This is a genomic window from Caballeronia terrestris (genome assembly GCF_001544515.1).
GTDB classification, from domain to species: Bacteria; Pseudomonadota; Gammaproteobacteria; order Burkholderiales; family Burkholderiaceae; genus Caballeronia; species Caballeronia terrestris.
Map to the genome: position 1 here is coordinate 1 of NZ_FCOL02000032.1, position 57,333 is coordinate 57,333.

The window sequence follows — 57,333 nt, forward strand, 5'->3', positions numbered from 1 at the left end:
ATCGGTTCGATCGTGGCGTGGCTGGCATCGGACGAGTCGGGCTTCTCGACCGGTGCGGACTTCTCGCTGAACGGCGGTCTGCATATGGGCTGACGGGCGGCGGCGCGCGCGGCCTGGAACCGTGCGCGCCGCCACTTGCCGGACACGAACCGGCGGCAACGCTCTTTTGCGTCCACGCAAGACACGTTTGCTGCCACCGCAGTAAGGTTTTGCGTTTAAAGGCGTTAAATGACCACTACTACTACAAAGAAACCCGCCGAACGACTCATCAAAAAGTATCCAAACCGTCGGCTGTACGATACGGAAACGAGCACCTACATCACGCTTTCCGACGTGAAGCAACTTGTGCTCGACCAGGAAGACTTCAAGGTCATGGACGCGAAGTCCAATGACGACCTGACGCGCAGCATCCTCTTGCAGATCATTCTGGAAGAAGAGAGCGGCGGTTTGCCGATGTTCTCGTCGGTGATGCTTTCGCAGATCATCCGCTTCTACGGCCACGCCATGCAGGGCATGATGGGCACGTACCTGGAGAAGAACATCCAGGCGTTCATCGACATCCAGCAGAAGCTCACCGACCAGAGCAAGGGGCTCTATGACGGCAACGCGCTCAATCCGGAAGTGTGGTCGCAGTTCATGAACATGCAGGCGCCGATGATGCAGGGCATGATGACGAGCTACATCGAGCAGTCGAAGAACATGTTCGTGCAGATGCAGGAACAGATGCAGTCGCAGGCGAAGACGATGTTCAACACGTTCCCGTTTCCGACGCCGACGGTGCCACCGTCGACGGAGAAGAAGTAAATCCGGCTTCAGGCTGGCGGGCGCGGATTCGCTTGTAAACCGCGTCCGTCTTGCGCCAATCAAAAGAGCTGACGTTGCGGTATTTTTTGCCGGTCATCGCCAAGCCTGTGAGGCGATGACTGACCGATCGTCGAACGGACCAAACCCCCGGCGAAAATTCGGTCACTGTCCGCCAAACAGCCGCTTGTGCGGCTGTTTTCATGTGTGCGCCGGGCAGGATGCACTCACTGGGAGGGTGCAAGTCCTCTACACACCCGGCAATCCGACGTTCGAACCAACGGAAAGGGTTTCTGCGCTGCTGGCAAATTTGCGGCGCCGATTGACGACGCCATGAAAAAACCGCCCGAAGGCGGTTCAATCCGTGCTCCCGTCACACGGCTCAATGCAGAGCCACGCCGACGTTCTGCTGCATCAGCAGTTCCGCATGCGCGCCGGCGTACTCATACCCGCCATGCGCGACAGCGCCCAGGTGCAGCCCTAGCACATCACCGATGCCCGCAAACGACGTGCTCGGCAAATCCACATGCTCCGCCGCCTTTCCATCCCTCACCGGCGCTTTGGCATCGGTGGCGAAGAGCGCCGGCTCGCTCCAGTCCAGCAAGTCTGCAAGCGACAACCGGGCCGCGTTCTGCCCGATCAGCGCCGCCGCCGCAGGCGACGCAACCTCGAACGTATAGTGATTCGACGCAGGACTTTCGCTGAAACCGTTGCCCGCAGCAAACGCGCTAAAGTCGTGCGCGCCGTTATCGAGCGGGGCCGCTTTGAAGATCCACACGCCGTAGTTGTTCACCGTCGTCGACCCGATCGGCACGCCGTGGTCTGTCACCGTGATGACGTCGCCCGCGTGACCGTAGCCGTTGACCATCGGCGACCGGTCGTCGGTTGCGGCGCCCGCTGGAACGTAGCCCTGGATTGCGCCGACGCCGTCCAGCACGCCGACGATCAACGGCCGCTCGGCCGCCGGCAGCGGGTCCGGCGCGATGTTGACCGCATACGTCGACGATGCCGCGCTCGCCACGCCAGCCGAAGAGGTCGCCTGCGCGAAGAATTCATGCGCGCCGTCCGCGAGCGGTTTGGCCGGCGTCACGCTCCACTGTCCGTCGCTGCCCACGACGGCCGATCCGATCGTTCCGCCGTGGCTGTCGCGCACCGTGACGACGTCGCCCGCCCGGCCCGCGCCGTGAAGTGTTGGCGTGGCGTCGTCGGTCGTGCCGCCTTCCGGGACGCTCCCCTGGACCGCGCCGACGTCGTCCAAGACGTGGTCGATAGTTGGAGCCGGCGGAGCCTTCGAATCGATCACAATCACATAGTGTTCCGACGCCGGGCTCGCGACTTGCCCGGTGCCCGACGCAACCACGTCGAACACGTGCCTGCCGTCTGCAAGCGCTCCCGTGGGCGCGAACGTCCAGATGCCGTTTGCGCTTACGAGCGTCGAGCCGATCGGCGCGCCGTTGTCCGATACGGTGACGATGTCGCCCGCGTGGCCGCTGCCGATCAGCATCGGCCGCGTCTCGTCCGTCACGCCGCCGGTTGCGACGTTGCCCGCGATCGAACCGGCGTTGTCGATCACGTGCGTAATGGCGGGCGTGGCGGCGGTGAGCGGCGGGACGATCCTGATCGCGTATGGTCCCGACATCGCGCTGTAGTCCCACGTCGCGTTGTCGACTGCGACCGCGGTGAATTCATGCAGGCCGGAGCCAAGCGGTTTCTTTGGCGTGAAGGACCAAAAGCCGTACTGGTCGGCTTTCGTCCAGCCGAGAAAATTCTCGCCGTCGTAGATGTTGATCGAATCGCGGGCATGGCCGATGCCTTCGATGGTCGGTGTGGTGTCGTCGGTCGTCCTGCCAGCGCCGACATTGCCCTGCACCGGCCCGAAGTCGTCATGCACGCCGGTAATGACCGGCGTCTGGGCGTTCGACACCGGTTCGGGCGCCAGGATGGAGATCAGGTAAACGTCCGACGGCGCGCTCGGGCCCTGTCCGTTGCCCGAAGCAATGGCCGTGAACTCATGCTTGCCCTGATCGAGCGATACCGACGGCGTGATGGACCATTTGCCTTTTGCGTCCCGGACAACCGCCGAGCCGATGACCTTGTCGCTTTCGTAGACGGTGATGACGTCGCCATACTGCCCCGTGCCCGTGATCGAAGGGAGCGGATCGTGGGTGTTGCCGTTCGGCGCGATGTTGGTGTGGTCCGTTCCGTCGACGACCCACGTGATGACCGGCGGTGTGCGCACAGGAGTCGGCGCGATGGTGATCGCGTAATGGTTCGAAGTGGCGCTCGCCGACAGCATGTCGCCCGACGCGGTTGCCGAGAAATCGTGTGCACCCTCGCCGAGCGGGGCGGTCACCTTGAAGCGCCAGTGTCCGCCCGCGTCGACCGTGACCGAGCCGAGGACCTTCGCGTTGTCGCGGATGGTTACGATGTCGCCCGCGTGGCCGATGCCGTTCAAAACAGGCGCGGCGTCATCCGTTCTGCCGCCCGGCGAGACGACGCCCGTCACTTCGCCGGCGTTGTCGTAGACATTTGCGATTTGCGGCGCCTGAGCGGCCGGCCACTCCCTGATGAGCACGAAGTCCGCGGACGCCGCGCCGGAGGTCAAGCTCTGAGCAGCCCACCTGTTCTCGCCCGAGGCGAGGCTCTTGGTGGTATAGCTCCACGTTCCATCGGCATCGACGACTACGGACGCCACGGCGCCCGCGCCCGGGCGGCCCGGGTCCGGGCGATGGCCGGCGTTGTCGTAGAGGGCGAGCACGTCGCCGGGCGTGCCGGTGCCCTGGATCTTGAAGTACCAGTTGCTCGTATGGCCCATGTTCGATTGCACCGCGCCGGTGGTGGTGTCGAGGGCGCTCGTGATCACGGGATGCGCGAGCGGATCGACGACGGTGAGCGCGAAATGCCTGGACTCCTGCGGCGGCTGGCTGGCGACGGCGGGCGCCACGGCCGTGAAGTCGTGCGCGCCGCCCGCGAGCGACACGGCAGGCGTGGTCCAGGTGCCGCTCTGGTTGACCAGGGTCGAGCCGATGGTCGCACCGTGGTCGCGGATCATCAGGAGGTCGCCGGGCCGGCCGTGGCCGCTCAGCGTCGGCTTGATGTCGTCGGTCAGGCCGTTGGCAGCGATGGCGCCCGTCACCACGCCGAAACCGTCTTCGACGTTGTCGATCGAGGGCGGCGCGGACATCACGATGGAAAACTCGATGCCGTTGGACATCGCGCTGGCGCTCTGGCCGCCGCCCGTGGCCGTGGCCCTGAACACGTGGGCTCCCGGTTCGAGTTGCGTTGCGGGCTTGACCGACCACATGCTGTCGGGCCCGACGACGGCCGATCCGATCAGGATCTTGTCCTCGTACACGTGGATCGTGTCGCCGACCCGGCCGTAGCCGTGGATCGCGGGCTGGAGGTCGTCAGTAAAGGCGCCTGCGATAATTTCACCTTTCACCGGTCCGAAGTTGTCCGTCGCGCCATAAAGGATTGGCGGATGCGCAGCAGTGGCCGAGGTGAGGTTCAACGGAACGACGCTGCTGAACGGTGTCGACGCAAGGCCGTGGTTGCCGTCCGAATCGGAACAGGTGGCGACGAGCCTGTGAGTGCCCGCCTTGAGCGCCGCGGCGACCTTGATCGACCAAAAGCCGGTTGAATCGACCGAGACGGCACCGATGCGGCGCGCCCCGTCATACAGTTCCAGAAGTTGCCCCGGCACGCCGGTACCGGTGACGTAGGGATTGGCACTATTGGAATTCGAGCCGGAGAGAAGGGCGCCCCCGACGGACGTAATGCTCGTGATTGCCGAGCTGGCATTCATGCTGGACATTTTTTGTTCTTCCTGTTTGATGAACAGATTGATTGCTTACACCACGGTATGTCTCACCCCGGTGCCTCTCAAGCGTCGTGACGGCATGAACGGTTCGTTAGCCTGGCCACGCTAAGATTCTCGGACGAGGCACGGGGCAAGCGACACGCGATAATTCCTATTTATCGGGGATTGGAGACGATTCCGATTGGCATAAGCCGCGCGACCTTGTATCCACGCACGCCGCTATTCCAGCCTGCGCGCGTACTCGCCGCCGAAGCGGGCGATATACGTGCTCAATCCGCGCCCGGCAAGCGCGAGCCGTTTCATTTCATCGACGTGAATGGGTCCCGGCGAGTCGTAGTCATAGAGATAGGTGGCGCCGCCATTGAAGCGAATGACAATTGCATTGCGCTGGATTTCATACGCCTGAATGCCGGAATTTCCCGCGAGATTTTGATAGTCGCGCATGTGCATTGCTTCCGTAATAGCGAACGCGCGTGCGGCAATAAAAAGCGAGCCGCACACGCATCCCGTATACTTCCGGCTTCAAAATTTTTTTGCGTGCCCTGCTAAAGTTTCGCGGGGCCGTGCCGAAATAGCATTTATGGAAAAAGACAACGATCCCCTCTTCGAGTCCGACGATCCGCATTTTCAGCGCGCCCGGGCATTGAGTTTGAGCGTCGGCGCTATTCGAAGGGCGCAAGGCAAGGCGAGCCCCAACGATTTTCCGGTCGGCTCGATAGAATGGCACGTCGCGGTGGAAGATTTTGCGAACGACGTGCTGACCGCGCTCATGGGCGACACGGATTTCGCCGACCTTCAATTCGGCCACGCGAATACCGGCAAGTAATCCGCCGCCGGGTTTTCACGCTTCACAGCTTCACGCCGCCGGCTTCCGGCGCGTCGATGCCTTCCGGCGGTACCGCGCCGGTTTTGCTTACGTCATCGGTCCAGTACGGCTCGCGTCCGTAGTGCTGATGCACGGAGCTCGCCCACTGCTTGTCGACCATCGACGGCCACGCGTTCTTGTCGAATCCCGGCGAATTGCGCACCTGATCGGAAGTCGCCGCCAGCCGGAAACACTTGTGGTCGGTATCGAGCGTAAGGGCGCTCCACGGGATCGCAAGCAGCTTGTCGCCGATGCCGAGAAAGCCGCCGCTCGACAGCACCGCATACGCGACGCGCCCGCGCCGCACATCCAGCATGATTTCCTTGATCGATCCGACGTCGTCGCCGTCGCTGCTGAGCACGGTGTTGCCGTCGATCGTGCTCGCCGCCATGACGTCGGGGCCGGGGCCATCGGCTGTTGCTGCGCCCTTGCCGACGATGTTCGCTTCGCCCGAAGCGGGGGATGCCGGGATGTTCATGATGTGCTCCTCGATGAGATGACGGACGCGCTGTCCGCATGATCCCGATCGAGCAACGGCCGTTCCACGACGGCTCGCGACAATAAGCGTATTGATTCGAACGGCCGTCTCGCATTCGGAAATGAACCGATTTCTTATTCACGATAATCAAGAAAGTCGACCGGGATAATTTCGACAATGGAAATGCCGGATTCACATCGATAAATCCGATGATGAGATTCATCGACAAACAAATTCTTGACGAATTGCTTTAGCGCGACAACAATAAATCCATTGAATTTATGCTTGTATTCTGCCCGCGCGCCTGTGTACGTCGTTCGCGACGATTCTTTCCAAGCGCTGACGGTATTCCTGAGTATTCACAAATCATTTAACCGGATGCGATTGGAAAATCGAGCCGGTCCGCCCAATGATTTCCGGCCGCGCAAACACACGTCACGTAAAACCCCGCGCGATAAAACCCCCGCCAAAAGGAACGACGATGCAAGAACCCGAGTGCGACGCGGCATCGATGCTCGCCGTATCCGACCTGGCGTTCTCGCGCGGCGGCGAAACGGTTTTCAGCGACGTCAGTTTCCACGCCGATTCGGGCCAGGTCCTCCAGATACAAGGCCCGAACGGCAGCGGCAAGACCACGCTCCTGCGCGTGCTCGCGGGCCTGCTGCGTCCCGCGGCCGGGACGATTCGCTGGCACGGCGGCGATACGCGAAAACGCGCGTGGGAATGGCGCCACTCGCTCGCGTATGTCGGCCATGCGAACGCTTTGAGCCGTGATCTCACCGTCGTCGATAACCTGCGCTTCGCGGCGCGCCTGGGCGCTGCCGTCGCGTGCGATACGGCCGATGCGCATACCGCCTACCGCGTGCTCGGACGTCTCGGGCTCGCCGCCTGCGCCAACCGGCTCGCGGGCGCGCTGTCGCAAGGGCAGCAGCGGCGCATCGCGATCGCGCGTTTGCTGCTCGAACCCAAGCCGTTGTGGCTGCTCGACGAGCCCGCCGCCGCGCTCGATCCCGAATCGGCGCGGCTCATCGCGGCGTGCATCGAGGAGCATGTGGAGCACGGTGGCATCGCGGTGATGACGGCGCACCGTCCCGTCGATACCGCCGCGACGCGCTATTTTTGCTTCGAGCGGACCGGGTCATGCCTCATCTGAGCGCGTGTGCGTGTCGCCGCCGCATCGGATCGCGGCGGGCCGCTTGCCGCGCCAGATTCCGCCGACGCCCGGCCCGGCCTGACCTCGTACTTGCCGCAATCGCGCGTCGCGGTGGTTCGCGCACAAATCGCAATGCTTGCGATGCCGCTTTTCGCCGCGTCGCGGACGCCGGACTCGACGGGCGACGGGGTTGCGCCGACCGTCGGCGTTTCCTCATGCCCGCCGTACGCCACGACCGCAGCACTGCAAGCGCCCACGAACGCAGGCGTGACCCACGCCGGGCGCTTACCGGACGCCGCCGGGTTTTTTGCTAAGCTCGCCGTTAGTCCATCCGGCGCGTCTTTATGTTCGATTTCGATTTCGAGGAATTGCTGTCCATCGCGTACAAGAAGGAGCGGACGTTGAGCCGCCGTCTGTCGAAGGGCGCATCGATTTCCGCGCACGACGCGCTCGTGAAAACGCTCGAAAAGGCCGCCGGCGCGCAGTCGCTCGGCGAGTTGGTCCACGCGCGGCGGCTGGCGAGGGCGAAGGCGCACGAAGCGTCGAAGGCGTGCGGGAAGCGGCCCGCGCGGGCGCTCAGGCCGAAGCACAACCATGACCATCCGCCCGGCGCGTGGCTCGCCTGGTTCGACGGCTCTGCGCTCCCGAATCCGGGGCGAATTGGCATCGGCGCGTTGCTGAAGAGTCCGCACGGCGACGTGCTCGAAATCAGCGCGGCGGCGGGGCAGGGCGACAGCAGCAAGGCCGAATATCTCGCGCTGATTTCCGTGCTCGAAGCGGCGCTGCTTCGCAAAGTGGAGACGCTCGTAATCTACGGCGACAGCCGGGTCGTCATCGACGACGTGCAGAAGAGCCCCGGCGCGCTCGCGCTCGCGTCGCACGCGGCGCAAGCGCGGCGACTGATCGACGCCATCGGTGACGTTCGTTTGCACTGGATTCCGCGTGCAAAGAACGTGAGCGCGGATGCGCTGTCGCGTCAGAGAAGCTCGCGCACATCCATCACGGGCGCCGAACCGAACGTCTCGCTCAGCGCGTAATCCACCAGCTTTTTCGCCGCCTGCACGGGCGTCGCGAGCAAGCCCTCGCGCTTGAGCGCATCGAATTTTTCGCGCAACGGGAAGCGTTCGAGCCCGGTCGAGCGAATTTCCCCTTGCATGTCCGTATCGACGACACCCGGCGCGACGCTCGCAATCGAGAGCGCGCGGTTGCCGTCGAGCGCGACGGCGCGCGCGTGGTGGTCGAGCGCGGCCTTTGTCGCGCAGTAGATGCTCCAGCCTGGGTACGCGTTGCGCGCCGCGCCGCTCGACACATGCACGATGCGGCGATCCTGCGCATCGGCGCTCGCGACGGCGAAGGCGCTTGCAAGCATGAGCGGCGTCGCGACGTTCAGGCTCACCGCGCGCGCGATTGCACCGGCGTCCTGCTGCTCGAGCGTGCCGACCGGCTGCAGCATCCCCGCGTTGTTGATGAGCAAAGCCGTTTGCGCGCCCGCGACGAAGCGCTGCAACGCGTCGCCGGCGAGCCAGCTTTCGACGCGCGCCAGATCGGAGAGATCGAGTTCCACTTCTTCGAGCTTGGACCGATGACGCTTGGCGAGAGCAGCGTTTTTCGTGCGCGCGATCGCAAGCACGCCGATGCCGCGCGTCAAGAGTGTTTCTGCGATCGCCTCGCCGAGCCCGCGTGTGTGGCCGGTGACGATCGCTTTGGTGGTTGAGATATTCATGTCGTTCGATTCACGCTGCCGCAAGCGACCGCTCGAGCGCCGCGACGCCCGCCGGCAGATCGACCGCGACGCCGAGACACAGCATCGTGCGCCCGAGCGCGTGGACCGTGCGAAAGAGGTGATGCTCGCGGCATTGCTCGCCCATCTGCCCGATCCGCACGATCGGCGCGCCGAACGACCCCGCGATCTCCACATGATGATGCCGCGAGATATGCGCGCAGACATCGGCGCCGGAGAGACCGTTCGGCAATTCGATTCCGACGACCGAGTTCAGCCGGCTCTCACGCGCCACGTAAAGCTTCAGCGACATCGCCTCGATACCGGCCTGCAGCGCGTTCGAGCACTTCAGGTGACGCGCGAAACGCCGCTCCAGCGTCTCCGCGCAGACGAGTCGCAGCGCCTCGTGCAGCGCGAGCACGCCCGAAACCGGCGCCGTGTAGTGATACGACGCGTTGTGCCAGAAATTCTCCGCGAGCGATGCGTCGAGACACCAGTGCACGGGCGGCGCGGGACGGGACTTGATGCGCTGCCAGGCGGCGTCGGAGAAGGCGAGCAGCGAAACGCCCGGAATCGACGACAACCCTTTCTGGCCGCCAGTAATCACCGCGTCGATGCCCCATTCGTCCATCGGCAGCGGCATCGTGCTGAGCGTGCAGACCGCATCGACGACGACCAGCGCGCCTGCTTCACGCGCCAACGCCGCAATAGGCGCTAGATTGCGGTTCCACACCGTATTCGACGTCTCGCCCTGCACAATCGTGACGATCTCCGGCCGAAAGCGCGCGATCGCCGCTGCGACTTCGTCGGCATTGGCGGCGCGGCCGCTCTCGATCTTCAGCATTTCGACGTTTGCGCCTACGCGCCGCGCCATCTCCGCCATGCGCTCGCTGAAGAAGCCGTTGCACACGCACAGCACTCGGGTGCCTTGCCACGCGAGGTTCGTGACCGCCATTTCCATCGCCGCCGAGCCCGGGCCCGCCACGCCCATGACCCATTTCGACTGCGTCTGGAACACGTAGCGCGACATCGACTTCACCTGCCCGATGACGGTCGCCATCGTCGAGCCCAGGTGATTGATGACGACGCCGTTTGCCTTCGCGACGGCATCGGGGATCGGAACGGGGCCGGCGCCCATCATCAGCAGCGGTTCTTCGGGAAGGATTGACGAGAGCGGGACGACGGCCGGGCAGGGGATCTTGCGGGAATCGTGGGGCAGGTCGAGCGAGACGGAATCGTTTTTCATGGCTTTTTTTACCTACATGACGAGCGGGAGCGAATCACCTGATTATTGGAAATGTCAGCGTAAAGTGAAATGCACAGTCGCTGGTTATTTTGTAGGAAATTGTTCTGAGCTATTTGATGCGTACTGAACATTTGAGTCGCAATATTCCGCAAACGATCGTTCTCTATGTAATCTAATTGTATGGAAAACGTTGGATTTAACCGACGGGCGTAAGGAATCATTCATTTCGCAAATGAAAATGACTATCATTCGGGCAGCTAGTCCCATGGATCGCGTACAACGAACTGGAGGAACGGCAATGCCAATCAGCACGAACGCCCGCCATCGGCACTTCATCTTCGCGACATCGCTCGCACTCGCCGGCGGAGCGGCAAACGCGCAAAGCTCGGTCACGCTGTACGGCGAACTCGACGCCGGTCTCGCCTATGTCAACAACGTCGGGGACCATTCGCAGTATCGGCTGACCTCCGGCGTCATCGATGGCAGCTACTGGGGCTTGCAGGGTTCCGAAGACCTCGGCGGCGGCGCGAAGGCGATCTTCCGCCTGGAGCGCGGCTATTCGGTCGCGACGGGCGAGGGCTTCAACGATCACCCGTACTACGTCGGCCTCGGTACGGAGACGCTCGGCACGCTGACGTTCGGCCATCAATACGATTCGATCCACGATTACTTCGCGCCCTTCACGCTGACGGGCGGCACCGGCGGCACGGCGTTCGCGCACGTCCTCGACAACGACAACGCCAACAACTCGTTCCTCGCCGCCAACTCGGTGAAGTACACGAGCGAAAACTACGGCGGCTTCAGCTTCGGCGGCCTGTACGCATTCTCGAACGCGGCGGGGCAGTTTGCGAACAACCGCGCGTACAGCGTCGGCGCGAACTACGCGATCGGCCCGTTCACCGCCGGCGCCGCGTATCTGCACAACAACGGCCGCGGCAACACGACGACAGGCGCTTACGATTCGCTCACCCTGCCCGGTGCCGACAACACCGTCTTCGCGGCGAACGTAGAGCGGCAGAACACGTTCGGCGTCGGTATGAGCTACGTGATCGGCGAATTCACTCTGGCCGGCGCCTTCTCGCGCTCGATCAATTCGGGCGTGACCAATGCCGACACGGGCGAAACGGCCTCGTCGATCGCGCTGAACAACTACGAAATCAACGGCGTGTTCCAGTTGACGCCGTCGATCCAGCTCGCGGGCATGTACGTCTACACCAACGGCAACGGCGCGCACTGGCACCAGGGCGCCGTGCAGGCCGACTACCTGCTCTCGAAGCGCACCGACATCTATCTCGAATCGATTTATCAGCGGGCGTCGTCGGGCGCGCCGGCGGTGATCAATACCAACGATCCGTCGAGCGGCCGCAATCAGTTGATGATCGCGACGGGCATCCGGCATCGGTTCTAACGCTGCTTTTTGGGGCACGGAAGGGCGCGAATCTGCTAGCGTTATGGTCTGTTTTTGTCACGGATGAAGGTGACGCCATGTCGCTGCAGACCTTTTCGCTCTTCGTGCCCGCGTGCTTCGCGATCAATATGGCGTTTGGGCCGAACAACGTGCTGTCGCTGTCGAACGGCGCGCGCGACGGCGTGCGCATGTCGGTGCTCGCGTCGTTCGGACGGCTCGTCGCGTTTGCCATCATGATCGCGATCGCGGGGCTCGGGCTCGGCGCGTTGCTGCTCGCCTCGCAGACGCTTTTTACCGTGATCAAGTTCGCAGGCGCGGCGTATCTCGTGTGGATCGGCGTAAAGCTGATCCGCTCGGGGCCGGCGCTCGTCGCCTCGAATAGCGCGGACGCGAAGAGCGATGGCGCGCCGGGCAAACTCGGCAGGCTGGCGAAGCAGGAATTCTGGGTCGCGGCGGGCAATCCGAAGGCGATTCTCGTGTTCACGGCGTTTTTCCCGCAATTCGTCGACCGCTCGGCCTATGCGATGAGTTTCGCCGTGCTCGGCGCGACGTTTTTGCTGCTCGAACTGGTCGCGATCGCGATTTACGCGGCGCTCGGCGCACGACTCGGCTCGGTGACGAACGGCGCGCGCGGATTCAAATGGTTCAATCGCGTGAGCGGCGCGTTGATGATCGGTTTCGGCGTAATGCTGGCATTCGTGCGGCGTCCGGCGAGTTAATCCGATTCATTTGCTTATAATCATTGGTTATCGGGTAAGCGAATATCTGACCGCATAGAGGCATTCCCCGAGTGAGCCTGTCTATATTCAAAACAAAATGCCGCTTTCGGTAAATCGCATTAACCCTGCGATTTACTGAATGTAATCGACAGCGTGGAGCGATCCTCTGTCTGTTTCCTGAAAGTCAATGCTGCGCGTCCGCTGCCGGTATCGGGCGCCACGATCTGAACGCCAATGAAATTCAAATCCCTCCAGGCTGCGCCATCGCGGTCTCGTCACTCGAAAGCCTTACAACCCGTAACGCAATAGTCGAAAATTGTGTTTTGCGCGGGGGCGCGCGGTCGTCGTTCGGCCTACTGTTGAGATAATCGCTCCTTTCGCGCGCGACGAATATCTGCGGCAATCAACATGCGATTTCGCGTTTCAACGTGCCCAATCCGCTTTCGGCACCGCTCATTTTCAAGAGATTCAATAGATGACCCATTACTCGTCCGGCCCGTCGCAGACGCGCTCATTCAAGATGGTTTTCCTGATCGAGATGTGGGAGCGTTTCGGTTATTACGGCATGGCGGCGCTGCTCGTGCTGTTCATGATCGACAAGGTCGGTTTCACGGATGAACACGCCAACCTCACGCGGGGCGCGTTCACGGCGCTGGCGTACGCATCGCCGTCGATCGGCGGCTGGATCGGCGACAAAATCCTCGGCGCGCGCCGCACGATGACGATCGGCGCGCTCGTGCTCCTGTTCTTCGTGTTTCACCAGCAGATGTCGACATAGCTGACGCTGTTCGCGCTGCGCAACGTCGATCCGTCGTTTTCGCTGTTCGGCGTGCATCTGTTCACGTGGAGCGCCGCGCAATTCCAGGCACTCAATCCGATCTGGATCATGGTGATGAGCCCGCTGCTCGCGTTCGCCCACACGCGCTTCGCGCAACGCGGACGCGACATTCCGATCGCCGCGAAGCACGCGCTCGGCTTTCTCGTCGTCGCGATCGGTTTCTTCGTGTTCGGCCTGAGCGGGCGCTAAGCGGTGGAAGGGCGCGTGTCGTCGTGGTTCATGGTCGGCGGCTACGGGCTGTATTCGCTCGGCGAGCTCCTTGTCTCGGGTCTCGGCCTCGCGATGATCGCGCGCTACGTGCCCGCGCGCATGAGCGGCTTCATGATGGGCGCGTATTTCGTCGCGACGGGCGTGTCGCAGTGCCCGGGGAGCGTCGTCGCGAATCTCGCGCGCGTGCCGGCCGGCAAGCTCGACCCGCTGCGATCCCTGCCGATGTACACGCAGCTCTCTTCGGTCTCGGCTGGCTCGCGGCGGGCGGGGCGTTCTTCGCCGTGGTGTTGCTGCCGCTGTTGGACAAGCTGTCGCGCGAACATCAACGTTGCGTCGATGCCGCCCGCGACGACGATGAACGCTTCGCGCCCGGCAAGCCGGTGTCAGCGTCCTGATCGCGTTGTTCGGGTGGGTGTGAAGTTTCATTTGCGCCCGGCGTCGCATTTCAGCTATAATTTAATTCTTCAGACGCGGGGTGGAGCAGTCTGGCAGCTCGTCGGGCTCATAACCCGAAGGTCGTAGGTTCAAATCCTACCCCCGCAACCAAGATTCAAAGCAAAAAGCCCGGCTCATCGAGTCGGGCTTTTTGCTTTGCTGCGCGCGCTCCGTCGACGCGCGTCACGCCTGTTCCAGAAACTCACGGCGCCACAAACACGAAAAGCCTGCATGACACTTGGGTCACGCAGGCTTTTTGCATTCTTGATCCACCGCGGCGGGCGTCAGATTACGACGGCAGGCCGGGCATGGACTTTTGGCGCGAATCGCTCGATGTACCGGAGAGGGCGGCGCACGGCAAATCAGCGGGAAGAGAACCTCAAAACCACCGTTTGCTGCTTGCTTGGCCTCGATCCAGGACGGCGATCAGGCGCCTTGCATCAATAAAACTTCTTCGGCAACTGGGCGCGACGGATCTGCTTGCGCAGGCGAGCGACAGCAGCAGCTTTCTTGCGCTTGCGCTCGGTGGTCGGCTTTTCATAAGCCATGCGCGATTTGAGTTCCTGAATCAGGCCCGTGCGTTCGACGGTACGGCGAAAACGGCGCATCGCGACGTCGAAAGGCTCGTTCTCTTTCAACAGTACTTTAGTCATTGAGTTCTCGGTTGATCTGGCCCTGCCAGAAAATAGGACAAAGCGCAATTGTACACTTTTTGAGAGCCGAACTGAACCGTCATCGGACGCAGGACGCTCGGTACGGCTCAGGATTGACATCGTATGTCGTTGAATGGAGACGAAAAATCCTGAATTACCCGCGTCAGAAGCCACGTGACGGAAGGCGTCGTGGGGTCGGCGTTTCGTTGTTCGCAGCGGGCTGGTCGAGTGTTACGTCGGATGCGGGGAGCGCTACGCACGGCAACACCCAGCCGTCGCGCTTTTCCTCCGCGGTGAGGCCTGGCCATTCGATCCGGTAGCGCACCTCGCCCTCGACCAGCCGGCACATGCACGCGCGGCAGGTGCCGTTGCGGCATGAAGCGGGGAGGCGGACACCGGCGCGCGCGGCGGCCTCCATCAGCGACGCGTCTTCGTCGACGTCGATCGTGCGTCCGAGCGGTTCCAGGCGAAGCGTGAAGCGGCGCGACGTCATGTACGCGTCAGTCGTCGAGCGTCATTGTCGCGCGGCCGTGCGTCAGGTCGCGCAACTCGACGGCGGCCGCTTCGCGCGACGCGAGCGGCATGCCGATGACGAGGCGCACCGTCATGTCGTAGGCGTGTTCGACGAGCTCGCACCCCTGCTGCTCGATCCAGCGGCGCACGCGAGCTTCGTCGGCGTAATCGATTTCGATTTTCAGCACGCCGCGCTCGATTCGCTCGATGCGTTCGGCGAACTGCATCGCGGTGGCGATTGCGTCGGTGTAGGCGCGCACGAGGCCGCCCGCGCCGAGCTTGATGCCGCCGTAGTAGCGCACGACGGCCGCCAGCACGCCATCAACTTCGTGATGGCGCAGCACTTCCAGTATCGGCCGGCCGGCGGTGCCGGAGGGCTCGCCGTCGTCGGACATGCCCGACTGGCCGCCCGCGAGCAGCGCCCAGCAGACGTGTGTGGCGCTCGGGTGGGCGGCGCGCAGGGCGTCGAGTTCGCGCATGGCGGCGTCGCGGTCCGCGACGGGAATCGCGAGCGCGATGAACCGGCTTTTGCGGATGTCGATCTCGGCAGTGACGGGGGCGGCTAGCGTGTAAGTCGACAAGGCGGGTGGAGCGTTGGGGGTGCGATTAAAGGGCGGCGTGGCACGGCGGCGGGTTTGCAGGCTTGGCCGGGCAGCAGTATCTGTCGATCGGCAAAACCAGCAAGATCAGCGAAAACGGCAAACTCAGCGGAAACGGCAAGTTCAACGAAAACGGCAAGTTCAACGAAAACGGCAAGTTCAACGAAAACGGCAAACTCAGCGGAAACGGCAAGCTCCGCGAAAACGGCAAGTTCAGCGAAAACGGCAAGTTCAACGAAAACGGCAAGTTCAACGGAAACGGCAAGTTCAACGGAAACGGCAAGTTCAACGGAAACGGCAAACTCAGCGGAAACCGCAAACACAGCGGAACCGGCAAGCTCAGCGGAACTGGCAAGCTCAACGAAACCAGCAAGCTCAGCGAAGTTGGATCGCCTGGCGCTCGCGCCGGCCAACCAGGCAGTTCGCGCCCAGCAGGTCAGCACACGTCGCTAGAACACAGATGGAGCCGAGGCCGCTCAATCCGCCATGTTACCGGCAAACCCAACCACGCCCTCAACCCTCACCGGCATCGCCCAACCCCCGCTGCATCAACACCGTATCGACCCATTTCCCATGCTTGAACCCGACCTTGCGCAGCACGCCGACATGCTCGAACCCCAACCGCGCATGCAACGCGATCGACCCCGCGTTTCCGCTGTTGCCGATCACCGCGATCAACTGCCGCCAAGGCCCGGCTTCGCACCGCTCGACGAGCGCCGTCAAAAGCGCGAGCCCGATGCCGCGCCCATGCATGCCATCGGCGATATAGACCGAGTCTTCGATCGTGTGCCGATACGCCGAGCGCGCCCGATAAGCCGTCGCGTAAGCATATCCGGCGACCGCGCCATCGACTTCGGCAACGAGATACGGCAATTGCGCCGCGACGACCGCCGCATGGCGCGAGCGCATTTCATCGGCGCCGGGCGCGATTTCCTCGAAGGTCGCGAGCGCGTTTTCTACATAGTGCGCATAGATACGCGCGATCGTGTCGAAATCGGCCGGCGTCGCGTCGCGAATCGACGGCTCGCGCGTCTCAAATGCAATGCGTGTGTTCATCGATCGAATCCTGAATCGTGGGACAGGAAGGCATGCTCAAAGCCTCCGGATTTTCGCACGACGCAAAGCCGCCGGCCGACGCTTAAAAAAAGCGTGCGCCGGCCGTGCGGCAGCCCACCAAACGCACGCATTTTCGCTAAAAGAAACCATTGAGTCGCGCGGGCACGGGCCTCTACACTAAGTCGTTTGAACTGGGCTTCAATCGTTCCGCCGAAAGGCCGCCGGGCGGGAGTCAATACCTAAGCGGGCGCGAGGCGGCGGGGATCAGGATGGCATTTGCGTCGCGGGGATGAATTGCAACGTTTCGCGGCGCAGGGCGATAACACGCAATGAAAAAACTACGACGCTCGAGCCTGGCGGTGTTTCTCGCCGTCATCGTGCTGGCCGCGGCACTCGGGCCGGCCGCACTCGGCTTGCTGCTCGCCCAGCGCACCATGCGCGATCAGGAAGCCGAGCGCCTCAACCGCGTCGCCGATGCCGCGCTCATGCGCGCCGAAGACGTGACGCGCCATCTGTCGAGCGCGCTCGGCGAGATCGCGCGTGTGTCCGACCAGCCGTGCTCCGCCGGCTATCTGCAGGAACTGCGCCGCATCGCGCTCGAACACCGCGCCGTGCGCGACGCCGGCGCCTTCGATCACAGCGGCCGCTGGCAATGCTCGTCGATGCTCGGCGCCGTCGCGCTCGATGCGCTCGGCGGCCGCACGCTCCCGCCGCCCGACTGGCGCGGCCACGATGGCGTCATCGCGTGGTTCGGGCTTTTGCACATGCCGGGCGGCGACGAGTCGCTCGTGTTCGGTCGCGATGGGTACTACGTCGCGGCCGACCCGTCGGCGTATGTCGGCGGGAAGGGCGTCATGAAAGTGAGCAGCCTCGGCGTGATCAACACGGAAGCGAGCCGCGTCATTGCGACGACGCCGAGCAGCGATCCGACCGCGATGCTCGCGCTCTACCGCCAGCCGCCCGATCCCGCCGCCGATGGCGACCCGCCCTACGTCGTGCGCCGCTCGATGACGATGCCGATCGCGGTCGTCGTGAGCGCGCCGCGCGAGGCGCTGCCCGAGCGTCTGCGCAGCCTGCCGTGGGGCTGGATCCTCGGTGGCGTCGCGGCGGGCGTTGCGCTCGCGGGCTGGGCGGCGTTCTTCATCGTGCGTCACATGTCGCCGCGCGGGCAACTGAGCGACGCGGTGCGGCGGCACCAGTTCATCGTCGCGTACCAGCCGATCGTCGATCTCGCGACGCGCCGCTGCGTCGGCGCCGAGGCGCTCGTGCGCTGGAAGCACCATAACCGCATCGTGCGGCCCGATCATTTCATTCCGCTAGCGGAACACCGCGGGCTGATCCAGGCGATCACCGATCAGGTGCTCGATACCGTGCTGCTCGAACTCGGCGATTTTCTCAAGCGCTACCCGGAGTATTACGTGTCGATCAACCTGAGCGCCGCCGATCTCACGACACCGCGCTTTCTCGACAAGCTGAAGCCGTCGGTCGCGCGCCAGAAGGTGCGGCCGGAGCAGATCCGCATCGAGGCGACCGAGCGCGGCTTTCTCGACGCCGAAGCGGCCAAGGAAGTGATCAACGCGTTTCGCGACGCGGGCCACCCGGTCTACATCGACGATTTCGGCACCGGCTATTCGAGTCTCTCGCACCTGCAGAACTTTCACGTCGATGCGCTGAAGATCGACAAGTCGTTCGTCGATACGATCGGGCAGGACGCGGCGTCGAGCAGCGTGGCGTCGCACATCATCGAGATGGCGGCGACGCTGCAGGTGCAGGTGATCGCCGAGGGCATCGAGCGCGAGGAGCAGGCGGCTTATCTGCACGCGCGGGGCGCGCAGTTCGGCCAGGGGTGGCTGTTCTCGCCGCCGCTCACGGCCGCCGAGTTCATCCGGTATCTGGGCAAGACGCGCAAGGGTTGAAGCGCGAGCGTTGAAGCGCCCCGGACGCAACGCGTGTACGCTTTACGCCGCCGACCCACTTCCACGAGCGCCGCCATGAACGACCAATCCGCCACGACCTTTCTCAACGACGTGCGCCATCCGCTTCTCGCTCTGCACCGTAGCGTGCTCACCGAACTGCGCGCGAAGCACGAGGCCGAGTTCGGGCCGGTGTCGCCGGGGGAGTTCCTGCAGATCGTGATCAACGGCAGCGCATATCGCTGGCTTGCGCCGCTCTCCACGGTGATCGCCGCCCTCGACGATGTCCTCGATGACAAGGAAGCGACCGCTGAAGGACGCATCGAAGTGGCATCGGCGGTAGTCTCGATGTTTTCCGCGAAGACGCGCGACCCCGCTTTCGCCGAAAAATACCTCCCGCTGTTGCAGGACAGCCCCGAGATTGCGGTGGCGAACGGCCACGTCGTGCAACTCGTGCGCGCCGCCGGGCCAGGGAAGGGCGATTGAGTTCTATCGAAAAAGCGACCTAAAACCTGCGGATTCCGTACGCTCGGCGTCTGCGGGTTTTCATGACTGCCTCGCGGACCGCGCCTTGCCGGATAAAGCGTTGCGCCCGCCCGCGACTCCCTTCATGCCGTGCTGCGCCGCAATAAAACCGTCCCGTCGCATTTGAGCAATTGATTTTCGCTTGCGACTATCGGCGCCGATCGCTGAAGTTTCAAAGATTTCAGGCGATGCCGATTCGAAAATCAGACGGAGACGCACGTGTTCCTATACGGCTACGGCCCGTTGCTCCTGGCGGGCGCCAAACAGACTATCGCGCTCGCGGTGTTATCCCTCGCGGTATCGGTCGTGCTCGGGTTGCTCGGCGCGTTGGCGAAACTGTCGCGGCATGCGCCGCTGCGCATCGTCGCGACCGCCTACACGACGCTGATCCGCTCGGTTCCGGATCTCGTGCTGATGCTGCTGCTCTTCTACAGCATCCAGATCGCGGTCAACAATCTCACCGATGCCTTCGGCCTCGAACAATTCGACATCGATCCCTTCACGGCGGGCGTGCTCACGCTCGGCTTCATCTACGGCGCGTACTTCACCGACACGTTTCGCGGCGCGTTCCTCGCTGTGCCGCGCGGACAACTGGAAGCAGGCAGCGCCTACGGCATGAGCGGCATGCGCGTGTTCGGCCGCATCCTGTTCCCGCAGATGATGCGTTTCGCGCTGCCGGGCATCGGCAACAACTGGCAGGTGCTCGTGAAGGCGACGGCGCTCGTGTCGATCATCGGTCTCGCCGATATCGTCAAGGCCGCGCAGGACGCGGGCAAGGGCACCTTCAACATGTTCCTCTTCATCCTCGTCGCCGCGCTCGCCTACCTCGCGATCACGACGGTATCGAACGTCGTGCTGATGCTGCTCGAACGCCGCTATTCGATCGGCGTGCGGCACGCCGAACTCTGAGCCAGGAGCGCCGACCATGATCCAGATCCTCGCCGAATACTGGCGCCCGTTTCTCTACTCCGACGGCATGCGCGCGTCGGGCCTCGTCATCACGCTGTGGCTGCTCGTGGCATCGATCGCGCTCGGCTTCGCCGCGGCCGTGCCGCTCGCATGCGCGCGGGTGTCGAAGAACCGCTGGCTCTCGACGCCGGTGCGCCTCTACACGTATGTGTTTCGCGGCACGCCGCTCTACGTGCAGCTGCTGCTGCTCTACACCGGCATGTACAGCCTCGAATTCGTGCGCACGCATTCGCTGCTGGAAGCGTTTTTCCGCAGCGGCATGAACTGCGCGGTCCTCGCGTTCGCGCTCAACACCTGCGCCTACACGACCGAGATCTTCGCCGGCGCGATCCGGGCGATTCCGCACGGCGAAGTCGAAGCGGCCCGCGCCTACGGCATGGGCACCTTCACGATGTACCGCCGCGTGATCCTGCCGTCCGCGCTGCGCCGCGCCTTGCCTCTCTACAGCAACGAGGTCATCCTGATGCTGCACGCGACGACCGTCGCGTTCACGGCGACCGTGCCCGACATCCTGAAAGTGGCGCGCGACGCGAATTCGGCGACGTATCAATCGTTCGAATCGTTCGGGATCGCCGCGCTGATGTATCTCGCGATATCGTTCGCGCTGGTCGCCGCGTTCAGGCGCGCCGAGAAGCGCTGGCTCGGCTATCTGGACGCCGGCCGCCGCTGATCTGCGGCTAGAATCACATTGCTTTCACCAGTCATCACCCGGGAGAACGAGTTGGAGCCAACCGCCAAAGACGCCGCGACGAAACTCGTGGCAGCAGACATCCACAAGCGCTACGGCGACAACGAAGTGCTCAAGGGCGTTTCGCTTGCCGCCAAAGCGGGCGACGTGATCAGCATCATCGGCGCGAGCGGATCGGGCAAGAGCACGTTCCTGCGCTGCATCAATTTTCTGGAGCGGCCCAACGCGGGGCAGATCATCGTCGACGGCGAGCCCGTGCGTACGAAGGCCGACCGCGCGGGCAATCTCGACGTCGCGGATCACAAGCAACTTCAGCGCGTGCGCACCAAGCTCGCGATGGTGTTCCAGCACTTCAACTTGTGGTCGCACATGACGGCCATCGAGAACGTGATGGAAGCGCCGATGCACGTGCTCGGCCTCTCGAAGAAGGAAGCCGAGGACCGCGCGCGCACGTATCTGGAGAAGGTCGGTCTCGCGCCGCGCATGGAGAAGCAGTATCCGTCGCACTTGTCGGGCGGTCAGCAGCAGCGCGTCGCGATTGCGCGCGCGCTCGCGATGCATCCCGACGTCATGCTCTTCGACGAACCTACTTCCGCGCTCGATCCGGAACTCGTCGGCGAAGTGCTGAAGGTGATGCAGAAGCTCGCGGAAGAAGGGCGCACGATGATCGTCGTGACCCACGAGATGGGTTTCGCGCGCAACGTGTCGAATCACGTGATGTTCCTGCATCAGGGACGCACCGAGGAAGAAGGCGCGCCCGCCGAGGTCCTCACTTCGCCGAAAAGCGAGCGGCTCAAGCAGTTCCTCTCCGGCAGCCTCAAATAAGCCGGTGAGCGTCAATCCAGGCGCCCCGTCGAAGCCGATCACAGTTGCGATCGTCGCGTTGCCGCCGTGTTCTATGAGCGGCATCGGCCCGATCGTCGACAGCCTGCATCTCGCGAACGAAATCGACGGCCATCTGCTCTACGACTGGACCGTCTGCTCCTGGGACGGCCGTCCCGTGCCGCTCGCGGGCGGCGCGCAGCTTCCTGCCGATGCCGCTTTCGGCGACGCAATCCAGTGCGACTGGCTGATCGTCGTCTCGGAGCGCTATCAGCAATTCGCCGACTACCGGCTCTTTCTCGCGAGCCTCGCGCGCGTCGCGACCCGCACGCCGCTCGTCAGCGGCATTCACCACGGCGTGTGGTGGCTCGCGATGGCGGGGCAACTGAGCGCGTATCGCGTCGCAGTGAACTGGGAGACGTTCCAGCAGTTCGCCGAGCAGTTCGAGCGCTCGATCGTCACGCAGCAGATCTTCGAAATCGATCGCGACCGCGCGACGTGCGCGGGCGGGCAGGCCACCGTCGATTTCATGCTCGCGATGATCGCCCGCGAGCACGGCCGCGATCTGTCGGAGCGCATTGCGGATTCGCTCGGGATCGGCGTGTTGCGTGCAGGCGAGGAGCGTCAGCGCATTCCGTTCGTGACGGCGCCCGGTGAGCGGCATCCGCGGCTGAACGACGCGTTGCAGTTGATGGAAGCGAATATCGAAGACCCGCTCGCGACCGATGAAATTGCGGGGCTTGTCGGGATTTCGCGGCGGCAACTGGAGCGCCTGTTTCGACAGTATCTCGGCGCGATGCCATCGAAGTATTACCTCAACTTGCGCTTGACCAAGGCGCGCACGCAATTGCAGCGCTCGAGCAAATCGGTCGTGCAGATCAGCCTCGCGTGCGGATTCTCATCGGCGGCGCATTTTTCGAATGCGTATCGCGACCGGTTCGGCGTCACGCCGCGTGAAGAACGCCGGAACTGGATCGAGAAGCATCGCGGTCAGGGAAGTGACGAGCCGCGCGGCGGGGCGTTGCTGGAGTCTCGTTGACGCTGGTAACGCGCAGCGCAAACCTGCCGATACTCCACAAACCATGTCGCGAACGCGCAAGACGAAACCCGCGACATTACCTAATATCGACAGTAACGCAGCAGCAGCACGAACCAGACAAAGGAGTAGCTCATGACCGACATCAACGTAACGCGCGGCACTTTCGACGAAGTGATGGTCCCTGTATTCGCCCCGGCGAATTTCGTGCCCGATCGCGGCCTTGGTTCCCGCATCTGGGACACCGACGGCAAGGATTACGTCGACTTCGCCGGCGGCATCGCCGTCACCGCGCTCGGCCACGCGCATCCCGAACTGCTGAAAGTGTTGCATGAGCAGGGCGAAAAGCTCTGGCACATCGGTAACGGCTACACGAACGCGCCGGTGCTGCGTCTCGCAAAACGCCTGACCGACCTGACTTTCGCCGATCGCGCCTTCTTCGCGAACTCCGGCGCCGAAGCGAACGAAGCCGCGCTGAAACTAGCGCGCCGTTACGCGATCGAGAAGTTCGGTCCGGAGAAGATCGAGATCATCTCGTTCACGCAGTCGTTCCACGGACGCACGTTCTTTACCGTCAGCGTCGGCGGCCAGCCGAAGTATGCGGAAGGCTTCGGCCCGCAACCGCAAGGCATCCGCCACTTGCCGTATAACGATCTCGCGCAGGCGCGTGAAGCGATCGGCGAGAAGACCTGCGCGGTGATCGTCGAGCCGATCCAGGGCGAAGGCGGCGTGCTGCCCGCCGATCCGGCGTTCCTTCAAGGCTTGCGCGATGCGTGCGACCAGCACGGCGCGCTGCTGATTTTCGATGAAGTGCAGACGGGCGTCGGCCGCACCGGTTCGCTCTACGCGTACATGCAGTACGGCGTCACGCCCGACATCCTCACCACCGCGAAGGCGCTCGGCAACGGCTTCCCGATCGGCGCGATGCTGACGACGAACGACATCGCCGCGCACTTCAAGGTCGGCGTACACGGCACGACCTACGGCGGCAATCCGCTGGGCGCATCGATCGCGGAGAAGGTGGTCGAACTGATCAGCGACCCGAAGTTGCTCGCGGGCGTCGCTGAGCGCAGTGAGGCGATCAAGGCGCATCTCGTGCGCATCAACGAGCGTTTCTCGATCTTCAAGGAAATCCGCGGCAAGGGTCTGCTGATCGGCGCCGAACTGACCGATGCCTACAAGGATCGCGCGAAGGACGTGCTGAACGCGGCGGCCGCGAATGGCGTGATCATGTTGATCGCGGGGCCGAACGTGCTGCGCTTCGCGCCGTCGCTCGTCATGCCGATGGCTGATCTCGACGAAGGCTTCGAACGTATCGAGAAGGCGATCGGCGAAGTGGTCGGCGTCGCTGAAACGGCGCGCTGATTCAAGTAGAGCAACCCCAAGACACTGGAACCGATGATGCTATTCGTCCGACCGGCAAGACTCTCCGATCTCGACGCGCTCGAACGGATGGCGCGCGCGGCGCACCCCGTGCTGCACTCGCTGCCGCGCGACCGGCGCGCACTCGAAACGCGCGTCGCGCTCTCTGAAGATTCGTTTCGCGCGGAAGTCGATTTTCCGGGCGAGGAGTTTTATCTCTTCGTGCTCGAAGACTCGGAGACGGGCGCGCTGCACGGCACGTCGAGCATCGTGGCATCGGCGGGGTATTCGGAGCCGTTCTACGCGTTTCGCAACGACGCGCTGATCCACGCGTCGCGCGAACTGAAGGTGAACCGCAAGATCCACGCCCTCACGATGTCGCATGAACTGACGGGCAAGAGCCGTCTGACGGGCTTCTACATCGATCCCGCCCTGCGCGACGAAGCCAGCCAGGACGCGGCGGCGCATCTGCTGTCGCGGGCACGCATGCTGTACATCGCGGCGAACCGCAAGCGCTTCTCGAACGAAGTGTTCTCGCTGATGCTCGGCGTCACCGACGATGCGGGCGTCTCGCCGTTCTGGGAAGCGGTCGGCCGGAAGTTCTTCGGGCGCGACTTCGAGCAGGTCGAGCTGGAGTCGGGTGGGCGCAGCCGCACGTTCATCGCGGAGGTGATGCCGAGCTATCCGCTCTACGTGCCGCTCCTGCCGGCTGAAGCACAACGCGTGCTGGGCGAGCCGGCCGAAGGCGCGCTGCTCGCCTACGACATCCATCTGGAAGAAGGCTTCGAGCCGGACCGTTTCGTCGATATCTTCGATGCCGGCCCGGTGCTGACCATCGCGGTGGAACGCAGCGCGTCGGTCACGACCAACGAGATGCGCACGGTGTACGAAGGCGCGGCGCCGTCGGGCACGCAGTATCTGGTGGCGGCGGGCGGTGCGCATTCGTTTCGCTGCGCGCTCGCGACGCTGCCGCCCACGCGTGCCGATGGCGCGACGCTCACCGCGCCGATGCGCGAGGCGCTCGGCGTCAACGAAAAGGATACGGTGCGTTGCGTGCCGTTGCATCTGGCCTCGGGAGAAATGCAATGATCGTCGTGCGCTGCGTGCAGCCCGGGGACGTCGATGCGCTCGTCGCGCTCGCCCACGAGACCGGTCCCGGACTCACCACCTTCAAGCCCGATCGCGATGCGCTGGCGGCTCGCGTCGAACGCGCGCGCCGCACGCTTGCGGGCACCGCCGAGCCTTACGAAGCAGGCTACTTCTTCGTGATGGAAGACACGGCGACGGGCGATGTCGCGGGCGTCTGCGGCATCGAGACAGAAGTCGGGCTCGAACAGCCGTTCTACAACTATCGCGTATCGACGGTCGTGCATGCGAGCAAGGACCTGGGCGTGTGGACGAAAATGTCACTGCTCAACATCTCGCACGACCTGACGGGCTATGCCGAAGTGTGTTCGCTCTTCCTCAGCCCGCGTTATCGCACGGCGGGTGTCGGCGGGTTGCTGTCGCGCTCGCGTTTCATGTTCATCGCGCAGTTTCGCGAGCGCTTTCCGCAGCGGTTGTGCGCGGAATTGCGCGGCCATTTCGACGAGCGCATCGAGTCGCCGTTCTGGAACGCGGTGGGCTCGCACTTCTACCAGATCGGTTTCAACGAAGCCGACTATCTCAGCTCGCACGGCAAGAAGTCGTTCCTCGCCGAGCTGATGCCGCGCTATCCGGTGTATCTCGACCTGCTTCCTGAAGAAGCGCAGAAGGTGGTCGGCGTGACGCACAAGGACACGGCGCCCGCGCGCAAGATGCTCGAAGCCGAGGGCCTGCGGTACGAGAACCACGTCGATATCTTCGATGCGGGTCCCGTGCTCGAATGCCACGTCGCCGACTTGCGCACGGTGCGCGAGAGCGTGCTGGTTGCGGTACGCATCGGCGAGCGTGCTCAGGAAACGGAGGCGCGCAGCCTCGTATCGAATACATCGCTCGACGATTTCCGCGTCGGCGCAACGATGGGTGCGCCGGAGGACGGCACGTTCCTGCTTACCGCCGACGAAGCCGCCGCGCTGCGCGTGAAAGAAGGCGACACGGTGCGCGTGCTCGCGTCGCAACCGCGCGTGAAGAATGCCGCCTGACACAAACTGAGAAAGCACATGAAACTCCCGAATCAGCTTTACATCGATGGAGCGTGGATCGAAGGCCGTGGCGCGTCGTTCGCCTCGCGCAATCCCGCAACCGACGAACGCGTGTGGGAAGGCAAGAGCGCCGATGCATCCGACGTCGACCGCGCTGTGTCCGCCGCGCGCCATGCGTTTGTCGCGTGGTCGGCGCTGCCGTTCGACGAACGCGTCGGCATCGCGCGGAAGTTCGCCACGCTGCTCAACGACAACAAGGAAGCGCTCGCGAACGCGATCGGCCGTGAGACCGGCAAGCCGCTGTGGGAAGCGCGCGCCGAAGTGGCGACGATGGCCGCGAAGGTCGAGATCTCCGTGCAGTCGTATAACGAACGCACCGGCGAAAAGCGCGCGCCCATGGCGGATGGCGTCGCGGTGCTGCGGCATCGTCCGCATGGTGTCGTCGCCGTGTTCGGACCGTACAACTTTCCCGGTCACTTGCCGAACGGCCACATCGTGCCCGCGCTGATAGCGGGCAACGCGGTCGTGTTCAAGCCGTCGGAACTGGCGCCGGGCGTGGCCGCCGCAACGGTCGACCTGTGGACGCAGGCCGGACTGCCCGCCGGCGTGCTGAACCTCGTGCAGGGCGAGAAGGACACGGGCGTCGCGCTCGCGAATCACCGGCAGATCGACGGTCTCTTCTTCACCGGCAGCTCGGACACTGGCACGCTGCTGCACAAGCAATTCGGCGGACGCCCGGAGATTGTGCTCGCGCTGGAGATGGGCGGCAACAATCCGCTGGTCGTCGCGCAGGTCGAGGACATCGATGCGGCCGTGCATCACACGATCCAGTCGGCGTACCTGTCGGCGGGGCAGCGCTGCACATGCGCGCGACGCCTCTTCGTTCCAGACGATGCGTTCGGCGAGCGCTTCATGGCGCGCTTCACGGAAGTGACGTCGAACATCCAGTACGGTGCATTCGATGCCGATCCGCAGCCGTTCATGGGCGCGGTGGTCTCGGCGCGCGCGGCGGCGAAACTCGTCGCGGCGCAGGCGCAACTGATCGAACTAGGCGCGGTGGCCGTGCTTGAGATGAAACAGCGCGACGCGCGTCTCGGCCTGGTCTCGCCCGCGATCCTCGATGTGACGAACGCGCGCGACGTCCCCGACGAGGAGCACTTCGGACCGATGGTGCAGGTCACACGCTACAAGTCGTTCGATGAAGCCATCGAGCGCGCGAACGATACCGCGTACGGCCTCTCCGCCGGTCTCCTCGCCGACGACGAAGCCGCCTGGACGCACTTCCAGCGCACGATCCGCGCGGGCATCGTCAACTGGAACCGGCCGACCAATGGCGCATCGTCGGCGGCGCCGTTCGGCGGCATCGGACGCTCGGGGAACCAGCGGCCGAGCGCATACTACGCAGCCGACTACTGCTCGTATCCGATGGCTTCCGTCGAAAGCGCGCAATTGCAGATGCCCGCGAGCGTCTCGCCCGGCCTCACATTCTGAAGACCACGGACTGGCAAGGATTCACGATGCAAGCATTCGAAGCGAACTTCGACGGGCTCGTCGGCCCGACGCACAACTACGCGGGCCTGTCGTTCGGCAATGTCGCGTCGCGCAACAACGAGAAGTCGGTGGCGAATCCGAAGGCCGCGGCGAAGCAGGGCTTGCGCAAGATGAAGCAGCTCGCGGATCTCGGTTTTCATCAGGGCGTGCTGCCGCCGCTGGAACGGCCATCGCTGAAGTTGCTGCGAGAACTGGGCTTCACCGGCAGCGACGCAAGTGTGATCGAACGCGCCGCGCGCGAGGCGCCCGAACTGCTCGCGGCGGCGAGTTCGGCATCGGCGATGTGGACCGCCAACGCGGCGACCGTGAGTCCTTCGGCGGATACGTCGGACGAGCGCGTGCACTTCACGCCGGCCAATCTCGCGAGCAAGCTGCATCGCGCGATCGAGCACGGCGAGACGCGCCGCTCGCTCTCGGCGATCTTCGCCGACGAAGCGCGCTTCCGCATTCATCACGCGTTGCCGGGCACGCCGGCGCTCGGTGACGAAGGCGCCGCGAACCACACGCGTTTCTGCAGCGAGTACGGGGCGCGGGGCGTCGAATTTTTCGTGTATGGCCGTAGCGAATATGGTCAGGGTCCGCAGCCGCAGCGCTATCCGGCACGACAGACGCTCGAAGCGAGCCGCGCGGTCGCGCGCCTGCACGGCTTAGGCGAACGCTCGACCGTCTTCGCGCAGCAGCTTCCCGACGTGATCGATGCCGGCGTCTTTCACAACGACGTGATCGCGGTCGGCAATCGTGAGACGCTGTTCTGCCATCAGCGCGCGTTCCTCGACCAGCCGAAGGTCTACGACGAACTACGCATGAAGCTCGACGCGCAGGGCGCGAAGTTCACCGCGATCGAAGTGCCGGAAGACGAGGTGGGCGTCGCGGATGCGGTCTCGTCGTATCTGTTCAACAGCCAGCTGCTGACCGGCGCCGATGGCCGTCAGGTACTCGTCGTGCCGCAGGAATGCCGCGAGAACGCGCGCGTCGCGAAGTATCTCGATTCGCTCGGCGCGCGCTCGACGCCGATCGACGAAGTGCTTGTCTTCGATTTGCGCGAGAGCATGAAGAACGGCGGCGGCCCGGCGTGTTTGCGTTTGCGCGTCGTGCTGAACGACGCCGAACGCGCGGCCGTGAACCCGGGAGTGTGGATGAACGACACGCTGTTCGCGCACCTCGACGCGTGGATCGATACGCACTATCGCGACCAGCTCGCGCCCGCCGATCTCGCGGACCCGCAACTGCTCGACCAGTCGCGCACGGCGCTCGACGAACTGACGACGATCCTCCGCCTCGGGTCGATCTATGACTTTCAGCGCTGAGGGCGCCATGCTCGCCGATTTCCTCACGTTCGTGCTCGACGGAAGGCGTCCCGCATTGAGCGAAGGCGTCGCGCCTTCTGGCGTGCGCTGGACGTGGCTCGGCGACGGCATCCTCTGCCTCGAACCACAACACGACGCGACGCATAGCGTGATCGCCTCCGCAGGCGTGCACGGCGACGAAACCGCCCCGATCGAAATCCTCTCGACGCTAGTCTCGGACATCGCGAGCGGCGCGGCGAAGCTGACCGCGCGCGTGCTCGTGATCCTCGGCAACATCGCGGCGATGCGGATCGCCGATCGCTATCTCGACGACGACCTCAACCGCCTTTTCAACGGCCGTCACCTGGCGCTGCCGTCGAGCCGCGAAGCGCCGCGCGCCGCCGAACTCGAAGCGGCTGCGCTCGCGTTCTTCGCCGATGTCACGCATCCGAAGTGGCACATCGACATGCACACGGCGATCCGCGCATCGGTGTTCGAGCAGTTCGCACTCTTGCCGCACACGGGCGCGCCGCTCGCCCGCGCGATGTTCGACTGGTTGCGCGACGCGCAACTGGAGGCGGTGCTGCTGCATCGCGAGAAATCGAACACGTTTACGCATTTCACCGCCGAGCGCGCGGGCGCGTCGTCGTGTACGTTGGAACTCGGGAAGGTGCGGCCGTTCGGACAGAACGATCTCGCGCGCTTCGCCGCATCGGATCGTGCGTTGCGCCGGTTGATCGCGGGAGAGGTGGCCGTCGATGCTGAACGGCCGATACGCGTCTTCACCGTCGTCGGCCAGATCGACAAGCAGAGCGACCAGTTCGTGCTGAACGTCGCGAGCGATGTGCCGAATTTCACGCCATTCGCACGCGGCACCGAACTCGCGCGCGACGGCGAATATCGCTATCAGGTGACGCACGACGAGGAGCGCATCGTGTTCCCGAATCCGAAGGTGAAGCCGGGTTTGCGCGCGGGCTTGCTCGTCGTCGATACGACCGCGGACACGCTTGCCTCGCTCGCTTGAGCGACGCTTCGACTTGCGCGTGAGCGACACGCGCTTGCCAGTTTTTCCTGCCTGATCCCCCACGTTCCGCGGCTGCATGCCCGCTGCCGCGCGCTACAATCGCCGCCCCCCTCGTCTGTTGCGATGCATCATCGCGGCGCGTCGCGTTTGAGCCGCGATTTTTGCGCTGCGATGCTCCGTGCATGGTCGCAAGAAGGCCACGGACGAGTCGTAAAAATCACTGGAGGAAACCGAGTTGAACAATCTGTTTGGGCTGAATCACAAGGCCGCCGTTCTGGCGCTCGCCGCCAGCGCGGCATTCGGCGCGCACGCCGCCGACATGAAGGAAATGCGCTTCGGCGTCGAGGCGTCATATGCGCCGTTCGAATCGAAGTCACCGAGCGGCGAGCTGATCGGCTTCGATATCGACGTGGGCAATGCCGTCTGCGCGAAGCTGAAAGTGAAGTGCGTATGGGTCGAAAATTCGTTCGACGGCCTGATCCCGGCATTGCAGGCGCGCAAGTTCGACGGCATCAACTCGGACATGACGATCACCGACAAGCGCAAGACCGCAATCGATTTCACCGATCCGATCTACACGATCCCGAACCAGCTGGTCGCGAAGAAGGGCGGCAATGTACTTCCGACCGTCGATGGTCTGAAGGGCAAGCACGTCGGCGTGCTGCAAGGGTCGATCCAGGAGACGTACGCGAAGGCGAAGTGGGCGCCGGCCGGCGTCGATGTCCAGTCGTATCAGGCGCAGGACCAGATCTACGCGGACCTCTCGGCGGGCCGGCTCGATGCGGCGTTTCAGGATGCAGAGGCGGCGTCGAAAGGATTTTTGAAGATGCCGCAAGGCGCGGGGTTCGCGTTCGCGGGGCCGGCTGTGTCGGATGACAAGCTGCTGGGCGCGGGGGTGGGTTTCGGCGTGCGCAAGAACGACAAGGCGCTGAAGGAGGCGCTCAACCGGGCGCTGAAGGAACTGAAGGACGACGGCACGATCGACAAGCTCGCCGCCAAGTACTTCGATGTGAAGGTGGTGATGAAATAAAGCTTCGCGCGTGATCGATGGGAGCGGCCCGGTGCCAACACCGGGCCGCGTTCCTCGTCGTTTCACCTGTTCAGATCGAGTCCCGAGCCCGGTCGAGAAAAGCAAGCTCGACCTTGCATCGCAGACGGCGCTCGGCGATTACGAACAAGCAGTCGGCATGGCGCCTATAAGCCACACAGCAGCGATTCAGGCAGCGCAGGTTCCGCCACGGCTCGGCGCAGGCGCCCAAATCCAGCCACGCAGTACAATATGGGGTTACGTTACCGCGATCCGCCGGACCATCCCCCATGCCGCAGACTTCCTCCCCCATTACGCCGTCGACGGCCGCCCCCAGAGTCGGCTTCGTCTCCCTCGGCTGCCCCAAGGCCCTCGTCGATTCCGAGCAGATCATCACGCAACTGCGTGCTGAAGGCTACGAAATCTCCGGCACCTACGACGGCGCCGATCTCGTCGTCGTCAACACCTGCGGTTTCATCGACGAAGCCGTGCAGGAAAGCCTCGACGCCATCGGCGAGGCGCTGAGCGAAAACGGCAAGGTCATCGTGACCGGCTGCCTCGGCGCGAAGAAGAGCGCGAGCGGCACGGGCCTCATCGAGGAAGTGCATCCAAAGGTGCTCGCCGTCACCGGCCCGCACGCGACCAACGAAGTGATGAACGCGGTCCACACGCATCTGCCGAAACCGCACGATCCGTTCACCGACCTCGTCCCGGCCGCCGGCATCAAGCTCACGCCGCGCCACTACGCGTATCTGAAGATTTCGGAAGGGTGCAACCACCGCTGCACGTTCTGCATCATCCCGTCGATGCGCGGCGACCTCGTCTCGCGCCCGGTCGCCGACGTGATGCTCGAAGCCGAGAATCTCTTCAAGTCGGGCGTGAAGGAACTGCTCGTCATCTCGCAGGACACGAGCGCGTACGGCGTAGACGTCAAGTACCGCACCGGCTTCTGGAACGGCAAGCCGATCAAGACGCGCATGACCGACCTCGTAGGCGCGCTCGGCGAACTCGCCGCGCAGTACGGCGCGTGGGTGCGCCTGCATTACGTGTATCCGTATCCGGGCGTCGACGAAGTCATCCCGATGATGGCCGACGGCGCACTGAAGGGTCACGTCCTGCCGTATCTCGACGTGCCGTTCCAGCACGCCCACCCCGAAGTGCTGAAGCGCATGAAGCGCCCGGCGAACGCCGAGAAGGTGCTCGAGCGCGTGCAGGCGTGGCGCAAGATGTGCCCCGAGCTGACGATCCGCAGCACGTTCATCGCGGGCTTCCCGGGCGAGACGGAAGAGCAGTTCCAGACGCTGCTCGACTTCATCCGCGTGGCGGATCTGGATCGCGTGGGCTGTTTCGCGTACTCGCCGGTCGAAGGTGCGACCGCCAATGAACTCGATGGCGCGCTCCCCGACGAAGTCCGCGAGGAGCGCCGCGCGCGCTTTATGGAACTGGCAGAGGAATTGTCGGCGGCGCGCATGAAGCGCAAGGTTGGCAAGACGCTGAAGGTGCTCGTCGACGAAGTGAACGCCGACGGCGGCATCGGGCGCACGGCGGCGGACGCGCCGGAAATCGACGGCGTCGTGTACATCGCGCCGGCGACGAAGGCGTCGAAGCGCTACAAGGCGGGCGATTTCGTGTCGGTGAAAATCTCCGGCGCCGACGGCCACGATCTCTGGGGTGAGGTGTAAACATGTCCGACACGCCGCAAGTCCTCGCGCTCGGCGAGGCGATGATCGAATTCAATCAATCGACGGCCGGCGAGCCGACTTACCTGCAAGGCTTCGGCGGCGACGTGTCGAACTTCCTGATCGCGGCCTCGCGACAGGGCGCCTCGGCGGGTTTCGTGTCGGCGGTCGGGAACGACCAGTTCGGGCAGTTGCTGCTCGACCTGTGGCGCACGGAGCGCGTCGCTACGTCGACGGTTCGGATCGACGGCAACGCGCCCACCGGCGTTTATTTCGTCTCGCACGGCGCGAACGGCCATCGCTTCGATTACCTGCGCGCGGGCTCGGCGGCGAGCCGTTACGCTACGTCAGACTTGCCGCTCGACGTGATCGCCGCGGCGAAGGTCGTGCATCTGTCGGGCATCAGTCTCGCGATCGGCGTGTCGGCGTGCGACGCAGCGCTCGCCGCCATCGATTACGCGCGCAGCCACGGCGTGAGGGTGAGCTTCGATACCAATCTGCGGCTGAAGCTGTGGCCGCTCGCGCGGGCGCGCGCGGTCATGCTGGAAGCGATCCGCGCGACCGACATCTGCCTGCCGAGCTGGGACGACGTGACGGATCTCACGGGCTTGACGGACAAGGACGCCATCGTCGATTTCCTGCTCGGGCTCGGGCCGAAGGTCGTGGCGCTGAAGCTCGGCAAGGAAGGCGCGTATATCGCGACGCCGGACGAGCGGCGCGTCGTGCCGGGCCGCGTGGTGCAAGCGGTCGACGCCACCGGCGCGGGCGATTGCTTCGGCGGCGCGTTCATTGCGCGGATCGTCGCGGGCGACGATCCATTCACGGCCGCGCGCTACGCGAACGTGGCGGCGGCGCTGTCGACGCAAGGCTTCGGCGCCGTGGCTCCGATTCCGGATAGCGCGACGGTCCAACGGGCGCTGACCGAGTGATAAGATGATTAGCATCAGAAACCAATGATGGAGACAAAAAATGCAACGTGATGTCGTGGTGGTGAGCGGTGTGCGGACGGCAATCGGTGACTTCGGCGGCGCGTTGAAAGACATCGCCCCGACCGATCTCGGCGCGCGCGTCGTGCGTGAGGCGCTGTCGCGTGCGAACGTGTCGGGCGAGGATGTCGGGCACGTGGTGTTCGGCAATGTCGTCCATACGGAGCCGAAGGACATGTACCTCGCGCGCGTCGCGGCGTTGAACGGCGGCGTCGCGCAGCACGCGCCCGCGCTGACCGTCAACCGCCTGTGTGGCTCGGGATTGCAGGCGATCGTCTCGGCGGCGCAGTCGATCCTGCTCGGCGACGCTGATATCGCGATCGGCGGCGGTGCGGAAAGCATGAGCCGCGCGCCTTACATCATGCCGTCGGCGCGCTTCGGCCAGCGCATGGGCGACGCGCGCGTCATCGACATGATGCTCGGCGCGCTCAACGATCCGTTCGACAAGATCCACATGGGCGTAACGGCGGAGAACGTCGCGGGCAAGTACGGCATCACGCGCGAGGCGCAGGACGCCCTCGCGCTGGAATCGCACCGGCGCGCGGCGAACGCGATCAAGGAAGGCTACTTCAAGGACCAGATCCTGCCGATCACGATCGCCTCGAAGAAGGGCGACACCGTCTTCGATCAGGACGAACACGTCCGCCCGAACGCGACTATCGATGATTTCTCGAAACTCAAGGCCGTGTTCGCGAAGGAAAACGGCACGGTGACGGCGGGCAATGCGTCCGGCATCAACGACGCGGCCGCGGCCGTCGTGCTGATGGAGCGCAGCGTCGCGGAAAAGCGCGGCGCGAAGCCGCTCGCGCGCCTGGTCGCTTACGCGCACGCGGGCGTCGATCCGAAGTTCATGGGCATCGGCCCGGTGCCGGCGTCGAAGAAGGCGCTGGAGCGCGCGGGCCTCACCGTCGCCGACCTCGACGTGATCGAAGCCAACGAGGCGTTTGCCGCGCAGGCGTGCGCGGTCACGAATGAACTGCAGCTCGATCCGTCGAAGGTCAATCCGAACGGCTCGGGCATCTCGCTTGGCCATCCGATCGGCGCGACAGGCGCGCTCATCACGGTGAAGGCGCTGTATGAGTTGCAGCGCATCGGCGGGCGTTATGCGCTGGTGACGATGTGCATCGGCGGCGGGCAGGGCATTGCCGCGATCTTTGAGCGCGTTTGAAAGGGAACAAAAGGATGATGCAGAAGCACACGGCGGCATTGAGTCAAGCAAGACTCGGCGTGGTAGCGGCGCTTGCGGCGTTATCGCTGCTCGCGGGCTGCAACTCGCCGATGCCGCCGGGAGGCTCACCTTCGGCCGCAGCCGAAAAAGCCGACGACGTGATCGGCGCGAACAAGGCGATCGCCGCGCTCGCGCTGCCGCCCGTCAAGCCGCTCGCGCCGAACCCGGAATACGCGCGCTTTCCGCGCTATGTGGGCACGCTCGGCGGCCGTCAGGTCGAGATGAAGCTCGGCGCAAAAACTGACGAGGCGACGGGCATTCACGGCGAGTACAAGTTCGTGGGCAGCCCGTCGGTGATCCTGGTCGCGGGCGATCGCGACGGCGACGCGCTCGAAATCGAGGAATCGAACGACGGCACGCACATCACCGGCAACTGGATCGGCAAGTTCGCGGCGGATGGCAGCGTCTCGGGCGAACGCATGAACGCCGACGATTCCGACCCGCAGCCTTTCAACCTGCGTCCGGCCGTGGCGGGCGTGACCGTTCCGGCCAACCGCGAGCCGAAAGCCGCTGCGCCCTCGTTGGAACCTGCGCCGCCCGCTGTGCAAGCGCTGCCGCGCAATGCCGTCGGCGGCACGAGCAACGTGATCATCGGTGAATAGCCGGCGCGCTGTGCACCGTTGCATCGAATGAAACGTGACACGCCATCGAACTTCGTTCGATGGCGTTTTTTCTCCCAGTAATCAGAATCCATCACGCCATGACCGACTCCAGCAACAAGGCACCCGAGCGCGGACAGCAGACCCGCATCGTTCATCCCGAAGACAATCTCACGCCCGGCTTCGAGGCGTTTCCGGTGCCCGTCACGCGCGCATCGACGATCGTGTTTCCGAACCTCGCCGCGATGCGCCAGCTCGTCTGGAGCGACGACTCGCAGTGGCGCTACGGCCTGCACGGCACGCCCACGACGATCACGCTCGCGCAGCGCATAGCCGCGATCGAGGGTGGCGAACAGGCGCTGTTGCAGCCGTCGGGGTTGTCGGCGATATCGAATGTGTACTTCGGTTTCGTGAAATCGGGCGACCACGTCCTCGTACCGGACAACGCGTATTCGCCGAATCGCGAGCATGCGGACTGGCTCGCCGCCGACTACGGCATTGAAGTGACCTACTACGATCCGATGATCGGCGCGGGTATCGCAGACCTGATCAAGGGCAACACGAAGCTGATCTGGGTCGAGGCGCCCGGCTCGGTGACGATGGAAGTGCAGGACGTGCCCGCGATCGCGGCGGTGGCCCGCGCGCGCGGCATTGTCACGGCAATGGACAACACGTATTCGGCGGGGCTCGCGTTCAAGCCGTTCGAGCACGGCGTCGATATCTCGGTGCAGGCGCTCTCGAAATACCAGTCGGGCGGCAGCGACATCCTGATGGGCGCGACGATCACCGTCGAGCGCGAAATGCACATGAAGCTGAAGCGTGCGCGGATGCGTTTGGGGATCGGGGTTTCATCGGACGATTGTTCGCTCGTCTTGCGCAGCCTGCCGTCGATGACGCTGCGCTACGCCGCGCACGACCGTACCGCGCTGGCGCTGGCGCAGTGGCTGAAGGCGCGACCGGAAGTCGCGGCGGTGCTGCATCCGGCCATCGAAGACTGTCCGGGGCACGAGTTTTACAAGCGCGATTTCAAGGGCGGCGCGGGCGGGCTCTTCTCGTTCGTGTTCGACAAGCGCTACAGCGCGCAACAGGTCGATGCGTTCGTGGAAGCGCTGGAGTTGTTCGACATCGGCTGGAGCTGGGGCGGCTCGCACAGCCTCGCGATGCCTTACAGGATTGGCGCGATGCGCACCGCGGTGAAGTGGCCGCACGAGGGCGTGCTCGTGCGGTTCTTCGTCGGGCTGGAGGATGAGGCCGATTTGCGCGGAGATATCGAACGGGCGATGAGGAAGGCGTTCGCCTGAATCGCGTTCAATATGAGGGAGGCGTCAGAACAAGCGCAACAGGCCGTCGAGCCCGACGAAGTTGAAGGCTACACTTGCCGCCTCCCGCACCACGGGCTTCGCCCGAAACGCCACCGACAGCCCCGCCTCTGCCATCATCTTCAGGTCGTTGGAACCGTCGCCCATTGCGATTGCGCGCTGCGGATCGATGCCGATCGTCGCGCACGTTTCGCGCAGCGTCCGCGCCTTGACCTCGGCGTTCACGATTTCGCCGATCACCTTCCCGGTCAGTTTCCCGTCGACGATTTCGAGCGTGTTCGCGCGCGTGAAATCGAGGCCGAGGCGCGCTTTCAGCTTCCCGGTGAAAAAGGTGAAGCCGCCCGAGACGAGCAGCGTCTTCAACCCGGCCGCGCGCGCGCCCGCGAGCATCGTTTCCGCCCCCGGCGACAGTTGTAGCCGTTCCTCATAAACCCGCTCCAAAGCGCTCGCATCGAGGCCTCTCAAAAGCGCGACGCGGCGCGTCAAACTCTCGTTGAAGTCCTTGATTTCGCCGCGCATCGACGCTTCCGTGATCGCCGCGACTTCTGCCTTCAGTCCGCAAAAATCCGCAATTTCGTCGATGCATTCGATCGTGATCAGCGTCGAATCCATGTCCATCGCGACGAGGCCGAAATCCGCGAGACGCGCACCTGGCCCGACGAACGCGTAGTCGAGCGCGTGCGTGCCGCAGTACGCGTCGATGTCGGGGCGCTGCAGCGGATCGGCACCGATGAAGCGCACGAGCGTGTCGTCGGCGCGCGCGGTTTGCGTCGAGCGGGCGAGGGCGGCGAGCGGCTTGAGATGCGCGTCGGCAATCGGGGAGGGGCTTTGGACGACAAGGTTCATGGAGAGCGGCGTAAAAAAGCGTGGAGGCGAAACCATCCATTGTAATGGTGCGGACCGATGGCGGACCCGCGCGCACGGCCGCTATGATGCGCAAAAACGATCGAACCGGAGACATCGATGAATTCCGCCGCACCCGCTGTCGAACTCGCTAAGGCATTCGATCTACGCCGCCTCGACGCCTCGTTCTACGCCGATCCGTATCCGGTCTACGACGCGCTGCGCACGCACGAGCCGGTGAAGCGCATGCCGGACGGGTCGCTCTTCCTCACGCGCTATCGCGACATCCAGGCCGTGTATCGCGACGCAAAAGCGTTCAGTTCCGACAAGACCGTCGAGTTCGGCCCGAAGTACGGTCCATCGACGCCGCTCTACGCGCATCACACGACGAGCCTCGTCTTCAACGACGCCCCGCGCCACACGCGCGTGCGCAAGCTGATCGCGGGCGCATTGACGGCGCGCGCGATTGCGGCGATGGAACCGGGCCTGATCGCGCTCGTCGATGGCCTGCTCGATCGCGCACAAGAACGCGGCCAGTTCGACCTGATCGACGGTTTCGCGTCGGCGATTCCGGTCGAGGTGATCGGCAACCTGCTCGACGTGCCGCACAACGAGCGCGAACCGCTGCGCGACTGGTCGCTCGCGATCCTCGGCGCTTTGGAGCCGTCGCTGACGCCGGAGCAGGAAGCGCGCGGCAACCGGGCGGTGAGCGAGTTCATCGAGTACTTGAAGGGATTGGTCGAAAAGCGCCGCGCGCGTCCCGGCGATCCGCAGCACGACGTGCTCACGCGCCTGATCCAGGGCGAGGCTGACGGCGAGCGCCTCGACGAGGCCGAACTGCTGCACAACTGCATCTTCATCCTGAACGCCGGGCACGAGACGACGACGAACCTGATCGGCAACGGTCTCGTGCTGCTCGCGGCTTGGCCCGGCGAACGCGAGCGGCTGCGGCGCGAACCGGCGCTGCTGGACAGCGCGATTGAAGAGTGCCTGCGCTTCGAGAGTTCGAATCAGCTCGGCAACCGGATCGCGGTGGCAGATACGGCGATTGGTGACATGCCTGTCGCGCGCGGAACGCCGGTGACGCTGTGCATCGGCGCGGCCAATCGCGATCCTGCGCAGTTTCCCGAGCCAGATCGTTTCGATATCGGCCGCGAGCCGAACCGGCATCTCGCGTTCGGCTTCGGAATTCACCAGTGCGCGGGGTTGTCGCTCGCGCGGCTGGAGGCGCGTATCGCGATCGGGAGATTTGTCGCGCGCTTTCCGGAATATCGCGTGGCCGGCGAGCCGAAGCGCGCGGCGCGGGCGCGCTTTCGCGGATTCGTCAGCGTTCCTGTTGCGCTCGTTTGACCCGATTCAACGCATCACGCGCGCCGGATCGACATCCCAATAAGGCGGCTCGCCGAAGCGCTCGGTCAGGAAGTCGATGAACGCGAGCGTCTTCGGCGGCACGAAAGCGCGGCTCGGATACACCGCCCAGATCGCGACGGTTTCCGCGAGTGGATAGTCGTCGAGCACGGTCACGAGTTCGCCGCTCGCGATCAGCGGCGCGACGCTCCACGTCGACTTGAGGCCGATGCCGAAGCCCGCTGCGAGCGCATCGCGGATCACCTCGCCGTTGTCCGTCACGAGCCGCCCCGCGACGCGCACGTCGATCGTGCCCGCCGGCGTGACGAAGGCCCAGTTGCGCTGGTCGGCGAGGATGACGCATTCGTGCTGCGCGAGATCGGCCGGATGGCGCGGCGTGCCGTGCGCCGCCAGATACGCCGGCGACGCGCACAGCACGCGCCGGTTGGTCGCGAGCTTGCGGGCGACGAGCGTCGAATCCTTCAGCGCGCCAATGCGGATCGCGAGGTCGATGCCCTCATCGACGAGATCGACGAGCTGGTCCGTCAGCCGCAATTCGAGCGACACGCCCGGAAACTGCCGCAGGAACGCGGGAATCAGCGGCGAAACGTGCTGCCGGCCGAGCGACGACGGCATCGTTACGCGCAGCCGTCCGTGCGGCTCGGCGAGCGCGCGGCCGACCGATGCGCGGGCGGCATCGGCGGCATCGAGCAGTTGTTGCGCGTGCGCAGCGAAGATTTCGCCCTCCTGCGTCATGCTCACGCGGCGCGTCGTGCGATGCAAAAGGCGCGCGCCGAGCGTGCGTTCGAGGCCCGCCAGCCGCGCGCTCGCCGCCGCCGCCGACAACCCGAACTCCCGCCCCGCCAACGATACGTTCGCCAGCGCAGCCGCGCGCACGAACAGCGCGACGTCCAGCAGATCGAGGCGGGAAGTATCGTCCGGGACTGTCATTCTCTTTTTTTTCAGAATAATGTTTCAGTCATTATGACGGTTTTAAAAGAGGAAGGATCGGCTTACGATCGACTTCAGAACATCCCCTGGAGCCCGAAATGAAAGCCATCGCCCTGACGCGCTATCTCCCGATCTCGAACCCCGAATCGCTGATCGACATCGAACTCGACGAACCCATGCCCACCGGCCGCGACCTGCTCGTGAAAATCGAGGCGATCGCCGTGAACCCGGTCGATACAAAGGTCCGCGCGCCGAAGGACACCGTTGAAAAGGCGCCGCGCGTGCTCGGGTGGGACGCGGCGGGCGTCGTCGAAGCGGTCGGCCCGGACGCGACGCTGTTCAAGCCGGGCGACGCCGTCTACTACGCGGGCAGCATCACGCGGCAGGGCGCGAACAGCGAGTTCCATCTCGTCGACGAGCGGATCGTCGGCGCGAAGCCGAAATCGCTCGATTTCACATGCGCGGCGGCGCTTCCGCTCACGACCATCACCGCGTGGGAAGCGCTGTTCGAGCGCCTCGGCGTCTCGCCGGAAGGCGCGGACGAGGGCAAGTCAGTGCTGATCGTCGGCGGCGCGGGCGGGGTCGGGTCGATCGGCATCCAGCTCGCGAAGAAGGTCGCGAAGCTGAAGGTGATCGCCACCGCGTCGCGCCCGGAATCGGCGAAATGGGCGACGGAGCTGGGCGCGGACCATATCGTCAACCATTTCGACGACATCCCGCAGCAACTGAAAGCGATCGGCCAGGAGCAAGTCGACTACGTGCTGATCTTCAACGACTCCGACAGGCATTTCCCGGCCGCCGCCGCTGTCATCAAGCCGCAGGGCCACATTTGTTCGATCGTGGAAAACAGCGAACCGCTCGACATCGGGCTCTTGAAGGCGAAGAGCGCTGCGTTCCATTGGGAATTCATGTTCACGCGCTCGATGTTCGGCACGCCGGACATGATCGAGCAGCACAAGCTGCTCTCGGAAGTGGCGCGGCTGATCGACGCAGGCACGCTCAAGACGACGCTCGGCCGCGACCTCGGGCGCATCGATGCGGCGAACCTGCGCGAGGCGCATCGCCTCTTGGAAGAAGGGCGCGCGATCGGCAAGCTGGTTTTGACGGGTTTTTGACCGGCATCAGCGCTTTTCATATGCCTGACGGCCGACGCGGGTTATCCCTAGGGCCGCCGGGCGTGCGCCGCGCTAGACTGGTTCGGCTCACCAATACGGGCAGCGCGATTTTGCGCCGGCCCGTCTTGCGTGACGACCCACTTCGGAGGTGCCGGCATGAATCGTCGTCTGAACGTTTGTCGCTCTCGAGCCGGTTTCACGGCGCTCGCGCTGTACGGCGCTTTTCTTTCCACATCGGCGTTTGCCACGCCCGGCATCAAGGTCCAGGAAGAAGCCGCCAACGACGGACCGATCAAATACACCGTGAAGATGGCGTCGAAAACCTTCGGCAACGAACAGGAAACGCGCACGATCCGCTCGGGCCAGACGGACGACTTCACTTGGCAGAGCGCGGCGCCCGGTGGCGCGCAGCCGGTTCCCGACGATTGTCCGAACGTCGCGAGTCTCGCGCGCAACGCGGAAGGCGCGGCGGTGCGGCAGGTGCAGATCCGCTTCGCGTCGGTGGTCGCTGATAACGGTTCGGCGAACGTTCAACTCAGCTTCCAGGCGCGCGCGCCGAAGGGCACGAGCAAGGTCACGGTGGGTGGCAAGGCGCTGCAATGTCCGGTCGAGACACGTCTCTCGCAGATCGTGCGCTTCACGATGCCGACGACGGGCGGTTCCAAGATGGTCACGCTCAGCGACGGCACGCAACTGACCGTTAGCGCGAGCCGCAAGTAACTCAGCAGATCAGGGCCTTCCTTCGGGGAGGCCTTTTATTTGCCCTTGACATGCAACTAACGGTCGATTTTTTAGCCGTCTCCGAGCTACCTTCGAAAAGACCTGCAAAGTCCCAAGCAGGCAGTCATCGGACGAAATTGCCTGAAAAACGGCAATGATTACAGCCTGACAACAATCCAGGCACGGTCCGACGCACCCCCAAGCCCCTCATCCTCTGGCACGTTTCCTGCGAGCTTCCGAACGCTCCTGGCCGCCTATCCACGGCGTTTTTACGACAACCCCCAACGCGCACCGACTCAGGTTCGAGCGAGGAATCGCGATGCCGCACATGATCTGGAAAGGCGCGATCAGCTTCGGGCTGGTCCACGTGCCCGTGCAACTCTATCCGGCGACGCAGTCTGAGAAAGTCGGTTTCAATCTGCTCGACAAGCGGTCGATGGACCCCATCGGTTACAAGCAGATCAACAAGAACACCGGCAAGGAAGTCACGCGCGACAACATCGTCCGGGGCTTCGAGTACGAGAAGGGCAAGTACGTCGTCATGACCGACGCGGAAATCCGCTCGGCCAATCCGGAATCGACCCAAACGGTCGAAATCCTCGCGTTCATCGAGGCGCCGGAAATCTCGTTTCTCTCGCTCGATACACCGTACTACCTCGCCCCTGACCGCAAGGGCGAGAAGGTCTACGCGCTCCTGCGCGACGCGCTGAAGGACACCGGCAAGATCGGCATTGCGAGCGTCGTGCTGCACAACAAGCAGCATCTCGCCGCGTTGATCCCGGTCGGTCCTGCGCTCGCGCTGAACACGTTGCGCTGGGCCGACGAAGTGCGCGACTTCGATCAATTCAAGTTCCCGCCCGAGGACACCAAGAAGGCCGGTGTCACGCCAAAGGAACTCGACATGGCGAAGCGACTGATCGACGACATGAGCGACAACTGGGACCCGGCCAAGTATCACGACACGTTCCGCGAAGACATCATGGCGCTTGTCGACCGGAAGGTGCATGAAGGCAAAACGGCCGAAGTGGCGGAAGTGGAGGATAAGGGCGAGGGCAAGTCGTCGGCGGAGATTCTCGATCTGTCCGATTTGCTCAAGCGCAGTCTTAAACAAGGCAAGCCCGCGACGAAGCGCGGCGCGGCAGCAGCGGCGGACGATGTCGAGGAAGCAAAGACTCCCGCGCGCCCCGCCCGGAAGACTGCCACACGCCGCAAACGCGCATAGCACCTGAACGAGCGCAACCGAAAATGTCAGGAAAACTCGAAACCTACCAGCGCATGCGCCGCTTCGACGAGACGTCCGAGCCGTCGGGCGCGGTCGCGTCGAAGAAGGCGGCCAGAAAGACCGCTGCGAAGGTCAAGACATCGAAGGTGAAAGCCCACGCGCTCTCGTTCGTGATTCAGGAACACGACGCGCGGCGTCTGCACTATGACTTCCGTCTCGAACTCGACGGCACGCTCAAGTCGTGGGCTGTGCCGAAAGGTCCGAGCCTCGACCCCTCGGTGAAGCGGTTGGCCGTTCACGTCGAGGACCATCCGCTCGACTACGGCTCTTTCGAAGGCGTGATTCCCGAGGGCAATTACGGCGCGGGCAGCGTGATCGTCTGGGATCGCGGGACGTGGGAGCCGCAGACGGGCACGATCGAAGAAGCGGCCGGATCGTACGCGAAGGGCAAGTTGAAATTCCGGCTCGACGGCGAAAAGCTGCACGGCGGCTTCACGCTCGTGAAGAGCCACATGCGCGGCAACGGCGACAAGGAACAATGGCTTCTCATCAAGGAACGCGATGAAGACGCTCGCAACGAAGCCGACTACGACGTCCTGCTGAAGCGCCCCGGCAGCGTGCTGACCGATTCGCTCGGCGCGCGCAACAAGCGCGGCGAGGTCATCGAGCGCACGGAGCGCAAGACGGTGGCGAAGAAAACCTCGAAAGCTCCGGCGAAAAAGCCGACGAAGGACGACCGCCCCGATATTGTCGCGAATCGCAATACGGAGTCGCTGCGCACGTTGTCGCACGAGCCATCGGTAGAGGGCGCCGTGAAGGCCAGGCTCCCCGCGACGTTCAAGCCGCAACTCGCCACACTCGTCGATGCCGCACCGCCCAGCGGCGACTGGACCTATGAGATCAAGTTCGACGGCTATCGCGTGCTGGCGCGCATCGACCGGTCGGCGGCGGCGTCGAAAGCGGTGCAGATGTGGACGCGCAACGGCAACGACTGGACCGCGAAGTTCGGCAAGCAGGTCAAGTCGCTGCAACAGCTCGACATCGAGAGCGCGTGGCTCGACGGCGAGGCAGTCGTGCTCGACGATCGCGGCCTGCCGGATTTTCAGGCGCTGCAAAACGCGTTCGACGTGGGACGGCCGCAGGACATCGTCGTCTACTGGTTCGACGTTCCTTTTCTCAACGGCTACGACCTGCGGCAGGTGCCGCTCGTGCAGCGGCGAGCGATCCTGAAGGCGCTGCTCGAAGCCGTCGACGATCCGGTGCTGCGTTTCTCCGAAGACTTCGCGTTCAAGGCCGACGACCTGCTCAAAAGCGCGTGCGACATGGCGCTCGAAGGCATCATCGGCAAGCGCCAGGACAGCACCTACGTGTCGGGCCGCAGCAATTCGTGGATCAAGCTCAAATGCCGGCGGCGCCAGGAATTCGTGATTGGCGGCTATTCGGAGCCGGCTGGCAGCCGTGGACATTTCGGCGCGCTCCTGCTCGGCGTCCATGACGAGGCGGGCAAGCTGCAATACGCCGGTCGCGTCGGCACAGGCTTCGACCAATCGACGCTGCACGACATCAAGAAGGAACTCGACAAGCGCGAGACCGCGAAGATGCCGTTCGCGCGCGAGCCGGTCGAGCGCAGCCGCACGCGCGTGCACTGGGTGAAGCCGGAACTCGTCGCGGAATGCAATTTCGCTGAATGGACCAAGGAGCGCATCGTGCGGCAAGCATCGTTCGTGAGTCTGCGTGACGACAAGCCGGCGCGGCAGATCGTCAAGGAAGAGCCGAAGCCGGCAGAGAAGGTCGAGGCGGAGCAGGCGCAGAAGCCGGCGAAGAAGGCGGCTGCCAAAACCGCCGCCACCGGTAAAACCGCCGCCACTGCCAAAACCGTCGCGAAGAAAACCGCCGGTAAGGACACGACCACCGTCGCCGGTGTGAAGATCAGCCACCCGGAGCGCGTGCTCGACAAAACGAGCAGCATCCGCAAGATTGATATCGTCGAGTATTACGAGTCGGTCGCCGAGTGGATGTTGCCGCACTTAAAGGACCGTCCCGTCTCGCTCGTGCGCGCGCCCGACGACATCGCTGGCGAGCTCTTCTTCCAGAAGCACAGCGCGCGGCTTGCAATCCCGCACATCACGCAGCATCCCGACGTCGATCCCGGGCATCCGCCGCTCCTGACGATCGAATCGGCCGGGGCGCTCGTCGGCACCGCGCAGATGGGCACCGTCGAGCTGCACACGTGGAACGCCGTCGCATCCGATATCGAGAAGCCCGACCGCATGGTCTTCGATCTCGATCCGGGCGAGGGCGTCGGCTGGCCGCGCATGATCGAGGCGGCGCGGCTCACGAAGGAACTGCTCGCGGAGCTCGGGCTGGAGTCGTTCTGCAAGACGAGTGGCGGCAAGGGCTTTCACGTCGTCGTGCCGATCGCGAAGCAGGCCGGCTGGGACGAGGTGAAGGGCTTTTCGCAGGCCGTCGCGCAGCACATGGCGAACACGCTGCCGAAGCTCTTCTCCGCGAAAATGGGCATGCAGAACCGCAAGGGCAAGATTTTCGTCGACTATCTGCGCAACAACCGCGGTTCCAGCACGGTCGCCGCGTTCTCGCTGCGCGCGCGACCGGGGATGGGCGCATCGGTGACGATCGACTGGAGTGAGCTCGATGAAATCAAAAGCGGCGATCAGTGGAACATCCGCAACGTCCACGAACGGCTCGACGCGCTCGGCGCCGATCCCTGGGCGGGTTACGGCAAGAAGCGGCAGCGCCTGACCGTCGCGATGAAAAAGCGCCTGGGCCTCGATGGCGCGGGCAAGTAAATACAAAAGTGGAGGCTCACATGAAGCAATCGACAACCGATCAACAAAAGCCCGAGGACGACACTCCTTTGCCGCACGAAGCGGACCAGAGCGTCGAGTCGCAGAACGAGGAGGGCACGCGCAAGGTGGGTGAGCAGGCGCATCGCGATGTGGAGCGCGGACTGGTCGATACGGACCGGCGCGGCGGCGACGAGTACCAGAAAAGCACCCAGCGCGACGAGCACGCGAACGTGAACAGCGACGACAAGAGCGAGCCGGTTGACCCGGACAATTCGTGAGTGCGTGGCAAAGGGCGCGACCGTTGCGTAGAATGAATCGGCGATGAGTGGTGTTACGAAAACGTAAGACTGCTGCGATGGGCGGCGCTTTGCAGGGAATCGGCAGTCGGAAATCTCTGCGCTACCGCGCATGTCTAATCGCAAAAGCGCTTGATGTCCAGCGTGAAATGTAGTGGACAAAACCGATGTCAGCCCACGGCATCGAAACCGAATGGAACATGCAACACGATCTCCTGATCCGTCTGAAGGATGAAACCGCCGCGTGCCACACGCGCCTCGAGAACGCGCTCGACCTGATGCGCAACGACTGGTCGCGCGAAGAGTATGTCGCGCTGCTCGAACGGTTTTTCGGCTACGTCGCCGTGTGGGAGGACGCGGTGGGCATGCGACTGCCCGCGCACCTGCAGGTGTTTTTCGACGCTCGCCGCAAGGCCGCCTCGCTCGCCGACGACCTTGCCGTCCTGACGGGCGATCAGCACCGCGCCGCCGCCGTGCCGCTCGCAAACGAAAGCGCCACGCTCCCCGCACTCGATACGACCGGCCGCGTCTTCGGTTCGATGTACGTGATGGAGGGCTCGACGCTCGGTGGCCGCTTCATCGCGCCGCACGTCGCGGGGCTCTTCGGCCTGACGCACGGCCGAGGCAACGCCTATTTCGACGGCTATGGCCCGCGCACGGGCAGCATGTGGAAAGCGTTCCGCGAGACAGCCTCGGCGACCGTGCCCGCCGATCAATACGATGACGCCGTCGCCGCCGCCATCGCGACCTTCGATGGCCTGCACGCGTGGCTTGCTGGCGCGCGTGTCGCGCCGGGAGCGCTCGCATGAGCACGGATTCGCCTGCGCCATCGAAGGGCCGTCCCGCCTTCGCACCGCTGCCCGATGGAGAAGCGCGCCGCCGCACGCTCGAATCGGGCGTCGCGAACGGCGACTGCGACGCCGAGCCGATCCACATCCCCGGCGGCATCCAGCCGCACGGCTATCTGCTGACGGTCTCCGACGACCTCCACATCCTCCAGGCGAGCGACAACCTCGCGACGCTCACCGGCCAGCCGGTCGAGACGCTGCTCGGCCAGCCGATCGACGTGCTGCTCGGCCGTCCGAGCGCGGAGCGGCTCGCGCAAGCGGCATCGACCGCGGAACTCGAAGCGGCGCCGCTTTATCTCGGCGTCGTCGAGAATCCGCTGCACGACGCGGCCGCCATCGAAAGCGATGCCGAATTCGACGTCACGCTGCATCGGCATGACGGTAATCTGATCGTCGAGCTGGAAGTGGCGCGCCATCTGCACGACGACGTCTTCGCCGCGATGTATCCGCTCGTGCGCACGTTCACGCGCAGCCTTCAGGACGTCGCGACCGTCGCCGAGCTCGCGCGCCTCGCCGTGCAGGAAGTGCGTGCGATCACGGGTTTCGGGCGCGTGATGCTGTATCGCTTCGACGAGGAAGGCCGCAGCAACGTGCTCGCCGAAGAGCGCGACGACAGCTACGCGTCGTTCCTGAACCAGTGGTTCCCGGCCTCCGACATCCCGCGACAGGCGCGCGCGCTGTATCTGCGCAACCGCATCCGGCTGGTCGCGAACGTCGATTACACGCCTGCGCGCCTCGTGCCGGCGGTGAACCCCGTCACCGGCCGCCCGACCGATCTCAGCTACGCGACGCTGCGCAGCTTTTCGCCCGTCCATCTCGAATACATGCGCAACATGGGCACGCATGCGTCGATGTCGGTGTCGATCGTCGTTCGCGGGCACTTGTGGGGCCTGATTTCCTGCCACGATCACAGCCCGCGGCTCGTGCCGTTCGAAGTGCGCATGGCGGTCGAGCATCTGGGGCACATCCTGTCGCTGCAGATCGAGGCAAAGGAAGAGCGCGCCGAGGCCAACTATCTGCTCAGCCTGCGCCGCACGGTGTCGCATCTGATCAGCGCGATGGGCGAGCACGACGATTTCGTCGAGGGCCTGTGCGCCGCGCCCGACGACATGCAAGGCTTCGCATCGGCGACGGGCGCGGCGATCGTCGTCGATGACAAGGTGACGCTCTTCGGCGCCACGCCCGACGAGGACACGCTCCGCGCGCTCACACTGTGGCTCGCCGAGAACACGACGGGCATCTACGCGACTGACGCGCTGCCGCAAGCGTGGCCGCCCGCCGCAGAGCACACCGAGACCGCGTGCGGCGTGCTGGCCGTGCCGGTCTCGCAGATCTTCCGCAATTATTTGCTTTGGTTCCGGCCCGAGGTGATCCGCACGATCGAATGGGCGGGCGAGCCGATCAAGCTGCGCGCCCCAGACGGTGCAAACGCGCCGCGCACCGACTTCAGCCCGTGGGTCGAGACCGTGCGCAATCTGTCGCCGGCTTGGCGGCCGGTCGAGATCGAGATCGCCAACGAGTTTCGCGCAGCCATGCTCAATGTCGTGCTGCGGCACGCGGAGGAGCGCGCGCAGTTCGCGACCGATCTCGCGCGCGCGAACAAGGAACTCGAAGCGTTTTCGTATTCGGTCTCGCACGACCTGCGCGCGCCGTTGCGGCACATCGCGGGCTACGGCGACCTCTTGCGTGAGCAGGAAGGCGAGCGCATGTCGGACCGCAGCCTGCGCTTTCTGAACAACATGCTGCAGTCAGCGCGCTTCGCCGGCACGCTCGTCGACGACCTGCTGATGTTCTCGCAGATGGGCCGCGCAGCGCTGCGCCCCGGCACCGTCGACATGAACCAGTTGCTGAAGTCGGTCGTCGGCGAGTTCGCGCCGGATACTGCCGGGCGCGACGTCGAGTGGGTGATCGGCGACTTGCCGAGCGTCACCGCCGACGCCACGTTCCTGCAACTCGCGCTGCGTAACCTGCTCTCGAACGCGGTGAAATATACGCGCACGCGAGAATCGGCGAAAATTGAGATATTTGCGGACACAACGGCAACCGAAACCATCGTCGGCGTGCGTGACAACGGCGTCGGCTTCGACATGAAATACGTCGGCAAGCTCTTCGGCGTGTTCCAGCGGCTGCATCGCGCCGAGGAATTCGACGGCACCGGCATCGGACTTGCCAACGTGCGCCGCATCATCGAGCGGCACGACGGCCGGACCTGGGCCGAAGGAAGTGTCGGCGAGGGCGCCACGTTCTATTTTTCGTTGCCACTCGTGTTCAGGAAAGAACCGGGCGCGCGGCGCAAGCCACGCGCCGCATCCGAACCATCGTCAAAACCGGACCATGCTTAAACCAATCCTTCTCGTCGAAGACAACCCGAACGATCTCGAGCTCACGCTCGTCGCGCTCGACAAGAGCCAGCTAGCGAACGAAGTGATCATCGCGCGCGACGGCCAGGAAGCCATCGATTACCTTTTGAGCGAAGGCAACTGGGCCGGTCGCGTGCCGGGCAACCCGGCCGTGATCCTGCTCGACCTGAAGCTGCCGAAGATCGACGGCCTCGAAGTGCTCGAAACCATCCGCTCGAGCGGCACGCTGAAGAGCATTCCCGTCGTCATGCTGACATCGTCGCGGGAAGAGCAGGATCTCGTGCGCAGCTACGAGCTCGGCGTGAACGCCTATGTGGTCAAACCCGTCGAGTTTTCGGAATTCGTCGAGGCCATCGCCGATCTGGGCGTATTCTGGGCCGTACTCAACGAACCGCCGCCGGGCTCGATGCGCTTTCGCCGCCCGCTGGTGAACGAATGACGCGCATGCCGGTGATCATCGACTGCGCTTTCGCGCGAGCTTCTTCCTGCCAGGCCGTCTAGACCATGCAGCCTTTGCACCTGCTTCTTGTCGAAGACAACACGCTCGATGCGGAGCTGACGCTCGCCCAGCTTGAACGCGCCGATTATGCGGTCGATGCGCAGGTTGTCTACGACGAAGCCGAATTCGTGGCGCAACTGGAATCCAAGACGTTCGACGTGATCCTCGCCGACTTCGTCATGCCGACCTTCTCCGGCATCGAAGCGCTGACGATCGCGATCGAGCGCGCGCCCGATACGCCGTTCATCTTCGTGTCGGGGCTGCTCGGCGAGGAACACGCGGTCGAGATGCTCAAGCGCGGCGCGACCGATTACGTGCTGAAGCAACGCCTGCAGCGGTTGCCGGCCGTCGTCCGGCGTGCTCTGCGCGAAAGCGCGGAGCGTCAGCAGCGCATCGCGGTCGAGCGTGTGCTGCGCGAAACGGAGACGCACTTTCGGCTGCTGGTCGACGCGCTGAAGGACTACGCCGTCATCACGCTCGATCAGGAAGGCTGCATTCGCACGTGGAACGCGGCGTCGGAGCGGATTCTGGGTTATCCGGCGCAGGACGTCGTCGGCCGCTCGGCGAGCGTGTTCCTGAGCCCGGAAGATCGCGACGGCGGCGTCTTCGAAGAGGAACTCGCCACCGCGCGCCGCGAGGGCAGCGCGAGCGATGACCGCTGGCTCTGGCGCAAGGACGGCCATTCGTTCTTCGCCTCGGGCGTGACGACGGCGATCCGCACCGAGCATCTCGAACTGATCGGCTATTCGAAGATCATCCGCGACGCGACCGACGCCCACATGGCCGCCGACGCGCTGCGGCTCGCGAAGGAGCAGGCCGAGACCGCGAACCGCGCGAAGGACCATTTTCTCGCGGTGCTGTCGCACGAATTGCGCACGCCGCTCACGCCGATCCTTGCCGCCGTGCGCCTGCTCGAAATGAAGCGCCAGTTGCCGGAGGACGCGCATCCGACGCTCGACTTGATCCGCCGCAACGTCGAGCTGGAGGCGCGCCTGATCGACGATCTGCTCGATTTGACGAGCATCGCGCGCGGCAAGCTGAGTCTCAATTTCACGAACGTCGCGCTCGATACGCTGATGACGAGCGCGCTCGACATGTCCATCTCCGACCTGCGAGTGAAAGGGCTCGCGCTCGAGACGCGCTTCGAGGCGGCGGCATCGCTCGTACTCGGCGATGCCGCGCGCCTGCAGCAGATCGTCTGGAACCTGATGAAGAACGCGGTCAAGTTCACGCCGGCCGACGGACGCATCGAAGTGCGGACGTGGAACCCCGATGCATCGACGATTGCAGTGGCTGTCGAGGACAGCGGCATCGGCATCAGTGCGGAGGCGTTGCCGCGCATCTTCTCGGCGTTCGAACAAGCCGACGATTCGATCACGCGCGCGTTCGGCGGCTTGGGCTTGGGCCTCGCGATCGCCAGCACGCTCGCGCAGAAGCACGGCGGCACGTTGACTGCGCAAAGCGAAGGGCGCGACAAGGGCGCGCGCTTCACGCTGACTTTGCCGCTCGCGAAGGCGGAGCCCGAGTACGAAAGCTCGCCGCATGCCGCCACACAGACGGACGATATCGTGCGGTCGCTGAACGTGCTGCTCGTCGAGGACAACGAGTACACGTCGTCGGCGATGGCGGAGGTGCTCGAAGTGCTCGGCCACAAGGTGTCGGTCGCGACGACCGTCGCCGAGGCGCTTGCGTTCGCGAAGAATGATCCGTTTGACCTGCTCGTCAGCGACATCGGCTTGCCCGACGGCAGCGGGCTCGATATCGCGCGCGCGTGGCAGGGATTGCAGCCGGGTCGGCCGTCGGTCGCGATCACCGGCTACGGCATGGACGAGGACATCCGGCGCTGCCGCGAAGCCGGCTTTGACGACCACCTGACGAAGCCCGTCAACTTCGCGCGTCTCGAAGCGCTGATTCACACCCTCGCGAAAAAACCCGCCGACGAGTGATCCGGCGCCGCTTGGTGGAATTTTGTGCGGGACGTGTCGCGGGGTTGTCGATTTTGCGGAGAATGGAACGTCGTAGTGTTGGAGCGTCTGGCATCGCGCTGGCGCATCCCGACTATTTCCGACCTTTCTTCACAGGAGTTGCCGTCATGTCCACACCCGCCGTCAAGCCGATCCCCGCAGACATGCACACGCTGACCCCGCACCTCGTGTGCGCGGGCGCCGCCGAGGCCATCGCGTTCTACGTCAAGGCGTTCAATGCCGTGGAACTGGTCCGGCTGCCCGCGCCGAACGGCAAGCTGATGCACGCGTCGTTGAAGATCGGCGATTCGACGCTGATGCTCGTCGATGAAATGCCGGATTGCGGTGCGCTCGGGCCGAAGTCGCTGAAGGGGTCGCCGGTGACGATCCATATGTACGTCGAGGACGTCGATGCCGCCGTCGCGCAGGCCGTCGCCGCCGGCGCGACATTGACGATGCCCGTCGCCGACATGTTCTGGGGCGACCGCTACGGGCAGGTCGAGGACCCGTTCGGACACCGCTGGTCGGTCGCGACGCACAAGCGCGACGTGACGCCCGGCGAGATGCAGGAAGCGATGTCGAAGATGTTTCAGTAAGCTGCCGACGCATATCCGTTGAGGAACTGCCATGCAAAAGATCGCCAACTGCCTCTGGTTCGACGGGCGGGCCGAAGAGGCCGCGCAGTTCTACACCGGCGTGTTCCGCCACTCGCGTATCGGCGATGTGATGCGTTATGGCGAAGCGGGGCCGGGGGAAAAGGGGAGCGTGCTGTCCGTATCGTTCGAACTGGACGGCGTGGAATTCATGGCGCTCAACGGCGGGCCGGCTTTCACGTTTTCGCCGGCTATTTCGTTCTTCGTGAAGTGCGAGACGCAGGATGAAGTCGATGGGTACTGGGATAAGCTCGCCGCGGGCGGCCAGCCGCAGCAGTGCGGATGGGTAACAGACCGCTTCGACGTGTCGTGGCAGATCGTGCCGGTATCGCTCGGGAAGATGCTGCAGGACGAGGACCCGGCGAAATCGACCCGGGTCATGCAGGCGATGCTGAAGATGGTGAAGCTTGATCTGGCCGGGCTGGAGAGGGCTTATCGGGGGGAGTAACGGGCTTTGGGCCGACGTGGTCTTGCTCGCTTACCACCTGAGTTCGGCGTCGTTGTCGTTGGGAAATTCGCCTAGAAGGAGTGTGTCGTCGCCTTCGCGCGCGAGGGCTTCGCTGGCTTCAGCCCAACTATCGCGCAGGTTTCTCGGCGGACGGCGCGGCACAAGCGCATCGTTTTCGACCCGCATCTCCACTTCGTTCTCGATTCCGAGACGCGCCAGAATCGGCTTCGGAATCAGAACGCCTTGGGAATTCCCGATCCTGGGTAATGTCGTCCTCATTATTGAGGCTTCAGCTAACTATGTGGCGATATTCGACCGATCATTATCGGCTTGGTTCTACTTCCCCCGCTCCACCAGTTTCCCCGTCAAAAACCGATGCTCCGGCGAGAACAGCCGCCGATAAGTCATCACCACCGCCCCGACCGTCCCCAGCGCCGACGCCGCCGCGATCAGAAACATGATCACGATCTGATACCGCACCGCCTGCAACGGCGATTGCCCCGCGAGCACTTGCCCCGTCATCATCCCCGGCAAGCTGACGAGCCCGACGACTGCCATTTGGTTGAGCGTCGGAATCATGCCCGCTCGCACCGCCTGTCGAGCGGGTCCCCGCGCCGCCTCCCAGCGCGTTGCGCCGAGCGCCAGCGACATCTCCACCGCGCCGCGTCCGGCCGTCAATTCCTCCGTCATCCGTTCGATCCCGAGCGACACGCCCGTCAGCGTATTGCCGAGAATCATGCCGAGGATCGGAATCGCGTATTGCGGCTCGTACCACGGGTGGATGCGGATCACGACGAAGAGCCCAAACGCCCCGACGATCCACGTGCTCGCCCAGATCGACGCGATGCTGTCCACGCGCTGCCCGGCGTAAGTCCGTCGTCCGCGATTCGACGCCGAAAATCCCGCGATCAGCGTCATTACGACCATCAGCGGCAGCACGACATACCAGCGGTCGAATTCGAAGACCCAGCCGAGCACATAACCGATCAGCAGCAGCTGCACGACCGTGCGCACCGCCGCCCACGCGAGTTTGCGCTCCAGATCCAGCTTGAGCGCCACCGACAGCGCCCCATTCACCACAATCAGTGCCGCCGCGAGTCCGATATCGACGAGGCTCAGATTTTGATAACCGTTCATGGCGTGCCCTCGGTCAGCTTTCCGGCGACCATCGTGAGTTGTCGCGCGCCTACGCGCCGCGTCTGCTCGGGATCGTGCGAGACCCAGATGCTCGCGCGCCCCGCGTGCTCGGCGAACCATGCGTCGACGAGCGCCTCGATTTCGCGCGTCGAGGCCGGATCGAGCGATGCGGTCGGCTCGTCGAGCAGCAGCACGTCGGGTGCGAGCTGCAATACGCGGATCAGCGCGGCGATCTGCGCCTCGCCACCGGACAGGTCGCTCGCGCGCTTGTCGAGAAAATCCTCGCCACGGCTCGCCGCGGACGCGAGCCGCGCCACCGCCGCGCGATCGAACCGCACGTCGCGATAGACCTTGAGCCCGAACGGATAGCGCAGATTGTCCTCGACCGAGCCGTCGAGCATCGCGGGCCGTTGCGCGATATACGCGACGCGTCGCCGGTAAGCCGGCACGCCTGCGCGCGCGATCGGGTTGCCGCGCCAGAGAATTCGGCCGGCATCGATGGGATCGAGCAGCGCCAGCGCGCGCAGGAAAACGCTCTTTCCCGACCCGGACGGACCGGTGATGACGGCACGGTCGCCTTCCTGCAGCGTGAAATCGGTTGGGAAAAGCAGCGTCGCGTGGCGCGCCGGGTCGCGGCGCTCGATGCCGGAGGCGGCGACCAGCGCGCCGCGTGTCGAGGACGATGCGGGAGAGTCGGGCATCGGAATCATGGATCGAGTGAGGTGAGCGATCTTACGTCGAATCGGCTGTGGAAGTGCGCCACGTATCGCCGGGCACGCTGCGTGCTGCGCGTAGTCCAATCAGAAATAACGTCGGAGCTGTCATGGTTCAAGGCAGGAAAATCGGAAAAATCGTCGCGTGGTTTTTTGGCATTTTGGCGCTGCTGGTCGCGGTGCTCGTCGTCGTTTTCCTGACTTTCGACTGGAATCGCGCGCGTCCGTGGGTTGACGACAAGGTCTCGCAGGCCATCGGCCGGCAGTTTCACATCACAGGCGATCTGAAACTCGGCTGGCAACGGCCGGTCACCGAAACTGGCTGGAAACGCTGGGTGCCGTGGCCGCGTTTCACCGCGCAAAAAATCACCGTGGCGAATCCCGAATGGGCGAAGCAACCCTATTTCGCGACGCTCGACGAGATCAATTTCCAGGTCGCGCTATTGCCGCTGCTCGCCCACGACATCGTGATTCCGAGCATCAACCTGGTCAATCCGGCGGTCGATCTGGAGCGCCTGAAAGACAACCGCAACAACTGGACGTTCAAGTTCAAACAATCATCCGAGCCGTCCACCTGGAATCTGCGGCTGCACGACATCGCGTTTGCCAAGGGCAATATCGCCTATGCCGATGAAGTCACCAAAGCCGATATGCAGGCTGTCGTCGATACGCTCGGGCAGGCTGTGCCGATCGGCGAGGTCATGAAACAACAGGAAGAGGCGTCGCGGAAATCGTCGGCGGAAATGGTCGGCAAGAGCGGCGCCCAGAAGCTCGACAAGCAGGCGACCGCTGCGGCGGCATCGGAAGCGTCGGCGGCATCGGCTGCGTCCGCCGCGGCTGCGGCGAGCGGCGAGAAGGCGAATCCGGCGAGCACGTCGGCGGCCAACAGCATCACGACCAAGGAAGGCCCGAAGCCGCCGGTGCCGCCGTACGGCATCGGCTGGACGCTGAAGGGCACGTATAACAAGACGGCCGTATCGGGCGAAGGGAAGGTCGGCGGCGTGCTCGCCGTGCAGGACGCAGAGCGCCCGTTCCCCGTGCAGGCGGACGTGCGGATCGGCGATACGCATATCGCGCTCGTCGGGACCGTGACCGATCCGGCGCATCTCGCCGCGCTCGATCTGCGGCTGTGGCTGCAGGGCGTCAGCATGGCGCATCTCTATCCGATCACCGGCGTGACGCTCCCCGAGACGCCGCCGTACGCGACCGAAGGGCGGCTCGTCGGCCAGTTCAGGAAAGAGGGCAGCGTCTTCAAGTACGAGAATTTCACGGGACGTGTGGGCGGCAGCGATATCAATGGCTCGCTGGTGTACGCGGGCCGGAAGCCGCGGCCGTTGCTCTCGGGCGAACTGGTGTCGCGACTGCTGCAGTTTTCCGACCTGGCGCCGATCATCGGGGCCGATTCCAACGCGAGCAAGGCGAAGCGGGGCGAGGACAAGAAGCAGCCGTCGAACAAGGCACTGCCGACGGAGGAGTTCAAGACCGACCGCTGGAAGGCGATCGATACCGATGTGAAATTCACCGGCCGTCGCATCATCAAGGACCCGGACCTGCCAATCACCGATCTCTACACACACGTCATCATGAAGGACGGCGTGCTGTCGCTCGAGCCGCTGAAATTTGGCGTGGCGGGCGGGTCGCTTGCGTCGAATATTCACCTCGACGGCAGCGCGACGCCGCTCAAGGGCCGCGTCTCGACGCAGGCGCGTCACCTGAAACTGAAGCAGCTATTCCCCAACGTGAAGACGATGCAGTCGGCGCTCGGCGAAGTGAACGGTGACGCGGCGCTTTCGGCGACGGGCAATTCGCCGGCGGCGCTTGCGGCGACATCGAACGGGGAGGTGAAGGCGCTGATCACCGATGGCACCGTGAGCCGGCTCTACATGGAGGCGGCCGGGCTGAACGTGGCGAACGTGGTCTACGAAAAGCTGTGGGGCAAGCGCGACGTGAAGATCAACTGCGCGGCGGCGGACTTCGTAGTGACCGACGGCGTGCTGGACTCGCGCGTGTTCGCCCTCGATACCGACGACGCCGTAGTCAACGTCGACGGCAACATCGACCTCAAGACCGAAGCGATGGATCTCGGTATTCATCCGCATACGAAGGGCTTGCGTATATTTTCGCTGCGCTCGCCGCTTTATGTGAAGGGGACGTTCAAGGATCCGCATGTGGGAGTGAGCGCAGGTGCGCTCGCGGTGCGCGGGGCGGCGGCGGTCGGGCTCGGGCTGATCAATCCGTTCGCGGCGCTGATTCCGCTGATCGCGCCGAGCAACAACAAGCCGCTTCCGTGTCAGCAGATGCTTGCGGATATTCGCACAGCGCCGAATGCGCCGCCCGCAGGGCAGCAGCAGAAGGCTAAGGCGGCGCCTTCTTATTTGCCGGCTGATCAGGGTGGGGCGTCGGCTCCTAAGGCGGTGGCGCCGAAGAGCGTTTCGCCGTCGCCTGCGAGTGCGGCGCAGTATAAGGGGAGTTGAGGGTAGCGAGGGGCGTGTTGGACTCACAACGCCCAACTGATTGAAGTGCGTGGCCGACCAACGACTTATCGAAGCAGCCCCATGCTTGCGAAGAAGGCTGTGCACAGAAAATGTGGACAATCTCCCTCGTCGAGCGAGGCCCAAAGGCTCTTTAATCTGATAGCTGAATCGCTGCCACTTCATTCGGTCGGTGCAGGATGGCGGCACCGCTCATGCTTATGCGCAACGCGCGTTATGGTCTTGTCTCGGACATTACGTAAGCTTTCGCTGTTGCAACCTCCTAGA

General features: G+C 64.2%; 52 protein-coding genes, 1 tRNA gene and 2 pseudogenes. 41 read left to right on the top strand and 14 right to left on the bottom strand.

Annotated elements, in window-relative coordinates; all coding sequences use genetic code 11:
• A pseudogene (locus tag AWB67_RS39635) lies at nt 1-93 on the top strand (beta-ketoacyl-ACP reductase); the annotation flags it as partial.
• 135 nt (nt 94-228) lie between these two features.
• Nucleotides 229-804 carry a polyhydroxyalkanoate synthesis repressor PhaR gene (phaR, locus tag AWB67_RS22805; protein ID WP_087658499.1) on the top strand — a complete coding sequence of 192 codons (576 nt, stop codon included), beginning with the start codon at nt 229-231 and terminating at the stop codon, nt 802-804.
• A 379-nt stretch (nt 805-1,183) separates the two neighbouring features.
• Here phaR and AWB67_RS22810 read toward each other — a convergent pair whose 3' ends face one another.
• Together AWB67_RS22810 and AWB67_RS22815 are read right to left on the bottom strand one after the other, a co-directional pair.
• Nucleotides 1,184-4,615: an Ig-like domain-containing protein gene (locus tag AWB67_RS22810; RefSeq protein WP_087658500.1), complete on the bottom strand. Its 3,432-nt coding sequence runs from the start codon at nt 4,613-4,615 to the stop codon at nt 1,184-1,186.
• A gap of 225 nt (nt 4,616-4,840) precedes the next feature.
• Complete coding sequence (locus tag AWB67_RS22815) at nt 4,841-5,065, bottom strand: hypothetical protein (protein ID WP_087658544.1); 225 nt, start codon at nt 5,063-5,065, stop codon at nt 4,841-4,843.
• Between AWB67_RS22815 and AWB67_RS41925 the strand changes: the two genes are divergently transcribed.
• A complete protein-coding gene (locus tag AWB67_RS41925) occupies nt 5,064-5,447 on the top strand; it encodes a hypothetical protein (protein ID WP_235025262.1) in 384 nt (127 codons plus the stop codon). The genes AWB67_RS22815 and AWB67_RS41925 overlap by 2 nt on opposite strands.
• A gap of 22 nt (nt 5,448-5,469) precedes the next feature.
• Here AWB67_RS41925 and AWB67_RS22825 read toward each other — a convergent pair whose 3' ends face one another.
• Complete coding sequence (locus AWB67_RS22825) at nt 5,470-5,964, bottom strand: PRC-barrel domain-containing protein (protein ID WP_087658502.1); 495 nt, start codon at nt 5,962-5,964, stop codon at nt 5,470-5,472.
• A gap of 481 nt (nt 5,965-6,445) precedes the next feature.
• Here AWB67_RS22825 and ccmA point away from each other — a divergent pair, with 481 nt between their 5' ends.
• Together ccmA and AWB67_RS22835 are read left to right on the top strand one after the other, a co-directional pair.
• Complete coding sequence (gene ccmA, locus AWB67_RS22830; protein WP_159964907.1) at nt 6,446-7,117, top strand: heme ABC exporter ATP-binding protein CcmA; 672 nt, start codon at nt 6,446-6,448, stop codon at nt 7,115-7,117.
• A 344-nt stretch (nt 7,118-7,461) separates the two neighbouring features.
• The gene (locus AWB67_RS22835) at nt 7,462-8,154 is read left to right on the top strand and encodes a ribonuclease HI family protein (RefSeq protein WP_087658504.1); all 693 of its coding nucleotides are present in this window, start codon (nt 7,462-7,464) and stop codon (nt 8,152-8,154) included.
• Here AWB67_RS22835 and AWB67_RS22840 read toward each other — a convergent pair.
• Nucleotides 8,094-8,840: an SDR family oxidoreductase gene (locus tag AWB67_RS22840; RefSeq protein ID WP_087658545.1), complete on the bottom strand. Its 747-nt coding sequence runs from the start codon at nt 8,838-8,840 to the stop codon at nt 8,094-8,096. The two genes, AWB67_RS22835 and AWB67_RS22840, sit on opposite strands and share 61 nt — an antisense overlap.
• Before the next feature lie 10 nt (nt 8,841-8,850).
• Nucleotides 8,851-10,083: a pyridoxal-phosphate-dependent aminotransferase family protein gene (locus tag AWB67_RS22845; RefSeq protein ID WP_087658505.1), complete on the bottom strand. Its 1,233-nt coding sequence runs from the start codon at nt 10,081-10,083 to the stop codon at nt 8,851-8,853.
• A gap of 298 nt (nt 10,084-10,381) precedes the next feature.
• Between AWB67_RS22845 and AWB67_RS22850 the strand changes: the two genes are divergently transcribed.
• From AWB67_RS22850 to AWB67_RS22865, 4 genes and pseudogenes are all read left to right on the top strand, one after another.
• Entirely contained in the window at nt 10,382-11,491 is a 1,110-nt protein-coding gene (locus AWB67_RS22850) for a porin (RefSeq protein ID WP_087658506.1), read from the top strand.
• 77 nt (nt 11,492-11,568) lie between these two features.
• On the top strand, nt 11,569-12,210 hold the full coding sequence (locus AWB67_RS22855) for a LysE family translocator (protein WP_087658507.1): 642 nt from the start codon (nt 11,569-11,571) through the stop codon (nt 12,208-12,210).
• Nucleotides 12,211-12,685: 475 nt separating this feature from the next.
• A pseudogene (locus AWB67_RS22860) lies at nt 12,686-13,653 on the top strand (POT-type proton-dependent oligopeptide transporter).
• Nucleotides 13,654-13,727: 74 nt separating this feature from the next.
• A tRNA-Met gene (locus tag AWB67_RS22865) sits at nt 13,728-13,804 on the top strand.
• 329 nt (nt 13,805-14,133) lie between these two features.
• On the opposite strand, the gene rpsU is transcribed toward AWB67_RS22865, so the two are convergent.
• The 3 genes from rpsU to AWB67_RS22880 form a co-directional block, all read right to left on the bottom strand.
• Entirely contained in the window at nt 14,134-14,346 is a 213-nt protein-coding gene (gene rpsU / locus AWB67_RS22870; RefSeq protein ID WP_006999077.1) for a 30S ribosomal protein S21, read from the bottom strand.
• Between the two features lie 163 nt (nt 14,347-14,509).
• On the bottom strand, nt 14,510-14,839 hold the full coding sequence (locus AWB67_RS22875; protein ID WP_087658508.1) for a 2Fe-2S iron-sulfur cluster-binding protein: 330 nt from the start codon (nt 14,837-14,839) through the stop codon (nt 14,510-14,512).
• Between the two features lie 7 nt (nt 14,840-14,846).
• Nucleotides 14,847-15,440 (bottom strand): IMPACT family protein, encoded by a 594-nt coding sequence (locus tag AWB67_RS22880; RefSeq protein WP_087658509.1) that lies wholly within the window; start codon nt 15,438-15,440, stop codon nt 14,847-14,849.
• 62 nt (nt 15,441-15,502) lie between these two features.
• Here AWB67_RS22880 and AWB67_RS39640 point away from each other — a divergent pair, with 62 nt between their 5' ends.
• Nucleotides 15,503-16,039 (top strand): hypothetical protein, encoded by a 537-nt coding sequence (locus AWB67_RS39640; protein WP_125477643.1) that lies wholly within the window; start codon nt 15,503-15,505, stop codon nt 16,037-16,039.
• Here the strand turns inward: AWB67_RS39640 and AWB67_RS22890 are convergent.
• Nucleotides 15,972-16,514 carry a GNAT family N-acetyltransferase gene (locus AWB67_RS22890; RefSeq protein WP_087658511.1) on the bottom strand — a complete coding sequence of 181 codons (543 nt, stop codon included), beginning with the start codon at nt 16,512-16,514 and terminating at the stop codon, nt 15,972-15,974. The genes AWB67_RS39640 and AWB67_RS22890 overlap by 68 nt on opposite strands.
• A gap of 329 nt (nt 16,515-16,843) precedes the next feature.
• Between AWB67_RS22890 and AWB67_RS22895 the strand changes: the two genes are divergently transcribed.
• From AWB67_RS22895 to AWB67_RS22980, 18 genes are all read left to right on the top strand, one after another.
• Nucleotides 16,844-18,430 (top strand): EAL domain-containing protein, encoded by a 1,587-nt coding sequence (locus AWB67_RS22895; protein ID WP_087658512.1) that lies wholly within the window; start codon nt 16,844-16,846, stop codon nt 18,428-18,430.
• A gap of 75 nt (nt 18,431-18,505) precedes the next feature.
• Nucleotides 18,506-18,913, top strand: a complete 408-nt coding sequence (locus tag AWB67_RS22900; protein ID WP_087658513.1) for a magnesium transporter CorA family protein — start codon at nt 18,506-18,508, stop codon at nt 18,911-18,913.
• Nucleotides 18,914-19,171: 258 nt separating this feature from the next.
• Nucleotides 19,172-19,861, top strand: a complete 690-nt coding sequence (locus AWB67_RS22905) for an ABC transporter permease (RefSeq protein WP_087658514.1) — start codon at nt 19,172-19,174, stop codon at nt 19,859-19,861.
• Between the two features lie 16 nt (nt 19,862-19,877).
• On the top strand, nt 19,878-20,591 hold the full coding sequence (locus AWB67_RS22910) for an ABC transporter permease (protein ID WP_087658515.1): 714 nt from the start codon (nt 19,878-19,880) through the stop codon (nt 20,589-20,591).
• A 51-nt stretch (nt 20,592-20,642) separates the two neighbouring features.
• Nucleotides 20,643-21,434, top strand: coding sequence for an ABC transporter ATP-binding protein (locus AWB67_RS22915; protein WP_087658516.1), 792 nt, complete (start codon nt 20,643-20,645; stop codon nt 21,432-21,434).
• 73 nt (nt 21,435-21,507) lie between these two features.
• Nucleotides 21,508-22,470, top strand: coding sequence for a GlxA family transcriptional regulator (locus AWB67_RS22920; RefSeq protein ID WP_235025265.1), 963 nt, complete (start codon nt 21,508-21,510; stop codon nt 22,468-22,470).
• A gap of 132 nt (nt 22,471-22,602) precedes the next feature.
• Nucleotides 22,603-23,832 (top strand): aspartate aminotransferase family protein, encoded by a 1,230-nt coding sequence (locus tag AWB67_RS22925; RefSeq protein ID WP_087658518.1) that lies wholly within the window; start codon nt 22,603-22,605, stop codon nt 23,830-23,832.
• A gap of 36 nt (nt 23,833-23,868) precedes the next feature.
• Entirely contained in the window at nt 23,869-24,918 is a 1,050-nt protein-coding gene (gene aruF, locus AWB67_RS22930; protein WP_087658546.1) for an arginine/ornithine succinyltransferase subunit alpha, read from the top strand.
• On the top strand, nt 24,915-25,952 hold the full coding sequence (astA, locus tag AWB67_RS22935; protein WP_087658519.1) for an arginine N-succinyltransferase: 1,038 nt from the start codon (nt 24,915-24,917) through the stop codon (nt 25,950-25,952). The genes aruF and astA overlap by 4 nt, the downstream gene beginning before the upstream one ends.
• Nucleotides 25,953-25,970: 18 nt before the next feature.
• Complete coding sequence (gene astD, locus AWB67_RS22940; protein WP_087658520.1) at nt 25,971-27,443, top strand: succinylglutamate-semialdehyde dehydrogenase; 1,473 nt, start codon at nt 25,971-25,973, stop codon at nt 27,441-27,443.
• A gap of 26 nt (nt 27,444-27,469) precedes the next feature.
• Complete coding sequence (gene astB, locus AWB67_RS22945) at nt 27,470-28,810, top strand: N-succinylarginine dihydrolase (RefSeq protein ID WP_087658521.1); 1,341 nt, start codon at nt 27,470-27,472, stop codon at nt 28,808-28,810.
• Nucleotides 28,794-29,813: a succinylglutamate desuccinylase gene (gene astE / locus AWB67_RS22950; RefSeq protein WP_087658522.1), complete on the top strand. Its 1,020-nt coding sequence runs from the start codon at nt 28,794-28,796 to the stop codon at nt 29,811-29,813. Before astB ends, astE begins: the two co-directional genes overlap by 17 nt.
• 244 nt (nt 29,814-30,057) lie before the next feature.
• Entirely contained in the window at nt 30,058-30,843 is a 786-nt protein-coding gene (locus AWB67_RS22955) for an ABC transporter substrate-binding protein (RefSeq protein WP_374729843.1), read from the top strand.
• Between the two features lie 287 nt (nt 30,844-31,130).
• Nucleotides 31,131-32,522, top strand: a complete 1,392-nt coding sequence (gene rimO / locus AWB67_RS22960) for a 30S ribosomal protein S12 methylthiotransferase RimO (protein WP_087658524.1) — start codon at nt 31,131-31,133, stop codon at nt 32,520-32,522.
• Nucleotides 32,523-32,524: 2 nt separating this feature from the next.
• Complete coding sequence (locus tag AWB67_RS22965; RefSeq protein WP_087658525.1) at nt 32,525-33,448, top strand: sugar kinase; 924 nt, start codon at nt 32,525-32,527, stop codon at nt 33,446-33,448.
• Nucleotides 33,449-33,488: 40 nt separating this feature from the next.
• Nucleotides 33,489-34,673 (top strand): beta-ketothiolase BktB, encoded by a 1,185-nt coding sequence (gene bktB / locus AWB67_RS22970; protein ID WP_087658526.1) that lies wholly within the window; start codon nt 33,489-33,491, stop codon nt 34,671-34,673.
• 17 nt (nt 34,674-34,690) lie between these two features.
• Nucleotides 34,691-35,335 (top strand): hypothetical protein, encoded by a 645-nt coding sequence (locus AWB67_RS22975; RefSeq protein ID WP_087658547.1) that lies wholly within the window; start codon nt 34,691-34,693, stop codon nt 35,333-35,335.
• Between the two features lie 98 nt (nt 35,336-35,433).
• A complete protein-coding gene (locus tag AWB67_RS22980; RefSeq protein WP_087658527.1) occupies nt 35,434-36,633 on the top strand; it encodes a cystathionine beta-lyase in 1,200 nt (399 codons plus the stop codon).
• Between the two features lie 24 nt (nt 36,634-36,657).
• Here AWB67_RS22980 and serB read toward each other — a convergent pair whose 3' ends face one another.
• Nucleotides 36,658-37,497 carry a phosphoserine phosphatase SerB gene (gene serB / locus AWB67_RS22985; RefSeq protein WP_087658528.1) on the bottom strand — a complete coding sequence of 280 codons (840 nt, stop codon included), beginning with the start codon at nt 37,495-37,497 and terminating at the stop codon, nt 36,658-36,660.
• A gap of 117 nt (nt 37,498-37,614) precedes the next feature.
• Between serB and AWB67_RS22990 the strand changes: the two genes are divergently transcribed.
• Nucleotides 37,615-38,844 (top strand): cytochrome P450, encoded by a 1,230-nt coding sequence (locus AWB67_RS22990; RefSeq protein WP_087658529.1) that lies wholly within the window; start codon nt 37,615-37,617, stop codon nt 38,842-38,844.
• Nucleotides 38,845-38,850: 6 nt separating this feature from the next.
• On the opposite strand, the gene AWB67_RS22995 is transcribed toward AWB67_RS22990, so the two are convergent.
• Nucleotides 38,851-39,792, bottom strand: coding sequence for a LysR family transcriptional regulator (locus AWB67_RS22995; RefSeq protein ID WP_087658530.1), 942 nt, complete (start codon nt 39,790-39,792; stop codon nt 38,851-38,853).
• Between the two features lie 98 nt (nt 39,793-39,890).
• Here AWB67_RS22995 and AWB67_RS23000 point away from each other — a divergent pair, with 98 nt between their 5' ends.
• The 11 genes from AWB67_RS23000 to AWB67_RS23050 all read left to right on the top strand — a co-directional run bounded on the left by AWB67_RS23000 (nt 39,891) and on the right by AWB67_RS23050 (nt 52,724).
• Complete coding sequence (locus AWB67_RS23000) at nt 39,891-40,907, top strand: zinc-binding alcohol dehydrogenase family protein (RefSeq protein WP_087658531.1); 1,017 nt, start codon at nt 39,891-39,893, stop codon at nt 40,905-40,907.
• A 156-nt stretch (nt 40,908-41,063) separates the two neighbouring features.
• The gene (locus AWB67_RS23005; protein ID WP_087658532.1) at nt 41,064-41,627 is read left to right on the top strand and encodes a DUF6013 family protein; all 564 of its coding nucleotides are present in this window, start codon (nt 41,064-41,066) and stop codon (nt 41,625-41,627) included.
• Nucleotides 41,628-41,946: 319 nt separating this feature from the next.
• On the top strand, nt 41,947-42,849 hold the full coding sequence (gene ku, locus AWB67_RS23010; RefSeq protein WP_087658533.1) for a non-homologous end joining protein Ku: 903 nt from the start codon (nt 41,947-41,949) through the stop codon (nt 42,847-42,849).
• A 23-nt stretch (nt 42,850-42,872) separates the two neighbouring features.
• On the top strand, nt 42,873-45,656 hold the full coding sequence (ligD, locus tag AWB67_RS23015) for a DNA ligase D (RefSeq protein WP_087658534.1): 2,784 nt from the start codon (nt 42,873-42,875) through the stop codon (nt 45,654-45,656).
• 20 nt (nt 45,657-45,676) lie between these two features.
• On the top strand, nt 45,677-45,934 hold the full coding sequence (locus AWB67_RS23020) for a hypothetical protein (protein ID WP_235025263.1): 258 nt from the start codon (nt 45,677-45,679) through the stop codon (nt 45,932-45,934).
• A 218-nt stretch (nt 45,935-46,152) separates the two neighbouring features.
• Complete coding sequence (locus AWB67_RS23025) at nt 46,153-46,761, top strand: biliverdin-producing heme oxygenase (protein WP_087658548.1); 609 nt, start codon at nt 46,153-46,155, stop codon at nt 46,759-46,761.
• A complete protein-coding gene (locus tag AWB67_RS23030; protein ID WP_087658536.1) occupies nt 46,758-49,142 on the top strand; it encodes an ATP-binding protein in 2,385 nt (794 codons plus the stop codon). Before AWB67_RS23025 ends, AWB67_RS23030 begins: the two co-directional genes overlap by 4 nt.
• The gene (locus AWB67_RS23035) at nt 49,135-49,599 is read left to right on the top strand and encodes a response regulator (RefSeq protein WP_087658537.1); all 465 of its coding nucleotides are present in this window, start codon (nt 49,135-49,137) and stop codon (nt 49,597-49,599) included. Before AWB67_RS23030 ends, AWB67_RS23035 begins: the two co-directional genes overlap by 8 nt.
• Before the next feature lie 65 nt (nt 49,600-49,664).
• A complete protein-coding gene (locus AWB67_RS23040; protein WP_087658538.1) occupies nt 49,665-51,605 on the top strand; it encodes a response regulator in 1,941 nt (646 codons plus the stop codon).
• 146 nt (nt 51,606-51,751) lie between these two features.
• The gene (locus AWB67_RS23045; protein ID WP_087658539.1) at nt 51,752-52,219 is read left to right on the top strand and encodes a VOC family protein; all 468 of its coding nucleotides are present in this window, start codon (nt 51,752-51,754) and stop codon (nt 52,217-52,219) included.
• Between the two features lie 31 nt (nt 52,220-52,250).
• On the top strand, nt 52,251-52,724 hold the full coding sequence (locus AWB67_RS23050) for a VOC family protein (RefSeq protein ID WP_087658540.1): 474 nt from the start codon (nt 52,251-52,253) through the stop codon (nt 52,722-52,724).
• A gap of 30 nt (nt 52,725-52,754) precedes the next feature.
• Here AWB67_RS23050 and AWB67_RS23055 read toward each other — a convergent pair whose 3' ends face one another.
• The 3 genes from AWB67_RS23055 to AWB67_RS23065 are packed head-to-tail and all read right to left on the bottom strand — an operon-like array spanning nt 52,755 to nt 54,562.
• On the bottom strand, nt 52,755-53,003 hold the full coding sequence (locus tag AWB67_RS23055; protein ID WP_087658541.1) for an AbrB/MazE/SpoVT family DNA-binding domain-containing protein: 249 nt from the start codon (nt 53,001-53,003) through the stop codon (nt 52,755-52,757).
• A 57-nt stretch (nt 53,004-53,060) separates the two neighbouring features.
• Complete coding sequence (locus tag AWB67_RS23060) at nt 53,061-53,861, bottom strand: ABC transporter permease (RefSeq protein WP_087658542.1); 801 nt, start codon at nt 53,859-53,861, stop codon at nt 53,061-53,063.
• Nucleotides 53,858-54,562 (bottom strand): ABC transporter ATP-binding protein, encoded by a 705-nt coding sequence (locus AWB67_RS23065; protein ID WP_087658549.1) that lies wholly within the window; start codon nt 54,560-54,562, stop codon nt 53,858-53,860. The genes AWB67_RS23060 and AWB67_RS23065 overlap by 4 nt, the downstream gene beginning before the upstream one ends.
• 122 nt (nt 54,563-54,684) lie before the next feature.
• Here AWB67_RS23065 and AWB67_RS23070 point away from each other — a divergent pair, with 122 nt between their 5' ends.
• Nucleotides 54,685-57,048 carry an AsmA family protein gene (locus tag AWB67_RS23070; RefSeq protein WP_087658543.1) on the top strand — a complete coding sequence of 788 codons (2,364 nt, stop codon included), beginning with the start codon at nt 54,685-54,687 and terminating at the stop codon, nt 57,046-57,048.
• Nucleotides 57,049-57,333: the final 285 nt, after the last annotated feature.

Bases quoted from the DNA above. Each gene is read 5' to 3' on its own strand.
- astE (WP_087658522.1), top strand. From the start codon at position 28,794: ATGACTTTCAGCGCTGAGGGCGCCATGCTCGCCGATTTCCTCACGTTC.
- AWB67_RS22980 (WP_087658527.1), top strand. From the start codon at position 35,434: ATGACCGACTCCAGCAACAAGGCACCCGAGCGCGGACAGCAGACCCGC.
- AWB67_RS22835 (WP_087658504.1), top strand. From the start codon at position 7,462: ATGTTCGATTTCGATTTCGAGGAATTGCTGTCCATCGCGTACAAGAAG.
- AWB67_RS23040 (WP_087658538.1), top strand. From the start codon at position 49,665: ATGCAGCCTTTGCACCTGCTTCTTGTCGAAGACAACACGCTCGATGCG.
- AWB67_RS23055 (WP_087658541.1), bottom strand. From the start codon at position 53,003: ATGAGGACGACATTACCCAGGATCGGGAATTCCCAAGGCGTTCTGATT.
- AWB67_RS22840 (WP_087658545.1), bottom strand. From the start codon at position 8,840: ATGAATATCTCAACCACCAAAGCGATCGTCACCGGCCACACACGCGGG.
- AWB67_RS22855 (WP_087658507.1), top strand. From the start codon at position 11,569: ATGTCGCTGCAGACCTTTTCGCTCTTCGTGCCCGCGTGCTTCGCGATC.
- AWB67_RS22910 (WP_087658515.1), top strand. From the start codon at position 19,878: ATGATCCAGATCCTCGCCGAATACTGGCGCCCGTTTCTCTACTCCGAC.
- aruF (WP_087658546.1), top strand. From the start codon at position 23,869: ATGCTATTCGTCCGACCGGCAAGACTCTCCGATCTCGACGCGCTCGAA.
- AWB67_RS23050 (WP_087658540.1), top strand. From the start codon at position 52,251: ATGCAAAAGATCGCCAACTGCCTCTGGTTCGACGGGCGGGCCGAAGAG.
- AWB67_RS23065 (WP_087658549.1), bottom strand. From the start codon at position 54,562: ATGCCCGACTCTCCCGCATCGTCCTCGACACGCGGCGCGCTGGTCGCC.
- AWB67_RS22900 (WP_087658513.1), top strand. From the start codon at position 18,506: ATGAACGACCAATCCGCCACGACCTTTCTCAACGACGTGCGCCATCCG.
- serB (WP_087658528.1), bottom strand. From the start codon at position 37,497: ATGAACCTTGTCGTCCAAAGCCCCTCCCCGATTGCCGACGCGCATCTC.
- AWB67_RS23035 (WP_087658537.1), top strand. From the start codon at position 49,135: ATGCTTAAACCAATCCTTCTCGTCGAAGACAACCCGAACGATCTCGAG.
- AWB67_RS22850 (WP_087658506.1), top strand. From the start codon at position 10,382: ATGCCAATCAGCACGAACGCCCGCCATCGGCACTTCATCTTCGCGACA.
- ccmA (WP_159964907.1), top strand. From the start codon at position 6,446: ATGCAAGAACCCGAGTGCGACGCGGCATCGATGCTCGCCGTATCCGAC.
- AWB67_RS22895 (WP_087658512.1), top strand. From the start codon at position 16,844: ATGAAAAAACTACGACGCTCGAGCCTGGCGGTGTTTCTCGCCGTCATC.
- AWB67_RS41925 (WP_235025262.1), top strand. From the start codon at position 5,064: ATGTGCATTGCTTCCGTAATAGCGAACGCGCGTGCGGCAATAAAAAGC.
- AWB67_RS23030 (WP_087658536.1), top strand. From the start codon at position 46,758: ATGAGCACGGATTCGCCTGCGCCATCGAAGGGCCGTCCCGCCTTCGCA.
- AWB67_RS22825 (WP_087658502.1), bottom strand. From the start codon at position 5,964: ATGAACATCCCGGCATCCCCCGCTTCGGGCGAAGCGAACATCGTCGGC.
- AWB67_RS22845 (WP_087658505.1), bottom strand. From the start codon at position 10,083: ATGAAAAACGATTCCGTCTCGCTCGACCTGCCCCACGATTCCCGCAAG.
- astD (WP_087658520.1), top strand. From the start codon at position 25,971: ATGAAACTCCCGAATCAGCTTTACATCGATGGAGCGTGGATCGAAGGC.
- astA (WP_087658519.1), top strand. From the start codon at position 24,915: ATGATCGTCGTGCGCTGCGTGCAGCCCGGGGACGTCGATGCGCTCGTC.
- AWB67_RS22995 (WP_087658530.1), bottom strand. From the start codon at position 39,792: ATGACAGTCCCGGACGATACTTCCCGCCTCGATCTGCTGGACGTCGCG.
- AWB67_RS22975 (WP_087658547.1), top strand. From the start codon at position 34,691: ATGCAGAAGCACACGGCGGCATTGAGTCAAGCAAGACTCGGCGTGGTA.
- AWB67_RS22810 (WP_087658500.1), bottom strand. From the start codon at position 4,615: ATGTCCAGCATGAATGCCAGCTCGGCAATCACGAGCATTACGTCCGTC.
- AWB67_RS22925 (WP_087658518.1), top strand. From the start codon at position 22,603: ATGACCGACATCAACGTAACGCGCGGCACTTTCGACGAAGTGATGGTC.
- ku (WP_087658533.1), top strand. From the start codon at position 41,947: ATGCCGCACATGATCTGGAAAGGCGCGATCAGCTTCGGGCTGGTCCAC.
- AWB67_RS22965 (WP_087658525.1), top strand. From the start codon at position 32,525: ATGTCCGACACGCCGCAAGTCCTCGCGCTCGGCGAGGCGATGATCGAA.
- AWB67_RS23020 (WP_235025263.1), top strand. From the start codon at position 45,677: ATGAAGCAATCGACAACCGATCAACAAAAGCCCGAGGACGACACTCCT.
- rpsU (WP_006999077.1), bottom strand. From the start codon at position 14,346: ATGACTAAAGTACTGTTGAAAGAGAACGAGCCTTTCGACGTCGCGATG.
- phaR (WP_087658499.1), top strand. From the start codon at position 229: ATGACCACTACTACTACAAAGAAACCCGCCGAACGACTCATCAAAAAG.
- bktB (WP_087658526.1), top strand. From the start codon at position 33,489: ATGCAACGTGATGTCGTGGTGGTGAGCGGTGTGCGGACGGCAATCGGT.
- AWB67_RS23045 (WP_087658539.1), top strand. From the start codon at position 51,752: ATGTCCACACCCGCCGTCAAGCCGATCCCCGCAGACATGCACACGCTG.
- AWB67_RS23005 (WP_087658532.1), top strand. From the start codon at position 41,064: ATGAATCGTCGTCTGAACGTTTGTCGCTCTCGAGCCGGTTTCACGGCG.
- ligD (WP_087658534.1), top strand. From the start codon at position 42,873: ATGTCAGGAAAACTCGAAACCTACCAGCGCATGCGCCGCTTCGACGAG.
- AWB67_RS23025 (WP_087658548.1), top strand. From the start codon at position 46,153: ATGCAACACGATCTCCTGATCCGTCTGAAGGATGAAACCGCCGCGTGC.
- AWB67_RS23070 (WP_087658543.1), top strand. From the start codon at position 54,685: ATGGTTCAAGGCAGGAAAATCGGAAAAATCGTCGCGTGGTTTTTTGGC.
- AWB67_RS23060 (WP_087658542.1), bottom strand. From the start codon at position 53,861: ATGAACGGTTATCAAAATCTGAGCCTCGTCGATATCGGACTCGCGGCG.
- AWB67_RS22920 (WP_235025265.1), top strand. From the start codon at position 21,508: ATGAGCGGCATCGGCCCGATCGTCGACAGCCTGCATCTCGCGAACGAA.
- AWB67_RS22990 (WP_087658529.1), top strand. From the start codon at position 37,615: ATGAATTCCGCCGCACCCGCTGTCGAACTCGCTAAGGCATTCGATCTA.
- AWB67_RS22875 (WP_087658508.1), bottom strand. From the start codon at position 14,839: ATGACGTCGCGCCGCTTCACGCTTCGCCTGGAACCGCTCGGACGCACG.
- rimO (WP_087658524.1), top strand. From the start codon at position 31,131: ATGCCGCAGACTTCCTCCCCCATTACGCCGTCGACGGCCGCCCCCAGA.
- astB (WP_087658521.1), top strand. From the start codon at position 27,470: ATGCAAGCATTCGAAGCGAACTTCGACGGGCTCGTCGGCCCGACGCAC.
- AWB67_RS22890 (WP_087658511.1), bottom strand. From the start codon at position 16,514: ATGAACACACGCATTGCATTTGAGACGCGCGAGCCGTCGATTCGCGAC.
- AWB67_RS23000 (WP_087658531.1), top strand. From the start codon at position 39,891: ATGAAAGCCATCGCCCTGACGCGCTATCTCCCGATCTCGAACCCCGAA.
- AWB67_RS22815 (WP_087658544.1), bottom strand. From the start codon at position 5,065: ATGCGCGACTATCAAAATCTCGCGGGAAATTCCGGCATTCAGGCGTAT.